Source organism: Ruegeria sp. CDSC079 (assembly GCF_059610505.1).
Window position 1 is genome coordinate 285672 of the sequence record NZ_JBXWNT010000005.1, and the last position, 53491, is coordinate 339162.

Here is a 53491-nt window from a genome sequence, read left to right on the forward strand (position 1 = left end):
TGGCATGGGTCTTGGCGTCCACATCCGGATTTACCCTAACGGTGATCGGAGCAACGACGCCCAAATCAAGCGCAACGGCGTTGATCACCTCCATCTCGGGTTCGGATTCCACGTTGAACTGACGAATGCCACCGGTCAGAGCGGTGCGAATTTCTTCGGCTGTTTTGCCAACGCCCGAAAACACGATCTTATCGCCGGGCACTCCGGCAGCTTTGGCCCGCAAGTATTCCCCACCCGAAACAACGTCCATCCCCGCGCCTGCCTCGGCAAGCGTCTTCAGGATCGCCTGATTGCTGGCGGCCTTCATCGCATAACATACGAGGTGGTCGATCCCGTCCAACGCCTCATCGAACAGCTGGAAATGACGCAGCAGCGTCGCCGTCGAATAGACGTAAAAGGGTGTCCCAACCGCAGCTGCGATTTCGGAGATCGGGACATCCTCGGCGTAAAGCGCGCCGTCGCGGTAAAGAAAGTGATCCATAAAGACGCGCTTAGACCAAAATGCCCCGGCGGATCAATGGATTCTACGCAAACAGGGGTGTCGCGTCATTCAATATGCGAAACGCCGACCCGCCCATAACCGGATATCGAAATTCCAGATCCGCCGGATTGGGGTTCGGGATCGGGTCGCGGTTTATAGGATGGGTCGCAAGCCGCAAGAATGGCGAGGCCAAAGAACAGGCCTAAAATCTTCATATTCATTTCTTTTTCCAAGGTTTACGGCCGAGCGCCATTGATCGGTCTGAAATGGGAACTGAGTGCTGAAACTGCAACTCGGGAAACACTACCGCCCGAGAAAAACGCTCAGAGGGCCGCGTTGCAGGCCAACGCCACCCCCGACATAGGCGCCGCTGGTGCCGACGCCGATATTGGCGCTCATCGTTGGTTGGATCGGTTCGCCATCCGCACCGCATCCGGCTAGGGTTACCCCTGCCAGCACCAACAGAGCCGCAGTCAGAATTCGCATTACACCAACGCCTTCCATCGCTTGACCTGAGCCCTCACCTGATCCGGTGCCGTGCCGCCGTAAGACTGGCGCGAGTTTACCGAATTTTGCACCGTAAGGATAGAAAAGACGTCATCGGTGATATCCGCATGCACCGTTTGCATGTCCGCAAGCGTCAGGTCCGGCAGATCGCAGCCCTTGCTCTCGGCCATCGCAACCAGCGATCCGGTGACGTGATGGGCATCGCGGAACGGCAGGCCCAGAACGCGCACCAGCCAGTCGGCCAGATCTGTCGCGGTCGAAAAACCCGACCCTGCAGCCGCAGCCAGGCTTTCGCGGTTGGCGGTCATGTCCTTGACCATGCCTTCCATCGCTGCCAGCGCTAGCATCCAGTTATCGGCAGCGTCAAAGACCTGTTCCTTGTCTTCCTGCATGTCCTTGGAATAGGCCAGCGGCAAGCCCTTCATCACCATCATCAGCGCGGTGTTCGCACCATAAATGCGCCCTACCTTGGCACGGATCAGTTCTGCCGCATCCGGGTTCTTCTTTTGCGGCATGATAGACGAGCCAGTCGAAAAACGGTCAGACAGGGTGACAAAGCGGAACTGGGCAGAAGACCAGATCACCAGTTCTTCGGCAAAGCGCGACAGGTGCATTGCACAGATAGAAGCAGCTGACAGGAATTCCAGTGCAAAGTCGCGGTCGCTGACGGCATCCAGCGAGTTGGCGGCCGGGCGGTCAAAGCCCAGCGCCTCGGCGGTCATGACCCGATCAATAGGGAACGAGGTTCCAGCCAGCGCGGCAGCCCCCAGTGGGGATTCGTTCATCCGCGCGCGGGCATCGCGGACGCGGGACAGATCACGCCCGAACATTTCGACATAAGCCATCATGTGATGACCCCAGGTCACAGGCTGGGCGGTTTGCAGATGCGTAAAGCCCGGCATGACCCAGTCCGCCCCGGCCTCTGCCTGCGCCAAAAGCGCGCGGATTAGGGCCAGCAGACCGGTATCGGCGGCATCGAACTGATCACGCACCCACAGTTTAAAATCGGTTGCCACCTGATCATTGCGCGACCGGCCTGTGTGCAAACGGCCCGCAGGTTCGCCAATGACCTCTTTCAGCCGTGCCTCGACATTCATGTGGATGTCTTCCAGCGCGGTCGAGAACTGGAACGCCCCGCTCTGAATTTCTGACAATACGGTGAGCAGCCCTTCCCGAATAGCTTCAGCATCACTATCAGTTATAACGCCTGTGGCAGCCAACATGGCGGCATGGGCGCGCGAGCCTGCAATGTCCTGGGCTGCCATCCGCTGATCGAACCCGATCGAGGCATTGATTGCCTCCATGATCGCGTCTGGACCGGCGGCAAAGCGGCCGCCCCACATCTGGTTCGAAGATTGATCGGTCATGTAAGAAAACCCGGAGTTGATATGCGCCTATTTCGTCTGATCCCCCTTTATATGGCCCTTGCGCTAGGTGCAAACGCGGCTTTGGCCACAGATGCGGAAACTCTGGGTCCGCTGCGCGAAGGCACCCTGAAGCGGTTGATCCTGCACAAAGAGCCCAAACCGCACACCTTGGTCGAATTTCAGTTGGAAGATGACGGTGGCACCGCAACGCTTGCCGACTATCAGGGCAAATACGTTCTGCTGAACTTTTGGGCCACATGGTGCGCACCGTGCCGCAAGGAAATGCCTCAGATCGCCGAGTTGCAGGCGGAATTCGGGGGTGACAAATTCGAAGTCCTGACATTGGCCACCGGGCGCAACTCACCCGCGGGGATCAAGAAGTTTTTCGAGGAAAACAACATCGAGAACCTGCCGCGCCATCAAGATCCGGGCTCGGCCGTGGCACGTGAGTTCGGTGTCATTGCCCTGCCAATCACGGTCATTCTTGACCCCGATGGCAATGAAGTCGCCCGCCTGATCGGGGATGCCGAGTGGAATTCAGACAGTGCCAAGGCGATCATTGCGGCACTGGTCGCAGAAGAAAGCTAAGGTCGTTTTCCTGAAGTCCTGAATTTATGATAGCCTCCCCGTCATTGTAACGAGGAGGCTTTCTTTATGAAGAACGTATTCACTCTGGCCATTGCTGCCTGTCTGATTTTGGGCTCGGCATTGGTCGCGGAGGCCAAAGACATCAGGAAAGAACAAGATTTTCAGAATGCTGTCGCTGGTAAAAAACTGGTAGATGGCGGCACTTGGGTGCTTATTTCACCCGACGGGAAGATTTCCGGACAAACCAGCGACAAGGTCAAATTCTCGGGCGCATGGGCCTGGAACAAAAGGTTTTGGTGCCGAACGCTTGTTGTTGGCGGAAATCAGATCCCGCAGGATTGCCAGAAAGTAACGATAGAAGGGAACCAGGTGACCTTTACCCGCAACAAGGGCAAGGGCGATTCCGGGGGGACCTATACGATTACCAACTGACCTCTTTACAAGGTCGCCGTGATTCCCAACCGGTGCCACAGGTCCAATTCCAGCTTACGCGACGCTACCTTTGACAGCCGCGCATCTGCTTTGCAGTTTGTCGGTCAGGAGGATGTCATGCCGCTGGAGATATTGTTGGTTCTGGTCGTTGGGGGGATCGGCGGAATTACTATTCTGCTGCATCTGACGGGCCGTTCGCGGCAGTTCGCCCTGACGCCTGATCTGGCCCGCGCGCAATGGTCGCGCCATTTCCCCGATGACGTGATCGCAGATGTAACCGTAGCGCACGACCAACGTTCCGCGCTGATCCGAACCACAACCGGTTCGGGCCTTTTGTGGTCGTTCGGCGCGGATACCGTGGCCCGCCACCTGCAGGATTATGACTGGATCGAGCATCCGGACGGATTCGAAGTTCAGTTTCATGATTTCGGAACTCCCTCAACCCGCATCCACCTCGATGACATCGAACGCGCCCACTGGCGACACCTGATGGAGCCCGCATGACCGACCAGATTTCCTTTCCCGATGCCGTGCAATGGGCAGTCCCGTTCTTTATTGCCGCAATTCTGGCCGAGTTCGTCTGGATCGCTTTCAAAGGCCGGGGCGGGCGCTATGAAACGCGGGATGCGGTCACCTCGCTGATCATGGGCGCGGGCAATATTGCCTCGGGGTTTCTGCTCGGTTTCATCGCCTACGGGTTCTTTATGTGGTTGTGGCAGATTACGCCGCTGAACCTGGGCACCTCGATCCCGGTGATTATCCTGTGCTTTTTTCTGGACGATTTGCGGTACTATTGGGTGCATCGGTTCGGGCACCGCATCCGTTGGGTCTGGGCCAGCCATGTGAACCATCATAGCTCTCAGCATTACAACCTGACCACGGCGTTGCGTCAGACCTGGACTTATACATTCACCTTCATGATGGTCGTGCGCGCGCCGCTGATCCTGCTGGGGTTTCATCCGGCAATGGTTCTGTTTGTCGGCGGTCTGAACCTGATCTATCAGTTCTGGATTCACACCGAGGCCATCGGCAAGATGCCCCGCTGGTTCGAGGCGGTTATGAACACCCCCAGCCACCACCGCGCCCATCATGGCCGCAACGCGCGCTATCTGGATTGCAACTATGCCGGCGTGTTCATCATCTGGGACAAGATGTTCGGCACCTTTGTGCCAGAGCAGATCGATGACAAAGTCGACTATGGGTTGGTTCACAATATCGGAACCTTCAACCCGTTGCGCGTCGCCTTTCACGAATGGGTCGGAATCTGGCAGGATGCCACGCAATCGGGGCTAACTTTGCGCCAGCGGTTGGCCTATTGCTTTGCCCCACCCGGTTACAGCCATGACGGCAGCCGGGATAGCTCGGAGCAGATCAAAGCCAAGCATATCTCGCGCAACCCCAGGGATCGAGGGACGCCCGGATTTGAGCATTTTGAGACCGAAACGCACAAATCCGAAGCAAAACAAGCTTGAATCCGCCGGTCACGTGCTGATTTTCTTGAAAATTAGCTCAGCCTGCACATATCCAAACGATGTGCATTACGAGTGACCGGAGATTATCATGACCCGTTGGACAACATTTTCCACAGTTTTAGGTCTGATAGGCCTGCTTCTCGCAATGCTGACAGCGCTGGCCGCCGGGACCGCAACGCTGATCGCGTTTGGACTGGCCATGATGGTGCTGGGATTTACAGGCGCAGTTATTGGTGCCGCGAGATCTCTGGGACGTGTTCTGGACGCAGCCCGCTGACATTTTCATTTCCATTAACCGCAGATTCACATCTTTGCCCTGAAATTGGATCCTGACCGACGACGGTAGGGAAGCGATTTCGATCATGCGGGACAGGAAACTGGCAGATTTACCCGAAGGATCAGACAGCCCGTTAAACGCGGCTGTGCTGTCGCGCGACAACTCAACGATCCAGATGGCTACGGATGCTGTCAAACACAAACAGTGCAAACTGGCCTTTCAACCGGTCATGCAGGCTAACGCGCCACATGGTATCGCCTTCTATGAGGGCTTCATCCGGGTGCTGGACGAAACCGGTCGTGTCATCCCGGCACGCGAGTTTATGCCTCAGCTTGAAAACACCCCGATTGGCCGCGAATTGGACTGCATCGCGCTTGAAATGGGCCTGCGCACATTGGCGCGCACCCCGGACATCCGCATGTCGATCAACATGTCCGCACGGTCGATCGGATATGGACGTTGGTCGCGTGTTCTTGACCGGTTCATGAAAAAAGATGCCAGTATCGGTGAAAGGCTGATCCTTGAAATATCCGAAAGTTCGGCCATGACCGTGCCGGAACTCGTGGTCGATTTCATGGACCGATTGCAACCACGTGGCGTTGCATTTGCGCTGGATGATTTTGGGGCCAGCAATTTCTGCTTCCGCCATTTCCGCGAGTTTCTTTTTGATGCCGCCAAGATTGATGGCCAGTTCATCCGCGGCATCAGTGAAAACCCGGATAATCAGGCGCTGGTTCGTGCCCTGATCGCAGTTGCAAGGGAATTTGAGATTCTGGTCACGGCCGAATCGGTCGAAACCAAGGCAGATGCTGAGTTTTTGGTGGCCAATGGCGTCGATTGTCTGCAAGGATTTCTGTTCGGCGCACCTACGGTTTCTGCGCCCTGGAAAACGGAAAACGAACAGAAATCGGCGGGTTAACCCCAAAAAACCAGGGACCTTGGGTCCTGAGACAAGCTGCCCGTTGCTGCAAATGCAGCATTGCGCTATTGCAGTGATACTTGAGCGGGGGATTACGGGGCGCTCTTGTTGCGGGGGGAACCTCTCGACCTGCGCCGTCAGACATTCCGCCGGACCATGTCGGTAAAGGACTGATCATAATGACCAATGTAGTTATCGCATCCGCCGCACGTACAGGCGTCGGCAGCTTTGGTGGTTCGTTTGCGAACACCGCAGCCCATGATTTGGGCACAGCCGTTCTTGAAGCCGTTGTAGAACGCGCCGGAATCGAAAAAGGCGAAGTCAGCGAGACAATTTTGGGTCAGGTTCTGACCGCAGCCCAGGGTCAGAACCCGGCGCGTCAGGCGCATATCAACGCCGGTCTGCCGCAGGAAAGCGCGGCCTGGGGCATCAACCAGGTCTGCGGATCCGGCCTGCGCGCCGTGGCACTGGGCGCACAGCATATCCAACTGGGCGATGCTGATATCGTCGCTGCTGGCGGACAAGAGAACATGACCCTGTCGCCCCATGCCGCCGCTCTGCGCGCCGGCCAAAAGATGGGCGACATGAAGTATATCGACACAATGATCCGCGATGGACTGTGGGATGCGTTCAACGGGTATCACATGGGTCAAACCGCCGAAAACGTTGCTGAAAAGTGGCAGATCAGCCGCGATATGCAGGATGAATTCGCCGTCGCAAGCCAGAACAAGGCCGAAGCTGCGCAGAAGGCAGGCAAATTCGCCGATGAGATCACCCCCTTTACCATCAAGACCCGCAAGGGTGACATCGTGATGGACAAAGACGAATACATCCGCCACGGCGCAACCATGGAAGCCATGGCCAAACTGCGCCCGGCTTTTGCTAAGGACGGATCGGTCACCGCCGCCAATGCCTCGGGCCTGAACGACGGCGCGGCTGCGACCCTGCTGATGTCGGCGGCAAATGCCGAAAAGCGCGGGATTGAGCCTCTGGCGCGGATTGCATCTTATGCTACCGCTGGTCTGGACCCGTCGATTATGGGCGTCGGCCCGATCTATGCCTCGCGCAAGGCGCTGGAAAAGGCGGGCTGGTCGGTTGACGATCTGGATCTGATCGAAGCCAACGAAGCCTTTGCCGCACAAGCTTGTGCCGTGAACAAAGACATGGGCTGGGACCCGTCCATCGTGAACGTCAATGGCGGCGCCATTGCCATCGGTCACCCGATCGGCGCCTCGGGCTGCCGCGTTCTGAACACTCTGTTGTTCGAAATGAAGCGGCGGGACGCGAAAAAAGGTCTGGCGACTCTGTGCATCGGTGGCGGCATGGGCGTTGCCCTATGTGTCGAGCGCGACTGATCTAACAATGCCTTCTCGGCCCACTCTTATTTCGGCCCTTGTGATTTGCTTTGCAGGGGCCGCAGACGCACAGAACCGTCAACCGCTTTCGACCAGCCTGACGGAGTGCAGCGTCATCTTTACAGAGCAGGCCGAGCTGAGAGCACGCCGGAACAAGGACCAAACAACCACAGACGCCGTGCTTGCCAGCGCGGCGTTATTCGTTGTGGAAGCTCGTGATCAGGCCGCAATGGAAGGCATTAAGAACCCCTACAAACACATCCAGTCCGCGCAGGTTCGATTGTCCGAGACATGGCACGTTCGCTTTGGCAATTTGGCTCTGCTGAACGAAAATAAGGACTGGATCGACTATTGCCGTGCATTGGGTAAAGATCGTGGCCTCACACTACCCTGAGGCGAAACCAAAAAACCCAGCGCTGCGGCAACTTGCCTGCGCAATATTGTTGCGCTGGTTGGTTCGGAATAGTAACAGCATTACCAAGACGACTTAAATTGGAGGATTCCTAAATGGCACGAACAGCACTCGTCACCGGCGGTTCCCGCGGCATTGGCGCAGCAATTTCCAAGGCGCTTAAGGCCGAAGGGTACAATGTTGCAGCCACCTACGCGGGGAACGACGAAGCCGCCGCGAATTTCACCGACGAGACCGGAATCGCCACCTACAAATGGAACGTTGCGGATTATGACGAATCCAAAGCGGGCATCGAAAAGGTCGAAGCCGAGATTGGCCCGATCGACATCGTTGTTGCCAATGCCGGCATCACCAAGGACGCCCCATTCCACAAAATGACACCCGAGCAGTGGCATCAGGTGATCGACACCAACCTGACCGGCGTATTCAACACCGTTCACCCGGTTTGGCCTGGCATGCGTGAGCGCAAGTTTGGCCGTGTCATCGTCATCAGCTCGATCAACGGTCAAAAGGGTCAGTTCGCTCAGGTGAACTATGCCGCAACGAAGGCGGGCGATCTGGGAATCGTGAAGTCGCTGGCGCAGGAAGGCGCGCGCGCGGGCATCACCGCCAACGCTATCTGCCCTGGCTATATCGCAACCGAAATGGTCATGGCTGTCCCCGAGAAGGTTCGTGATTCCATTATCAGCCAGATTCCGGCGGGCCGACTGGGCGAACCGGAAGAGATCGCACGCTGCGTTGCTTTCCTGGCCTCTGAAGACTCGCAATTCATCAACGGATCGACCATCTCGGCCAATGGTGCTCAGTTCTTCGCCTAAGTTGGCTGCCAAAATGCAAGCGGGCCGGTTCTAAGCAGAACCGGCCCTTCTTTTATCCCGTAAGACCGCGCGCGCTGCGATCAGCGGGAACCGAAAATCCACTTCAACACAGTCAGAACCGCTTTGCCCCGCGCCTCATGCGCGCGCAGAATCGCCGATTGTGCAGCTGGATTTGTTGTCATCTCAATCATGGCAGCCTCTCAGTTCAAAACAGTTTTCCTTGACTTATGAGCAATATGAACTCTAGTTGACAAAGCCGCAAACGAGCTTTTTTGAACATTCAGTTAAGAATTTCTATACTATGAGCGACTACCTGCCGCCCTTGACCGCTTTGCGTGCCTTTGATGCCGCCGCCCGGCACATGTCTTTTGCCAAAGCCGCGGCAGAGCTGCATGTAACGCCTGCGGCCCTGTCCTTTCAGATCAAATCCCTTGAGGAGCATTTGGGCCGCCCTCTGTTTCACCGCCTGAACCGCGCGGTGGAGCTGACAGAGGCTGGGCGCACCCTGGCCCCGGGCGCCGCGGATGGATTTGCCACGTTACAAGCCGCATGGCGCGCCGTGAGCAGACAGGGTGACGACACTAGCCTGACCGTCACAGCGGGCCCTGCCCTGACGGCCAAATGGCTGGCGCCCCGCCTATACGAATTTGCCCGCGCACATCCCGAAATAGATCTGAAATTCTCGGCCACGTTACGCATCATCGACCTTGAACGGGATGATGTGGATGTGGCCATCCGATTTGGCGAAGGTGCGGATAAGGGGCTGTATTCCGTGCCAGTGCGCCGGGAATGGCTGACGCCGGTCATGACGCCCGAGCTCGCCCGCCAGTTCACCACGCCGGAAAGCCTGCGGGATGCACCGTTGATCCATGACGCCTCGATCCGCTTTCTGACCCCACCCAGTGATTGGCCCGCCTGGTTCAGGGCCGTGGGCATCGCACATACCCCGACCCATGGTGCCGAGTTTTCGAACGCCGATCACGCAATTGACGCGGCTGTTGCGGGCGTTGGCGTCGCGCTTGGCCGCCGGGCCATGATCCTGAAAGATCTGACCGAAGGCACGCTGGTCGCACCTTTCAAGACCGCCATCGAAACAAAGGGGCGCTTTCGCTTCCTGTGCCTCTCGGGGGCCGAGAACCGCCCTCAGATTGCGGCGTTTCGGGATTGGTTTCTGGCCGAGATTGAAAAGACCGCACATATATCCGATGAGTTCGACATCATTCCAGTCGAGGACCTGTCAGCCGCATGACCCGGAACCGCGCCACTACTATCGGTTTTGTCGCCGTTTTACTCTGGTCCCTTCTGGCCCTGTTCACCGTCGGCTCAGCCCCCGTTCCTGCGCTTTTGCTGAATACGATCTGTTTCTCGATCGGGGGGACGCTGGGGCTGATCTGGACCTGGGCCAATGGCGGGCTGGGGCAGCTGCGGACCGTGCGTTGGACCACCTATCTGTTCGGCACCATCGGGTTGTTTGGCTATCACGCGCTCTATTTCTCGGCTCTGCGCATGGCCCCTGCGGCCGAGGCCGGGCTGATCGCCTATCTCTGGCCGCTGCTGATTGTGCTGTTCTCCGGCCTCCTGCCGGGCGAGAATCTGCGCGCTGGGCATCTGATCGGGGCCTGTCTGGGTTTTGCCGGGGCCGCTGTGATCATCACCGGGGGTGGTGGCGCAGGATTTCAGGCCAGCCACCTGCCCGGTTACGGGCTGGCGCTGCTGTGCGCTCTGACATGGTCGGGCTATTCCGTTTTGTCCCGCCGTCTGGGGGATACGCCCACAAGCTCTGTCGCTGTGTTCTGCATCTTTACCGCCATCGCCTCGGGTGGTCTGCATCTAGCCATCGAAGAAACTGTTTGGCCGGGCACGGCCTTTAGCTGGGCTTCGATCGCGGCACTTGGGCTGGGGCCTGTTGGTCTGGCGTTCTATGTCTGGGACATCGGGGTCAAACAAGGCGACATTCAGATTCTTGGCACCGCCTCTTATGCAGCGCCCCTGTTGTCTACCGTCGTTTTGGTGGTTGCCGGGATCGCAGCCCCATCCTGGGGTCTGGCAATCGCAGCCATCCTGGTCACCGGCGGCGCGGCCATAGCCGCGCGCGCCAGCCTTAAAAGTTAACTGGAAAGTCGCTCTATCTCTTCCTTAAGCCTTAGCTTCTGTTTCTTGAGTTGAGCGATATGGAGATCGTCGATGCCTGGCGCGCGCTGGGCTTGTTCTACTTCGAGACCGAGAGTTTCGTGCTTCTTCTTCAGTTCCGTCAGATGTGCGCTCACGCTCATGGCGATACTCCTTCATTGGTGTCTCTGAATAACGTAGGAAGTTGAGCACATCGTTTCCAGCCTGTCACGCTGCAGACGCACAGATTCTATAATAAATCTGACAAATTCGGCTGGTTGGCGCCTATTGATCCGAAAACCCGTTCAGCGCAGCACCGTCGCGCAAAACGGACGATATCTGAGAGGTATAGCTTTCGCCGTCTTTTTCGTGACGCACACCCTTGTGCAAAATCAGCGGGGCATGCAGTTGAAACGCAGACCGACCGCCTTTTCTGGCCCTAAGGACCACCAATTCAGCCTTCCGACCTGCCCGCGCGGCCAGAGGCAGAACCTCGACTGAGCCAAGCCGCCCCGCACAGGCTGACAGCATGTCTGGTAACCGATCGGCCTTTTGGATCATGTGCAGATAGCCGCGCGGTGCAAGGCGCTTTGCCGCGGAATCGAACCAATCGCGCAACGGTGTATCCTCGCCCAAGGCAATTCCGCGACCCGAGTCCGCCGCAGGGCTGTGGGCACCGGCCAAGTAATAGGGCGGATTCGCAATCACATGATCGAACTGCTGTTGTTTCAGCTCAGTTGGCAGTTTGCTCAGATCGGCCTGCACCACTGTCAGCGCCTGCGCATTCTGATCCGCGTTGCGGGTGGCCAGATCGGCATAGGGCGATTGCAGCTCAACACCCGTGGCGTTCAATCCCGGCACGCGCGCCATCAGGCACAAGATGGCGGCACCAGCGCCACATCCCAGCTCCAGCACGGATTGCCCAGCCTTGGCCGGTACCGCTGCCGCCAGCAAGACAGGATCGACCCCGGCGCGATAGCCGGACAGGGGCTGCCAAAGCCGAACGCGCCCATTCAGAAAGTCGTTCAAACTTAGCTCTGGGTCAGTGAATTGCGTCATCGGCCCAGCGGGATCTCGTTGTCGCGCATCACCCGTTCAGCGCGGATCAAATCATCTGCCCGCACCATAAGGCGACGCGGGAAAATACCGATGCCGCCTTCTAGGATGCTCATATTTACGTCCATCTGAAAGCAGTCTATATCCTCGCCCTGAAGTAGGGCGGATGCAAAGGCCAGGATCGTCGGATCAGTGCTGCGCAAAAGTTCTTTCATGGGGATGGATGTAAGGGCAAGGTGAGGCGGAAGTCGAGCCTTGTATCAGGAGTGTGATGAACATCAGCACAGTCTCAAAACCGCATGAGCGGCTGGCCGAGATTCTTTCGGGTGAAATGGACGCGGTCAATGACCTGATACGCACGCGCATGGCCTCAGAACACGCGCCCCGCATTCCCGAAGTCACCGCACATTTGGTCGAAGCGGGTGGCAAGCGCCTGCGTCCGATGCTGACACTGGCCGCGGCGCGGCTGTTCGACTATGCCGGGGACCATCATTTGCGTCTGGCGGCAACGGTTGAGTTCATCCACACCGCGACCCTGTTGCATGACGATGTTGTCGACGAAAGCGCACAAAGGCGCGGACGGCCAACAGCGAATCTGCTTTGGGACAACAAATCCAGCGTTCTGGTTGGGGATTACCTGTTCTCACGCAGCTTCCAGCTTATGGTCGAGACCGGGTCTCTTAGGGTTCTGGACATCCTTGCCAATGCGTCTGCAACAATCGCCGAGGGCGAAGTGCTACAGATGACTGCTGCATCCGATCTGGGCACGGATGAGGCCATCTATCTTCAGGTTGTGCGCGGCAAGACCGCAGCCTTGTTCTCAGCCGCAACCGAGGTGGGCGGGGTCATCGCCCAAGCGTCAGAGGCCCAGGTCAAGGCGCTCTTCGATTATGGCGATGCGCTGGGGATTGCCTTCCAGATCGCTGATGACCTGCTGGATTATCAGGGTGACAGCAAAGCGACCGGCAAGAATGTCGGCGACGACTTTCGCGAGCGTAAGCTGACGCTGCCAGTGATCAAGGCGGTGGCGCAGGCCACCCCCGAAGAACGCGCCTTCTGGCAGCGCACCATCGGTAAGGGTCGTCAGGAAAGCGGTGATCTCGAAACCGCTCTTGGCCTTATGGGCAAATACGGCACGCTTGCGGCGACGCGAAAAGATGCGCTTGGCTGGGCCAACAAGGCTAAGGCGTCGCTAGGCATCCTGCCCGACCATGAGATCCGCACCCTGCTGAGCGATTTGGCAGACTTCGTTGTCGCGCGCCTTAGTTAAGCTGAACCGCACGGCACCACCAGTCGGGATGGGCTGCTCCAATCTCATAGGCGGCGAAATGGGCAGCTTTCATCGTCGGATACAGCGCGAAACAGGTCGATCCTGACCCCGACATGCGCGCCAACAACGCCGCTTTTGTATCGCTCAGCGCATCCAGCACCTGCGCGACTTCGGGGGCCAGCAATGTGGTTGGACCTTCCAGGTCGTTTCGCTGTTTCCCCAGCCATTCGGCACAATCCTGAGGCCCCTCAAATACCGGGATATCCTCTGCCATGGGCGGGTTTTCCCTGCATTCCAAAGCCGCGAATATCGCAGGCGTTGGAACCTCTACACCCGGGTTGACCAGCAAGGCTGGTAGATGTGGGAGGGTGACCGGGTTCAGACACTCTCCGATCCCGCGCATACGGCTTGATCTGGCTGCCAAGCAGGCAGGGACATCCGCACCCAGGCGCAGTGCTGTTTCTGGCGGGACGTGCCCACCCTCATCTTCTATCATCCGCAAGGTTGCGGCGGCATCGGAAGAACCGCCGCCGATCCCGCCCCCATGCGGCAGCACTTTGTTCAGGTCAATATGCCCAGTCCAGCCTGCAGCCTCGGCGGCTTTCCACACCAGATTGCGACTATCGCTTGGCACACCCGCCGCATGTTCGCCGGTGACAGAGATCGACAGCGCCTCACCTGCGGTGAAATGCAGCGTATCGCCCAGATCGGCAAACACCACGAGCGAATCCAACAGGTGATAGCCGTCCACGCGCTGGCCGGTGACGTGCAAGGTAAGGTTGATCTTGGCGGGCGCGAAAGCCTTAGCCTTCATTGGCGACCTTCAGCGGCGCGGCACCTTCTTCGATCAGAACCTCGTCCAGCCCGACCTCGATCTTGCGGCGAATACGCTCGGGGTCGGCCTCACCATCGGCGTCTTCGAGGTCAATGAAAGACAATGCCCGCTTCCACTGGAACTCGGCTTCGCGTGCGCGGCCCACGGCCCAGTAAACGTCACCCAGGTGATCATTCACCACTGGGTCTACCGGCATCAACTCGACGGCACGCTCCATATGCTCGACCGCCTCTTCATAGCGGCCCAGTCGAAACAGAACCCATCCCAAGCTGTCGACGATATAGCCGCTACCAGGGCGTGCGGCGACGGCGCGTTCGATCATGCCAAGCGCTTCGTCCAGATTTTCGCGCCGTTCTACAAGCGAATAACCCAGATAATTCAGGACCTGCGGTTGGTCGGGGTTAAGTTCTAGCGCACGGCGGAAATCGGCCTCAGCATTGTCCCACTGCTTTAGTCGCTCGTACGAGATACCACGGGCGTAGTGCAGGAACCAGTTGCCGCCACCATCAGCATCAATCAATTCAATCGCTGTGCTATAGGTTTCGACAGCCGCAGCATAGTTTTCTTCACGTCTTTGCAAATCAGCCAGCGCCACGTGAACACTTGGCAGATCCGGTCTCTGCGTCGCAAGGGTCTGCAAGACTTCTTCCGCCGCATCGGTTTTGCCTGCCGTGACAAGCACCTCGGCCCGGCCCAGTTCAGCAGCGTGATAGTCACTGCTGCTCGCGGGCACTTTGCGATAGGCCTCGACGGCAAGATCGTATTGCTCCAACTCGTCCAAAAGTTCGGCACTCAACAAGATTGCGTCCACGTGATCCGGGCGCAGAAAGGCTGCGACCTGCGCATAAAGCAGGACGTAATTCTCAGCCGCCTCACTGCTGAGCGCGGCTCCCACGGAAAAGAACACTTCTGCGATACCGTCCTGCGATGTGCGGACATGAGTAAAGGGCAGCGTTTCGCCAGCGCTCAGACGCGCTTCGTACCCTTCAATCGAGGGATCAGAGCCCGACTCGAACACGTCATCCAGAAACTGCAGCGCATCCTCATTGCGGTCCAGCTGCGATAGAACCTCGGTCCGTGCCAGCGCTGCGCGGCGGGTAAATCGCGCCACAACACCGTTATCGGCCGCAAAGACTGCCTCGGCGCCTTCAAAGTCTCCGACTGAGGCCAGTGCCAAAGCTTTGTGGTAAAGCGCGAACTCGCGCAGACCTTCCTGCGCTGCAACTTGGTCAAACTGCTCCAGCGCGCTGGTCATCGCGCCCTGGCCCATATGGGCCCAGCCCAATATTAACCCGTCAACCAGCGGCCCGACGCCTTGCGTTTCGGGGTCGCGGGCCAGCAGTTCATCCAGCTTGCCTTCAGCCACCAGATTAGCGGCAATCGCCATTTTCGCGGGCTGGTTGGGCAGGCCCAACTCTTCGATGGTTTGGGCAATCGGCAAAGCGCGCTTAACCTCGCCCAACGACAAGCGCGCAACGACGACATTCTCCAGCAACCGGTCGTTTTGAGGATCTGCGCGCAATGCTTGCGCAAAGTATTTCTCAGCCGCCGTATAGTCGTCCTGAAAAATCGCCTGACGCCCGGCAAGATACGCACCGAACCCAGTGTCGGCATAAGCCGGAATGGCGAATGACGTGGTAAACAGCACAGCTAGCGCTGTGCGACGAATGAGAAAAGTCACCAAATTCCTGCCTTGCGATTGTCGGTTGCGCAATAAGCTAGGGCTTTGACCAGAAAGAGGCAATGGCAGAGCCTTCACGACGCCGCCATTGCCCATTTTTCGCTTACATATTGGGATAGTTCGGACCATCCCCTCCCTGTGGCGTGGTCCAGGTGATATTCTGGCTGGGATCTTTGATGTCGCAGGTCTTGCAGTGAACGCAGTTCTGAAAGTTGATCACGAATCGCGGACCATTTTCATCCTCGACCATCTCATACACGCCCGCCGGGCAATAGCGCTGCGCCGGTTCGTCGAATTCGGGCAGATTGACACTGACCGGAATCGCCGGGTCCGACAGTTTTAGATGGCAAGGCTGACTTTCCTCGTGGTTCGTCATCGCGAACGAGACGTTGGTCAGGCGGTCGAAGGACAGCGTGCCATCCGGCTTTGGATAGTCGATCGGTTTATGTTTACTGGCTTCTTCAGTCGATTCCGCGTCGTTCGTGCCGTGGCCCAGAGTGCCAAACAGCGAAAAGCCTAGAGTGTTTGTCCACATGTCCAAACCGCCCAGCGCCAGCGAGGGCATCAGACCCCATTTTGACCACATCGGTTTGACGTTGCGCACTTTCTTGAGGTCTTTGCCGATGGCACCTTCGCGAACATCTGCTTCATAGACAGTCAATTCATCGCCCGAACGCTCGGCTTTGATGGCATCAAATGCCGCCTCGGCCGCAGCTTTGCCAGACAGCATCGCGTTGTGGTTGCCCTTGATGCGCGGCACATTGACCATGCCCGCCGAACAGCCCAGCAGCGCCACGCCTGGCGCGACCAGCTTGGGCATCGATTGATATCCACCCTCAGTAATAGCACGAGCGCCATAAGCCACGCGCTTGCCGCCTTTCAGCAGCTCGGCCACCATCGGATGATGCTTAAAGCGCTGGAATTCCATATAGGGGTACAGGTGCGGGTTCTTGTAATTCAGGTGAACCACAAACCCGACATAGACCTGATTGTTTTCCAGGTGATAGATGAACGACCCGCCGCCCGCGTTGCTGCCCAGGGGCCAGCCCATCGTATGGGTGACGGTGCCTTCCTTGTGCTTGGCCGGGTCGATCTCCCAGATCTCTTTCATGCCGACGCCGTATTTCTGGACTTCTTTTCCGGCTTGCAGATCGTATTTCGCGATCACTTCCTTGGACAGCGACCCGCGCACACCTTCGGACAAGAAGACATATTTGCCGTGCAGCTCCATGCCCGGCTCGGTGTTCGGGCCGTAGGAGCCATCGGCCTCAAGGCCGAAGACACCGGCAACAACGCCTTTGACTTCGCCATTGTCGCCATAGACCAGCTCGGAACAGGCCATGCCGGGGAAGATTTCCACGCCCAGCTCTTCGGCCTGTTCAGCCATCCAGCGGCAGACATTGCCCATCGACACGATATAGTTGCCGTGGTTGTTCATCAGCGGCGGCATCGGGAAGTTCGGAATGCGGATTTTTCCGGCCTCACCCAGCATATAGAAGTTATCTTCGGTAACCGGCGTGTTCAGCGGCGCACCTTTTTCCTTCCAGTCCGGTATCAGCGCATCCAGGCCGCACGGGTCCAGCACCGCACCTGACAAGATATGCGCACCCACCTCTGAGCCCTTTTCCAGAACGACGACGTTCAGATCGGCATCCAGCTGTTTCAGACGGATGGCCGCCGACAGTCCTGCGGGGCCAGCGCCCACGATCACCACGTCATATTCCATCGCTTCGCGTTCAATCTCGGCCATTGCGGGCTCCTTCGCTAACTTTCCGAATTGGCGCATCTAACGCACGGTCGGCGCAATTTTGTTTCACGGCTGATTACATGCTGGGAAAGCCACAGGTCAATCGAAACACGGCGTAACTATGCCGCTATGCGGCAGATCACGTGTCCGGAGTGTCACCCATCAGGTATCTGGGGCCACTTCCCTTGGATTTGGCACGGTCATCAGGATTGTAAAGAGCACATTTGGGCAAACTAAGGCACCCACAGCCAATGCATCCGTCCAGATTGTCACGCAGGCGCATCAACGTATCGATTCGCTGATCCAGATGCGACCGCAGATCCTTGCTGATGTTTTTCCAATCCTGCGGCGTTGGTGTACGATTTCCGGGCAAGCCGGACAGGACTTCTCGGATTTCGGGCAGGGTTAATCCGAATTGCTGCGCTATCATCACAAAACTCAACCGTCTTATGTCGGCGCGCTGATATCGCCGCTGCCCACCCGCATTGCGCCATGGGGCGATCAGACCCTGCGCCTCGTAATATCGGATCGCTGAAACCGCCAGCCCTGTGCGCTGGGCCAAAGCGCCTATTGCCAGCCCCTCTGAAATCGCCATCTCGCCCTCAAAAAATTCCTTGACCTAAAGTTAGGTTTAGAAATTACGGTGAGTCGGGACAAGCCTCAAATTGAATAGGAGATCCCATGATGGCGACACTTGAACACACCAATTTCACCGTCCGCGACCCGCAGGCTTCAGCCAAATGGATGCAGGACGTCTTCGGTTGGAAAACCCGCTGGGAAGGCCCTGCAATCGCGGGTGGCTATACCGTGCATGTCGGTAGCGCACATACCTACCTGGCGCTTTATGCACCCAGCGATCCCAAACCCTCGGGTGAAAGCAGCTATGACATCATCGGGGGGCTGAATCATGTCGGCGTTCTGGTCGAAGACATCGACGCAACCGAAGACAAGGTGGTCAAAGCAGGTTTCACCCCCAAGTCGCATGCAGATTACGAGCCCGGCAGGCGGTTCTATTTCGATGATGAGAACGGCATCGAGTTTGAGGTGGTGCAATATGCTTGAAACACTCTTGATGGCCTCAACCACCTGGAAATGGCAGCGCGGTCAGCTGTTTGGACAGCGTAACAGGTGCCCACGGCGCCCAATTCAACGGCGTTAAGTCGCAAATCCAGCTTGCTGTCTTCTTTGACCTCTTGCATTTCACGCATCATTTGGGTCAGGTATTTGCCAACCCATCAAATCGCCCCGACGCTGGTTCCATGCGGCGGGGCGTTACAATTTCAGCGTGGACGACAAGAATATGGAAAAAATTCCCATGACGCCTGCGGGCAATGCTGCGCTTCAGGCCGAACTCAAGAACCTAAAATCCGTCGAGCGGCCAGCTATTATCGAAGCCATCGCCTCGGCCAGGGAACTGGGTGACCTGAAAGAAAACGCCGAATATCATTCGGCCCGGGAAAAGCAGGGTTTTATCGAAGGTCGCATCAAAGAGTTGGAAGGCATCCTTTCACTGACCGATGTGATCGACCCTGCCAAACTGTCCGGTGCTATCAAATTTGGCGCCAAGGTCACGCTTGTTGACGAAGACACTGACGAGGAAAAGACCTGGCAGATTGTAGGGGAATATGAGGCCAATATCGAAGCCGGCCTGCTGAACATCAAATCCCCTATTGCCCGCGCCCTGATTGGAAAGGACGAAGGCGACAGTGTCGAGGTACGCACACCTGGCGGCGTACGTTCTTATGAAGTCCTGAGCATCACCTACGCCTGAGCCCCGGAGCGTTCCCAATGTCCGAGCCCACGCCAGAGCAGGAAGCCAATCGGCCAACCTCACTGGGCATATATGATAGGCCAACCAAGCCTTCGATAACCGAGATCGAAATTGCAGCCGTCGCCCTCAGCGTGATCTGGCTGATCGTCTCGGTTGTTTTTCTGGTGCTGCCCGACGAGGTCGACGGCGGAGGCTTTGTCGTGACCTTGCTGGCGGTCTTTATGCCGGTGGCGATGATCTGGGTCGCAGCAATGGCCATGCGCGCCAGCCGGATCATGCGCGAGGAAAGCGCACGACTACAAACCTCGATTGACGCCATCCGAAACGCATATATCGCTCAGCAACAGCGATCTTCCAGCACCTATGAGCCAGCCGTATCCAAAAAGCTGGATCAGATCGCGGAAACGGCCAAGAAAGCCGAAAGCGCGCTGGCCACGTTTTCAACCAAGCGCAGGGAACCCGCACAGCAACCGACAGCCGTGGGGAACGGCGATCAGACTTCGCTGGAACTGGGTACACAAGCTGGGGATATCGTGCCCCCGCTTGGCACCGACATCTTTATCCGTGCGCTGAATTTTCCGGAAACACAGGAAGATACCGAAGGCTTTGATGCCCTACGGCTGGCGCTCAAGGACCGCAAGACAGCCAAGCTTGTACAGGCCTCTCAGGACGTGCTGACTCTGCTTAGCCAAGAGGGCATCTATATGGATGACCTGCGCCCTGACATGGCCCGCCCCGAGATCTGGCGGCAATTTGCGCAGGGTGGGCGCGGACGGGCTGTCGCGGCCTTGGGCGGCATTCGCGACCGCTCCTCGCTGGCGCTGACTTCGGCCCGGATGAAGCAGGATCCCATTTTCCGGGACGCCGCCCATCACTTTCTACGCCGGTTCGATCACATGATCATCGAGTTTGAACCCCGTGCCAGCGATGCAGAGCTGACCGCTTTGGGTGATACAAGAACCGCGCGGGCCTTCATGTTGCTGGGGCGTGTGGCCGGAACCTTCGACTAGATTCCGAAACTTCCATAGGGGATGAACCGGACAAGATCACCCGGTTGGATGTGGCGCGCGCCGTCTTCGATCTCGACCAGCCCTTCGGCCCAGCTTAGCCCGCTGATCCGCCCGGACCCTTCCGAGTTGAAAACTTCGGCTTTTCCGTCTCGGATACGGGCCCGCAGATATTCCCGCCGCCCGGGTTTCTTGCGCTTATCAAAGGCGGCAGGCAGATCGAACCCCCGCGGGTCCCGCCAGCCCTCGCCAGCCATCAGGCCCAGCGCCGGGCGGGCAAAGATTAGGGTGCAGACCAATGCCGCTACTGGATTGCCGGGCAGTCCGAAAACCGGCACTCCATCCCAAATCCCCAAAGCCAGAGGTCGCCCCGGTTTCAGGGCAATACGCCATTCCTGCATCGCTCCGGCCTGCCGCAACAGAGCGGAGACATGATCTTCGTCCCCTGCCGACGCGCCGCCGCTAGTCAGAACAACATCCGCCTCTTTCGCAGCTTCGTTCAGCCGCTCGCGCAGGGTTTCATGATCATCGGCAACGCGGCCCATATCCAGTGGCTGGAATCCCATCCGCTGGATCAGAGCCACCAACATTGGGCGATTGGCATCGTAGATTTGCCCTGGCTCAGCAACCTCACCGGCCTCGACTAGCTCATCCCCCGTTGACAGGACGGCTACCCGCAGAGCTTTGCGAACCAGCAGATCACCAGCACCCGTCGCGGAGAGAAGGGCCAGATCGGCAGGTGTCAACCGGCGTCCAGCGGGCAAAGCCAGTTCACCTCCAACCACATCTTCGCCCGCATTGCGGGTATTGGCACCCTGTTTCAGGGGGCCGCGAAAGGCGATATACCCATCCTGAACTGTCACGTCCTCTTCCAGAATAACGGTGTCCACCCCATCGGGCAGGGCCGCACCAGTCAGAATCCGTATGGCGTGGCCGGGCGCAAGCTGACCATCAAAGGGAACACCAGCCGCCGCACGCCCGTCTTGCAGCGGCATCACCTGCGGCCCATCCGGAACCGGACCGGCAAAGCCATAGCCATCTACCGCCGTATTTGCCTGCGGCGGGTTCGAACGTTGGGCATATACATCGGCGGCCAAAATCCGACCTGCGGCTTGTGTCAACGGAACGGTTTCAGCCCCCATCACGACCGAAAGGCGGTCGCGCAGCAGGGCCAACGCTTCGTCAACCGGCGTCCAGCTCACGCCCGCAGGCAAGGCAAAACAATCGTTGCGCAAGGGCGGTGGGGCAATGTCCGGTTTGCTCATAATCCTACCTCTTGCAGAATGAACCCTGCGATGGCTGCGGTGTCGTCCAGATCAAAAACCGGACGGTCGAAGTTCAGCTCTGTGTCACTGGCAACCGCGCGCACAGTTTCGTTCTCGGCCGCAATCAACGGATTTCCTGCGGCCACCCGATACGCCTCGACCTTGGGGTGGGCTTCGCGTTTGAACCCCTCGATCAGCACAAGATCAACCGGAGCCAAGCGTGCCAGCAGATCAGAGAGAGGCGGCTCGGGTGCGCCGCGCAGTTCCTGCATCATCGCAATGCGCTTGCCGGACGCCAACAGCACCTCGGACGCACCGGCTTCTCGATGGCGGAAACTGTCCGTGCCGGGCTGGTCGACATCGGCGGCGTGATGGGCATGTTTGACGGTCGAAACCGAAAAGCCGCGCGCGGTGATCTCGGCCACCAAACGCTCCATCAGGCCGGTCTTGCCCGCGTTTTTCCAGCCGGTGACGCCATAGACCTTCATGCCTGCTCCAGCAGCTTTTGCGCCCGCGCCAGATCGTCGGGCGTGTTGACATTGAAGAAGGGATCAAACGGCTCCGCCGGAAACAACGCCTCACGCCCATCATGTTTATCGGTCCACAGCACAACCTTGCGTAGCCCGTCATTCAAGGCGTCCCGCAAATCATCTCGCAACGCGACAGGCCAGAGGCCAAATGTCGGATGCCGGTTGACCCGTTTGCCGCCGCCGGATTTCAGTGCTTCATCCCCGGTTCGAGGCGTAGTCGCCAGCACCAACGGATGGGTTTGCCCTTGAGCAGCATCCGTTAGGCGCGCCACAAGATCGCGCGGAAAAAACGGCGTGTCGGCAGCGGCGGTGACGATGCTGTCGGCGCCCTGTTCTGCTGCCCAATCGAGCCCGGCCAGCACACCCGCCAGAGGCCCTGCGAAACCTTCAATCGTGTCGGGCAGAACAGGTAGGTTCAGTTCGGCGAACCGTTCGGGATCACCATTGGCATTCAGCGCCAGACCGACCACCTGCGGGCCAAACCGGTCAATGACATGAGACAGCAGGCTCTGCCCACCGACTGTCAGCAAGCCTTTGTCGCCACCACCCATCCGAGTGGCAAGGCCTCCTGCGAGGATGATGCCGAGAGGGCGGGTCATTTGATCTCCTCAAGCGCGGGCCATTTCCTGAATTTCTGGGTGGGCAGGAAAAGCAATGGACAGACGGCCAATCCGAATGCTGTAAACCAAATAATTGCAGGCCACCCCGTCAATTCGGCCGCCTTGTAACTCAGGCTATAGTGGGCTGGCAAAAACACTAAGACCGCCCCAACAGCAAAGATAAGACCAAAACAGCACCGATACGTGCGCACCGCCTTTCTGACCTCATCTGGTATCCCGGCAAACTCAGGCAGACCGTGCATCAAAACCCGCTGAAGCACGAGTGCTTGTTTTTGAGACAACTCCCCCCATGCCTGCCAACCAAGCCGAAAGGGGGCGGCGATGTTCCAAATGCTGATGTATTCCTCTGGCGCCCACCCCAGACGGTTACGCAGGTTGACGTCCAATTGCGCCATACCCTCAATGATCGCGCGTTTCGACCGCTCAAGGAGCCAGAACACATAGACCATCAATGGCAGCAAGCCCAATGTCGCGACGAATAAAATAAATAAACCAAAGACTTCCAAAATCATTCCGCACTCTTCCGTCTATGCTTTTTATCTTCGACCGCCACTGTCGACGGGTCGACGTCGCGCACCAACCGGTCCTCGCCCGCAAGACACACGAACCGCTGCCCCCGCATGCGGCCGATCAGGGTCAGGCCAACCTCACGCGCGATTTCGACACCCCAGGCGGTGAAGCCTGATCGTGACGCCAGAACCGGGATGCCCATCATTGCAGTCTTGATGACCATTTCCGAGGTCAGACGGCCTGTAGTGTAGAGGATCTTGTCCTCGGCCCCCACATTTTCGGACAGCATCCAGCCGGCGATCTTGTCGACCGCGTTGTGACGTCCCACGTCCTCCATGTAGACCAACGGTCGGTTTTCCCGACACAGGACCGTGCCGTGAATTGCACCAGCCTCAAGATACAATGAAGGGGTTCGGTTGATCTTGGCTGCCAGATCATACAGCCATGAGGTGCGGACCTGAACCTGCGGCAGGCGCACATCCTCCAGCCCTTCCATCATGTCACCAAACACAGTGCCGACCGCGCAGCCGCTGGTTCGGGTCTTTTTCTTCAGCTTGTCCTCATATGAAGTCTCGCGCGCGGTGCGCACCACCACGGTTTCCAGATCGTCATCGTAATCCACGCCGGTAATGTCATCATCGGCCAACAGCATCCCCTGATTGCGCAGGAACCCCAGCGCCAGATATTCAGGGTAATCGCCGATTGTCATTGCAGTCACGATTTCCTGCGCGTTGAGGAAAATTGTCAGGGGGCGTTCCTCGACAACCGAGATCCGGCTGACCGCGCCATTCTGGTCGATGCCTTCGACCGCACGGGTCAAGCGGACCGCGCCAGGATCAGGGGCGATGATGTAGTCGGTGGCATCCGGTTTCGTGGCCAATTGCAACCCTTTCCCAAGATCGCTACTGCTGTTGGCGATACCATAGGAATTTGCCATGGCTTACACCACATCCAAGTCATACTTCTGGAAGGGTTTTCGTGATGGAGCGCCGTTTATCTTTGTGGCAATTCCGTTCGGCACACTTTTCGGCGTATTTGCGACCGAGGCTGGGCTGGATATTGTCCAGACAATCGCCTTTTCGGCGGCTGTCTTTGCCGGGGCGGCCCAGTTCACCGCCCTGCAGCTGTTGCAGGACAACACACCCAGCCTGATCGTTCTGGCATCGGCCCTGGCGGTTAACCTACGCGTGGCAATGTATTCGGCCTCACTGACACCTTATCTTGGGGCGGCCCCCCTGTGGCAGCGGGCCTGCGCCGCTTATCTGACGGTCGATCAGTCCTATGCCTGCTCCATTGTTCAGTTCGAAAAAGAGCCCGATATGACCGTGCCGCAGCGCATGGCCTATTTCTTTGGCTCGGTCACGCCGATCACGCCGCTTTGGATTTTGGCAACTTATCTGGGCGCAGTTTTGGGCGCACAGATTCCAGAAAGCTGGGCGCTGGATTTTGCACTTCCGATCACATTCCTGGCAATGATCGGGCCGATGATGAGGACGCTTGCCCATGTCATCGCCGCCTTAGTCGCCATAACCGTTGCTCTGTTGACCGTAGGCGTGCCGTTCAACCTGGGCCTGCTGATCGCCGGGACCGCCGGGATGATCGCAGGGGCGCAGGCCGAATTGATGTTAGAGCGGAATAGGTCATGACACAGATTGATCCGGTGACCATGTGGAGCATTATCGTTGGCTTGGCGATTGGCAGCTTTGCCCTACGCTTTACCTTTATCGGCATCGTCGGAGACCGCCCGATGCCACCCTGGTTGTTACGCCACCTGCGCTATACCGCCGTTGCCATCGTCCCGGCCCTGATTGCGCCGCTGGTGGTCTGGCCAACCGCGACGGGTGGTCAGCCCGACGTGCCGCGCATGGCCGCAGCAGCGGTTGCTTTGGCGGTTGGTGTCATCACAAAAAACGTGGTCATTGCCATCTTTGCCGGGGCGGGCACGCTCTATGGCTTGCTGTACCTATTGGGTTGAGGCCGCTTCCAACTGGTTCAGGCGCGCATTGTTCGAGGCCAAACCGGCCTGCAGGTCAGCATCGTCATTCTCGCGGTATTCGGTGGTCACGACGCCGGGGAGTTCACCGAACTGATCGGACAGCTTGACCGGGTAGAAGGTCGTATTGATCTGCTCGAAACCCGGCACCTGCTGCAATAGCTGCGAGGTTGAGTTGGCGCAAAACGCTTCGGATACAGGGCCCATCTGCTTGGCCAGTTGCAGGGCAATTTCGGCCTGCTGTGGGGTCACCTGAATCGTCTGGATACGCGCATAATGCGTTTCGCGCGCGTGGCTGCTGCGATAAGCGCGTTCGACATTCGGCGTGATGCCATACAGAACATCGTTTCGGATCGGCACTACATCGGCGCGAAACGAGCCTGCGGGGTCAAAGATCACCCTCTCGCTGCCGCTTATCATCAGCGAGGTATGCGCACCCGAACCGGTCCGGGTGCTGATCATGGTATAGAGCGTCAGTGTTGATGGCCCCGGATCACGATAGGAACGGGCCACAACTTCGGTCTGATCGGCCTGCGGACGCTGCGAACCGGCACAGCCAGCCACTGTTGCTGCCAGCAGGCAGGCAATCACAAATCTGATCACGGCGGTCAGCCTCGCCCGGGATTAAGCGGCGAAAACCGCCAGAAACAGGCAAAGGAAAGCAATCGCCACCACGCACCATGTGGTCGCTTTTACGAAACCGTTGAAGGTTTTGGTTTGAACGGTGATGTCCATTTCGCCGTGCTTATGTTCAGCCATGATTTTCAGAATCCTAATTCGCGTGTTTGATACGTTGGATAATCGAAAATCCCGGGCCTGTCACCACGTCATTCGGGCGCAGGTGACACGGAATCAAAGACCGAACACCCGCGATATCCGTACCCCCACCGCCAGGGCAGGCCCGAACAAGGCGCCCCGCCCAATCGCACCGCGCCATACATGGCCTCGGCGGTTATGGCATGGGCGGATCGTATCTGATCCGAAGTCATGTCATAGCGTTCGGCGTAAATTTCGGCGTTCTCATCCCCGTGTTGCCGCACGCAGGCTCTCAGGCTGTCATCGGCTGACAGGCGCGCGTCATAACTGTCTTCGGGGCGCAGGCCTCCGCCCGCGTGGTGATAGGCCCGATCATGGCTGACACAGCAACTCTCCCATGGGGGATGCGCCTCGAACAGGGCTTGAAAGCTGGGAAATGTGTCGGCCACAAAGCGCCAGCTGGCTGACAACCCGCCCGAGCAGCCATCCGTTTCAAACGGTGTCAATTCCGCAGCGCTCCGCTGTGCGATCAGCGCGCGATGGGCGGGCATCTCAAGACTGCGCATAAAGTCCTGCGCGCCGACTGGCGCCGCGATCAGCGCCAGAGAAACGGCCAGATTACGGGCTTTCATCGCGCATCGCATCGGTATCAACGGCCATGCCGAGCACCGTTGCCAGCCACAGCATCAGACGTTCAGCCGGCCCCATTTCAGCGCGGATACGCAAGACTTCTTTGGCCATTGCCGGTCGGTCCGTGATCAGCCCATCCACCCCCATCGAGGCCATGGCCGACATTTGCAACGGGTCATTCACCGTCCAGACATAGATATCCTTGCCCGCGGCCTGCACCGAACGTACCAGCCCCGGCGTGGCCATGGCGGCGTTGACAGCCACAAAATCCCCTTCGAGACCCGACAGATCGCCCACAGCGGTTGCCGCCAAAACCCCCGCGCGCCATTCAGGGCGCAGTGCCTTCATCTTTTGCACGGCGGGGTATTTCAGCGACATGGTAGCGATGTCATCCTGCATGCCGAATTCCTCGACCAAGGCTACCACGCGGTTTTCCAGATCGACGTCATGACCGTAATATTTCAACTCGATGATCACCTTGGCCCTGTCTTTGGCCGCAGCCAGTACGTCGCGCAGTGTTGGCGTGCGTTCATCTGCGTATTCCGGGCCATACCAACTGCCGATATCGATCTCGGCCACGTCTTCCATCGTGGCATCCCAGACCTTCAGGTTCACCCCGGCCAGCTTCATGAAATCGCTATCATGGGCGACGATTATCTCATCATCCGCCGTTTCCTGCACGTCGATTTCAACCCAGTCCGCCCCGTCCTCAATCGCCTTCAGAACCGAGGCCATGGTGTTTTCCGGCCGCAAAGCAGCGGCACCACGGTGGCCGATCACCTCGGCCCTGTCAGGGGCCTGAACGCGTTCCAGCAGGGATTGACCAAACCAGAGCCCGACCAATACCGCCACCGCCGCAATGCCAACAGCACTCAGCAGACCAATGCGCAAACTGCCTGGCGCGGGATGTGGTGGTTCAGAGGTCCGGATCTCGAAAAAACCGTCCAGCAAAACCGCCAGTGCTCCCAGCGCGGTGGCTGCCAAAACCAGCCCAGCCAACGACCAGAGCCCGGCGACCAGAAGGCTGTAGACTAGCGCCAGCCGCAGATGCTCTGCCCCCTGCAGGGGCACCAACGCGAATAATGATCCCGCGCCCCAAGCGATCAGCGCGGCAAGAACTGCCCTCAGCCCCAGCCAAAACACCAGTGCGATCTTGAGCCGCCCGCGCTTGCCCTCCATCCGATCCGCGCTGACCTGGAAAGCATCAGCCGGTGGCAGGTTTTCGAACAGAACCAGATGCAGTCCCAGCGCCCATGCGGACAGCTTGCGGATCAGCACCCATGCCATGACCAGCACCACAGCTCCGATCAGCGCAACGGCGATCCAGAAAGACGGCGGATGGAAGGTCAGGTAATAGTTGATGTCATACTCGGTCAGCGTCCACCAGGCGATCAGAGCAGCGATAGCGGCGAAAGGCAGGATCAACAGGATGATCCGCAGAACCAGGCGTGCAGCAAATCCAAACAGCGCAGGCAGGCGCGACAGGATCAACTTGATCGCCGCGCTCCCCGCGCGCCACGGATCGCTTTCGCCCATCCTCAGCGACCCGGCCATGACCGAGAAGACAAAGACCTCGGCCAGCAGGAACAGGCTGAGCATTGCGATTGCGACCGCAAACCCCAGCGGAGACAGGATGAACGCGGCAATATCCTGATCCGTCAGGGCGGTCTGGCTGGAGAGCGAAACTGCTAGGTTCACCGCAATCGCCACGCCCGGCGCAATCAGCGCAATCAGCAACAGGCGCACGGCGACATAGATCGGCACAAAGACCCGGCGGCGTGCCCACGCGCCCTTGTATGCATTTGTAACGGCAGAGAAAGTGGCCACGTTGCGCCCCCCAAATGATTGATTCATTCAAGGCTGCGCAGACGTGAATTGCAAGTCAGGCTATCAGTTTTCTTCCAGATCAGCCGCCAGTCGGAATCCGATGCGATTGGCGGGCTTATCCTCGACCGACTTGGGCAGCGCTCGCAGCATTACATTCAACTGGCTGACATGCTGCACGAGCTGGGTTCGCGCCCCGGACCCATCTGCGCCATAAAAAGTGATGATATCAGGGTCGAAATAGCCCATCCCTTCGATCCGCATTACCCCGGCATCACCGCCAGTAAATCCCATGGCGACCTCATGATCCGCATCCAGCGTATTCTCGAAATTCTGGATATACAGGATCAACCGTTCATAGGCCCATTGCGCCGAACTTTTTGTGGCTACGGGCTTTTGCAACTGGCCGGGCAGGTCCTTGGCGCCGGATTTCGTATCCGGGTTGGCATGCACCTCGTAACATCGGGGCAATGCTGCTGATTCCGCTGCCTCGGCTGACGTTTCGATCTTGTCCATGCCTTCTACCCCTTGCGCTGAAACTCCCACGCCCCGTCCGCGCGCCGCGTTCGGGTAACAGCACCAATGTGGTAGAGATGGTTCAGATGTGCAACTGCTTCGACCAGAGCAAGCCCATACTCTCCTTCACCGATCTGGCGTTTGAACAAGGGCACAAAGCACTCAGCAGCGGTTTTGGGCTGGTCCAGATAATTCTGCAGACGGTCCAGCGCGCTGTGGTGGTTGTCGATCAACTGCCTCATCCTGACCGGCAGGCCGGTAAAGGGCAGTTTGTGCCCGCCCAGCGCCATATGATCCGGGCGCGCCAGGTCTTGCAGGCGCTCGCAGGCTTCCATCCACTCCGCCACGGGATCCGCCATGGGCTCGGTAACATAGACGCCCAGATTGGGGCTGATCGAGCTGAGAACCTGGTCGCCCGTGATCACCAGATTATCGTCACGGCTCCAAAAAGTTGCATGTTCGGGAGCGTGGCCATTGCCCATATGAACATCCCAGTCGCGCCCACCCATACGAATGACGCTGCCCTGTTTGATCCGGGTAAAGCCCAGCGGCATCGGATAGACCGTGTCGCAGAAATTGAAGGGCCGTTCTGTCATCCTTTTGGCAAGGAAATCGGCATCCATCCCGGCGCTTCGGTAGTAATCCAGCGTTTCCTGCGGCCAGTTTTCCTGCACATCCAGCGTCAGCATCCGTGCAAACAGCCATGCGGTACGCGACGTGACCAGCTCGGCCCCGTGTTCAGATTGAAACCAACCAGCATTGCCAACGTGATCGGGATGGTGATGTGTCACCACCACGCGCGTCACGGGTTTGCCTCCCAGCGGTCCCGCCATCAGGTCCGCCCAAATACGGCGCGTCTTGTTCGAGGACATGCCAGTGTCGATCACCGTCCATCCGTCGCCATCATCCAGCGCATAGATATTGACGTGATCCAGCGCCATAGGCAGCGGCAACCGAATCCAAAGCACGCCTTCGGCAATTTCAACGGCCTCGCCCAGGGCCGGAGCCTCGGGCCAAGGATAGCGGATCGTCAAATGTGTATCACCGTCCATCAGGCAGCTACCATTTCCTCGGCGCTGAGAGCAAAGACGTCATCTGCACCGTTCTGCGCCTGAACCAAAAGCCCCGAAAACTCAGGCAACAACGCATTGATATAAAAGCGTGCCAGCTTGAAACGGGTGCCGTTTGGCTCGGCCAGGGCCGCCTTGAGGTGATAGTGACCGCCCAGAACGCGGGCGAATGCCTTCAGATAGGGCACGGCGCCGGCAAATCGCGTGTTCATGTCGGACTGCGATATCAGCCACTCGGTCGTTTCACGCAGGCTTTCCGTGGCCTCCCAGACAGGACCCGCCAGTTCCGGCATCGACCCACGCGCACGTTCGGCGTGATCCTCGATTTCGTCCAGCAAACGGGACGCCGCTTCACCGCCATCCATCATCTTGCGTGCGACAAGGTCCATGGCCTGAATGCCGTTGGTGCCCTCGTAAATCGCGGTCACACGGACGTCGCGATAGAACTGTGCCGCGCCGGTCTCCTCGATAAAGCCCATGCCGCCATGGACCTGCACGCCTTCTTCCGAAACCCGCATACCGGTTTCGGTACCGAAGGCCTTGTTTATCGGCGTCAACAAGGCCGCGCGCGAAACCCAGTCCGCGTCGCCTGTTGCATTGGCCATATCAATCGCGGCTGCGTTTGCAAGCATGATCGCGCGCGCAGCAAAAGTATCCGCACGCATACTCATTAGCATCCGGCGTACATCGGCGTGATCGAGGATTGTGCCCGAAGGTGTCTTGCCTTGCTTCCGCTCAAGCGCATATTCTAGGGCCTGCTGATAGGCGCCTTCGGCGGCACCGATACCTTGTCCGCCGACGCCCAGTCGCGCGTTGTTCATCATGGTGAACATCGCAGCCATTCCGCCATGTTCCTTACCCACAAGCCAACCTTTGGCGCCATCATACTGCATCACGCAAGTTGGCGAACCATGCAGGCCCATCTTGTGCTCGAGCGAAACCACTTTCAGGTCATTTGCCACACCCGGATTGCCATTCTCGTCCGGCAAGTATTTGGGCACCAGAAACAGCGATATTCCCTTGGTTCCGGGAACTGCATCGGGCAGGCGTGCCAATACCAGATGGCACACGTTTTCAGCAAAATCGTTGTCACCCCAGGAAATGAAGATCTTCTGACCAGACACCGAATAGGTGCCATCTCCATTCGGTTCTGCCTTCGACGTCAGCGCACCCACATCCGATCCGGCCTGTGGCTCGGTCAGGTTCATCGTGCCCGACCATTCACCAGCGATCATTTTGGGCAGGTACAGGTTCTTCAGCTCATCACTTGCGTGGTGCTCCAGTGCTTCGATCTGGCCCTGCGTCATGAGCGGCGCCAGTTGCAGTGACAGGCAGGCCGCAGACATCATCTCGTTGACGGCAGTGGTCAAGGTCATCGGCAGCCCCATACCGCCATACTCGGGATCGGCGCTCATGCCGATCCAGCCCCCCTCCGCAATAGCGTTCCAACCGTCGCTAAATCCTGGCGAGGTACGCAACACGCCGTTTTCCAGACGCGCGGGCTCTAGGTCTCCGTTTCGCTGAAGCGGCGCCATAACCTCTTCGCAGAGTTTTCCAGCCTCGGTCAGGATCGCGCTTACGACGTCTTCGCTTGCTTCCGCGAACTTGTCGGTCGCTGCAATACGATCAAAATCAACCGCATGACGGAACAGAAATTCGTAATCTGCAACTGGTGCGCGATAGGGCATAATATTACCTCGGGGCTGTCTTAAACGGTCCGCGACGCCGGGGTTGGAAATCCGCTGACTCGCCGTTATTCATCTGGGTTTGAACGATTACGTACCCATCCTTATGCTACAAGCAATCAAAACGCGGCGTCACTCACAATGATCTCTAACGGTACACTCGAACTGTCAGCCGACCCGGCGGGAATTGCTCAGGCTGCGGATCTTTTGAGGCAGGGACAGCTGGTCGCTTTCCCGACTGAAACGGTCTATGGGCTGGGTGGGGATGCCCGCAACGGAGAGGCTGTCGCCAGCATCTATGCCGCCAAGGGCCGACCCAGTTTCAACCCTCTGATTGCGCATGTCGCATCGGTAGAGTCCGCGCGCAAGTTTGTTGAATGGTCAGATCAGGCCGAGGCGTTGGCACAGGCGTTCTGGCCCGGCCCGCTGACTCTGGTTCTGCCGCTGCGGGAAGGGCACGGTGTATCGTCGCTTGTCACTGCCGGGCTGGATACATTGGCGGTTCGGGTCCCTGCGCATCCTTCTGCCCGGGCTATTCTCGAGATGTTCGACGGGCCGGTCGCTGCGCCCTCGGCCAACCCTTCGGGACAGATCAGCCCGACAACAGCCGCGCATGTCCGCGCCGGTCTGGACGGGCGCATCGCTGCCATTCTGGATGACGGTCCCTGTGGTGTCGGGCTGGAATCCACCATTGTCGGCCTCGCTGGAGAACCTGCACTGCTACGCCCCGGCGGGGTGGCTTTGGACCAGATCGAAGCAGCTCTCGGCTCGGCATTGCATCTACACCAATCCGGCGACACGCTAACAGCACCCGGACAGATGCTGTCGCATTACGCGCCGGACGAGGCGGTCCGGTTGCACGCGCAGACTACATATGGTGACGAGATTCTCTTGGGATTTGGGCCGGTCGAATGCGACCTGAACCTGTCCGCTGATGGCAACCTGACCGAGGCGGCGGCCAATCTGTTTGCGGCTTTGCACAAGCTCAACAGCACCGGACGCCCGATTGCCGTGTCCCCTATTCCGGACCACGGATTGGGTGCCGCTATCAACGACCGGTTGCGCCGGGCCGCAGCGCCACGTGACAGTTGATCAGGCGCGCCCTGCGCTGGCCGACAAAGTCAGAGGATCGACACCCAGCGTTGCCAGCGCCGCCTCCCATTTCTGATCATCGGGGACATCGAACACCAGCTTCGAATCCGCCTCGGTTGTGAGCCATCCGTTCATCGCGATCTCATCCTCAAGCTGCCCGGGTCCCCAGCCTGAATACCCTAGCGTCAGCATAGAATTCAGCGGCCCTTGCCCCGAGGCCAGGTCTTCAAGCACGTCCAACGTTGCAGTCATGCTGAAATCGCCCGAAATCTGCAGGGAATGGAGGTTCGCGTCATAATCGGCGCTGTGCAGGACGAATCCGCGCGACATCTCGACCGGGCCGCCGAAATGCACCAGACGCTCACCCACGATCGGGATACGGCAAGCGATATTCAACTGACCCAGCAGCGTCTTTATGCGTAAATCCGAAGGTTTGTTGATGATCAGACCCATCGCGCCATCGTCGCCATGGCTGCAAATATAGACAACCGAATGATCGAAACGCGGATCGCCCATCCCAGGCATCGCAATCAACAGTTTACCGGTCAGATCCATAAGACGACATCTCTTGCTGAGCTCCCATCAACAATGCCCCCGCAGTCCCGGTATTGGCAAGGGACGAGCGGCGATTTCGCTAGATTTCATTCGAGTGACCCGAACGTGACTTGGAATTCGCCTCGAGACCACGCATTTATAGGGTATGAACATTCACAAGACATTTCTGGCAGCCGCCCTTGCCGTGACCGTTGGCGCGATTGGTCCGGCATCTGCACAAGTGGTCGGCTCAGTGGCCGAATTGGATATCCTGGACGGCGGGCGCACAGCAAATGGAGCCTATCTTGGGGCGCTGCGGGTGACCCTGCAGGACGGCTGGAAGACCTATTGGCGGGCGCCGGGCGATGCGGGTATTCCGCCACAGTTCGACTGGAAAAGATCAACCAATGTCGGCAGCGTGTCGATCACATGGCCCGCGCCGGATGTCTTTGATCAGAATGGCCTGCAGTCGATTGGATACCAAAATCAAATGGTCCTCCCTGTCGAAATTTTGCCGAAGAATCCGACAAAACCGGTCCGGCTGAAAGGCACGGTGGACTTGGGGGTCTGCAAAGACGTCTGCATACCAGAACGTCTGGGGTTCGATCACATCCTGAACGCTGAGGCAGAGCGCAACCCGACGATTGCCGCGGCGCTGGCCAAGCGTCCATATTCCGCCAAAGAGGCCCAGGTAGCGAACTCACGTTGCCACCTGACCCCGACATCTGACGGAATGCAGATCGAGGCACGCGTCACCATGCCTTCCGCCGGTGGCCGCGAGGTTGCCGTGATCGAGCCCGGCAACCCCGAGCTGTGGGCTTCGCAGACCGACGCCAAGCGGCAGGGCAGTACTCTGGTCGCCACATCCGAGGTTATCAGCGCATCTGGTGGTCCTTTTGCGCTGGATCGGTCAAAGATCCGGATCACTGTTCTTGGGGCCAATCACGCGGTGGACATTCTCGGGTGCAGCGCAGGCTGATCCCATGGCGCAATTTCCGAAAATTGGCGCACTTGCGGTCGTCATTCATGACAGGCAAGTCCTTCTGGTTCAGCGCAGCAAGCAACCGGATAAGGGGCTATGGGGCTTTCCCGGCGGCCATGTGGAATGGGGCGAAACCGTCCTGCAGGCAGCACAGCGGGAACTGCGCGAAGAAACCTCGGTGATTGCCGAGCCGTTGCGGTATCTGGACAATCTGGACCTGTTGCGCCGCGACGCTCATGGCGCGGTTCTGTCTCATTACCTGTTGGTCGGCGTGGCTTGCCAGTATCAGACCGGACAGCCGGTTGCGGGGGATGACGCCATGGATGCGCGCTGGTTTCCACTGGACTTGATCCGACAAGGCGCACTGCCCATGAGTGACCGGGTCACAAACCTGTTGGAAACCGCACTACGTCAGGGCTAGGCGGTGCGTCCTTTGAGACGGGCGTACAACAGGCCCGACAAAACAATGCTCACCACCAGAATCACCGTGGCGCCGGCAGTAAAAGCTCCAAACCCCATCCGCAGGATTGAGGGGCCCTCTGGCCCGGCATAAAGCCCCGAAACAAGGCCCGGTGGAGACCCGGTCACCGCAGGCCAGATCATCGTCAACGCAAACCAGAGCATCAAGGCAAACCCGGTGACAACAAGCGCCCCCTGCACCACACGATCCGGCGCCCGAATTGCGCGACGCATGGCCGTCATTGGCCGCGACAGATCGTTCAGGATCCCCAGCAGGGCAGGAACGAGTAGCAATACCAGTACCATCCCAAACGCCAACCCATAGACCAGCGTGATCACAGTCGGTTTGAGGAACTGTGCCTGCTGCGATCCTTCGTACAACAGTGGGGTCAGGCCCAGAACCGTGGTCAGCGTCGTCAGCATTACTGGCCGCAATCTGTCCGATGTCCCCTCGACGATGGAGGGCATCAGCCCACGAGTCTGCTGATACTCGTCAATCGTCGTCACCAGAACAATCGAGTCGTTGATGATGATTCCGGTCATCCCAAGCAGGCCAACGACCGTGAACATGCTGAGCGGAACCTCCCAGATATAATGACCCCAAATGGTTCCGACCAAACCAAACGGAATGATCGCCATCACCACCAATGGTCGGGTCCAACTGGCAAAGACCCAGGCCAGCACCAGATAGATGCCCGTCAGGCACAGGATCAGACCGGTACGGGCTTCGGACAGAAACTCTTCTTCCTGCTCGCTCAGACCTGCCATGGTCCACTCGACCTGACGTGTGGCTGCGATATTGGGCAGAATTTCCTCGCTCATCGCACGGGCGATCTCGGCCGCGCGTGTTGGATCATCCTCGGAGATATCGCCATAGACCGAAATCACCCGCAGCCCGTTTTCACGCCGCACGGTCGAGAATCCGGATTTACGCTGAACCGAAACGATATCGGCCAACGGGACATAGACTCCATCGGGCGTGCGCATCAGTGTGCGTTCCAGGAAATCGGCGGTCAATTCCCCTTCAGGCAATTCAACCCGGATCTCGGCACTGCGCGGGCCATCCGGGAAGGTCGCGGCCTCGATCCCGTTTAGACGGTCCCGCAGCACCCGGCCCAATGTTTCGATCCGAAAGCCCAGCGCCTGCCCCTGCGCGGTCAGATCCAAAATGTACTCTTCCTTGTCATAGGCCAGATTATCTTCCAGCGCTGAAACCTCAGGGTATTTCGAAAGCGCGACCTGCAAGTCCTCGGAAGCCGTTTTAAGCGTGTTCACATCGGCGCCGTAGAGCTGCACGTCAATCGCATCTCCTCCCGGACCAGACCGCCAGCCCCTGAAGCTGAGCAGCTCAAGTTTGGGATGGCTTGGCGCCATTTCCTGCAACTCTCCGACAAACTCGAAGCTCGAATAGGGGCGCAGGTCGGCATCTATCAACTCGATCGAAATCCCGCCCAGCAAATCCGTTTCCTTGCCATCCGCTGCCGAAAGTGCACGGCCCGCGGATCCCCCGATCTCGGCCAGCACGTAATCAATGGGGTTGCGCCCGTGCCGCTCTTCATAGCGTTGGCCAAGCGCTTCTACCGAGGCCTGTAGTTGGTGCATCATGGCCAACGTATCCGCGCGGCTTGCGCCCTCGGCCATGATAAAATTGCCTGTAACTGATCCACGCTCGGGCGCATTGAAGAACCGCCAGTTCACGTCCCCGCGGATGAACAGGGAAATCTGGCTGGCCAGAATGACGATCATCGCCGACACCACCACATAGCGTGCCCAGATTACCCAGGCGATCAGCGGTCGGAACAGCGTATCGCGCACCCAGCGAAACCCCTTGTTAACCACACGGTTCGGCAGATCATACCAATGTTCCTTGGCAGAGTGCGCAATCGCGTGGGCCATATGGTTGGGCAGGATTAGAAAGCACTCGATCAGCGAGGCGATCAACACCGCTATCACCGTGAAGGGGATGTCGCGGATTAACTCTCCGAAACGGCCACCAATCGCAGTCAGGCCAAAAAAGGCAATAACCGTGGTCAGCGTCGCAGCAAAGACCGGCATCGCCATGCGACGTGCGGCGCGTTCGGCGGCCACCATTGGTGGCTCACCCAGCCGTCGCGCGCGAAAATCGGCATGTTCACCCACAACGATGGCGTCATCCACGACGATACCCAGAGTGATAATCAAGCCGAACAACGACACCATGTTGATCGACAGGCCGCCAATATACATGAACGCAATCGCCGCCGACATTGCCACCGGGATACCCGCGGCAACCCAAAAGGCAATCCGCGCATTCAGAAACAGAAACAGCAGGCAGACCACAAGACCCAGCCCAACCAACCCGTTATCGACCAGAATATCCAGCCGGTCGGTGATCGCTTGCGCCCGTGTCCGGATCAGCTCGGCCTTTACGCCCTCGGGCAGGCTGGCTTGCATCTGCGAGACGACATCTTCGACCGTGTGTTGAATTTCAATCGCGTCCCCCAGATTTGACCGGTCCACACGGACGGACATTGCCGGGTTCTTGCCAACAAAATAGCTGCGGTTTCGGGTAACCCCCTCGATCCGGATCTGCGCCACATCACCGATCAACAGCTTTGAGCCATCGGTGAAATTGCGCAGCGTAATCCCTTCGATCTCTTCCGGGCTGCGCTTTTCGGTGCCCGTGCGAATGCGCGCATTGGCCCCTGTCACATCCCCTGCCGGATTGGCGTTGACCTCGGCAGCGATGGCTAAGGCGATCTCGGATAGGGTGATGTCGTTGGCGATCAGCTGTGCTGTGGGCACCTCGACTACAACGCGCGGCGCGGCGAGGCCCCGGATCGTGGTGCGGGTCACGCCAACAGCGAACAAACGGTTGATCAGCTCATCGGTGAACTTGGCCAGCTGTTCAGGATCGACAGGGCCGGTGACGACAACATCCGTGACGCGATCGCGCCAGGCACCGCGTCGGATGGTCGGCTCATCAGCGTCGTCTGGCAGGTTGGTGACACTGTCGACCGCTGTTCTGACCTCTTCGACCGCGCGAGACATATCCCAGTTCGGCTCGAACTCCATCCGGATCTGGGCTGTGCCCTCGCGCGAAGTCGAAGAGGTGCTGGACACGCCTTCAACGGCCAGAAGGGCCGGCTCCAACAACTGAACGATGCCATTATCGACATCTTCAGGGCCAGCTCCATCCCAGCTAACGCTGACATCCACCCGTTCAAGGATCACATCGGGAAAGAACTGCGCCCGCATATTCGGGATGGCAGCCGCGCCCAGCACCAGCATAACTAGCAGCAGCAGGTTGGCGACCGTCCTGTGGCGCGTGAAATAGCTGAGTATCCCCCCAGCCGCGCCGGGAATTTCGCGCATCATCGCGCCTAACCTCCGGCTCGGTTTTCGATGCTGCGCACCAACGACGCGGGAACCTTGGCTTCGCCCAGTTGGCCCAGCACGCGGGCTTTGACATCTTGAGGCAATGCATCACTGGCTTCGACCTGCGCCACCAGCTGGGCACGCTGTTCCTCGGACAGCTCGACCATATCCATCTGGCCCCCTGCATTGGCCTCATCCCGCAGCGGTCTGACCCGGACACCGGCCCCAAGCAGAGGCGTTCGACCAATGACAACCTCGCGACTTTCCAACCCCCGCCCGCGCAGCAGCACCTCATCACCCTGACGGCGGATTAACTGCACTGGTAGAACCTCAAGCCGGTCATCCTTGCCCAGAATCAGAACCGTCCCTGCTGAATCCAGAACCGAGGACGGCAGGCGCACCACGTTCTCAAGCGGCTGTTCCTGAACCGAGACTGTCACGAAATCACCGGGCTTGAATCCCGAAGTATCCTCGAGCAAGGCATAAAGCAGGCGACCGGTTTGCCCTTCTCCGGCCGAGCCGCTATCGCGGCTTATGCGGCCCTGTGCCGCAAGATCTGCTCCTGTGACCTCTAGCGATACAGTGACCGGGGAATTGATCAGATCCCCTTCAGCATCCAGCAGGCGCACGAATTGCGCGGTCGAGACGCGAAAGGCCACCTCAAGTGCTTTAGGATCAACCAATTCGGCCAGTTTTTCGTTGGCTGACACCAGGCGACCCTCGACCAAAGTTACGTCGGTCAATGTGCCCCCGAACCGGGCATGGATGGTCATGTCTTCCAAATCACGTTCGGCGGCGGCCAGTGCGATACGGGCACGCGACAGCAACGTCGTCGCCTGATCGACGCGCGATTCCGCCTGTGCCAGCGCGATCCTCCGGGCCAAAACAGATTGCTGTGCCGATGCCTCGGCCAGTTCCGCCTCTTCCACGGATGCCGCCGCGCCTACTCCCCGGCTTTTCAAGTCTTTTTGACGCTGTAGGGCACGGCCCCGCAATTCGGCCTGCGCCTCGGCCGAGTTCAGCTCATCCTGCGCCAGCAGCAGCGACCGTTCGGCATCGCGTTCCTCAAACTGAGCATCCAGCAGGTCCGACTTGGCGCGGTCCAGCGCCGATTGTGCATCCGCCGGATCAAGCTCGACCAGAACCTCTCCTGCAGTGACAGCACCGCCATCTTCGAAATCTTCGGACAAGGTTATCACACGGCCACCAAGCGCTGCACGCAGTTCCAGGCGGCGTCGGCTTTGCACCTCACCAAATGCTTCAAGATAAGGCGTTACGGTTTCCACTTCGGCATGCCGGACAGTAACCGCAAAAATCCGCTCCCGCGCCTGCGGAGCGGCATCCTCGCGCGTCAGAACATCCTGCACTGCACCCGCGATCATCTGAACCGCCACAAACAAGAGTGCCAACGTCAAGGACGTCAGGAAAACTCCGGCAAGGCTCTGCCTCAGAAAGCGCATTTACTATCACCCCGTTCGCATCAGGCTGGCATTTCAGAAGGTAGCTTTGCCCCGAAAAATGCCAAGCCACAAAGCGGTAATACACATTTGAACGTGTAACCATCTTACTTCCGTCGCAGATGTTCGTCCAATCTGGGCATAATTTCCACGAAATTGCAGGGCCGGTGACGATAATCGAACTGTTTTAGCAATATTCCATCCCAGGCATCCTTGCAGGCACCGGGGCTGCCGGGCAATGCAAACAGATAGGTGCCCCCGGCGACGCCACCTGTGGCGCGCGACTGGACGGCAGAGGTGCCGATCTTTTGCATCGACAGGATTGTAAAAACCGTGCCGAATGCGTCGATTTCCTTCTCGTAGACATCCCGATGCGCCTCGACTGTAACGTCGCGCCCTGTCAGGCCGGTACCCCCGGTCGAGATGACGGCATCTATTTCAGGATCTGCGATCCACACGCGCAGCTGTTCTGCAATCTGGGCGCGCTCATCCGGAAGGATCTTGCGGTCCGCGACCCAATGGCCCGCCGCCTGAATCCGATCCACCAAAGTCTGTCCCGATCTGTCCTCGGGCAGCGTCCGCGTATCCGAGACAGTGAGGACGGCGATCCGAACTGGAATGAATTCTTTGCTTTCGTCGATGCGTGACATATGACGTCAGGCCCTTTCCATAATCGCAAGCCGAATGGCGAGCGCCGTAAAAATCCCTCCGGTCACCCAGCCCATGAAACGCGACGCACGCGGGTTCGAGACCAAGACTCGGCCCGTGCCACCGGCAAACATGCCGACCATCCCGTTCACCACAAAGCCGCCCACCGCGATGATGAGGCCAAGGGTCAGGAACTGCGGCAAGATTGGCCCCAAGGTCGGGTCCACAAATTGCGGGATGAAGGCCAGCACGAACAGGATGACCTTTGGATTGGTGAGATTGACCAGCAGCCCATCACGAAACGCAAGTTTCCCGCTATGTGCCGGTGCCTCGGCCGGCACGGCACCGTTTTGGATCGAACGCCAGGCAAGATACAGCAGATAGGCCACCCCCAACCAACGGATCACATCAAACAGCCAGGGCAGCGTCGATACCACCGCGCCAAACCCAAGCCCAGCCAGCAGGACATGCACCATCGACCCTGCAGAAATACCGGCGCTGGCCGCAAGCGCGGGCCGTGCGCCTTTGCGCAGGCCCTGCCCAAAGCAGAACATCATATCAGCTCCGGGTGTGAGGTTCAGAGCGAGCGCAGCCGGGATAAACGCCAGAAGGGTCACAGTTTCGATCATCAATGCAGCTCAAACCAATTTGGTCTGGGCCCCAGATTGGCCACCTGGGTGCGCCCGATTGCCCCGCGATACCCCCAGCTGTCATGGATATGGCCATGCAGAGAAAGCTGCGGCTGCACCCGCTCGATCGCGTCGCGCACCGCGACCGAACCGACGGCGCCGCCCATTGACGTGACATCGCCATGCCCTTTGGGCGGAGAATGCGTAATCAGAATATCGGCAGCGTCGCACCGATCCAGCAACTCGGCGGCCTCGGCCTCGGTCAGATCGCAGGACCAACCGCCAAAAGGCGTCACGGGCACACCATATCCCAGACCAAACAGGCGCACCCCGTCCACAGTCATCCCGGTGCCGTGCAGCACGTGGACACCTTCGGGCACAGCCGCTGTCAGCTCTTGGACGCTTTCGGCATTGCCGGGGGTTAGGACCAGAGGGGCCGAAATGCCTGCAAGCATCTCCATCGCCTGATCCAGCCCTTGCCGCATATTGCAGAAATCACCAGCACCGATCACCAGATCCGCCTCGGCGCTGGCGGCAACCAATTCGACCGCCCGGCTGCGCGCCATATGCAGGTCGGAAAAGGCCAGGATGCGCATCACTTGCCCTCCAACCGGGCCTTCAACTCCAACAGATCTGCCCAGGCCTGCCGTTTCATTGGCTGTTGCCGCAGCAAGTAAGCAGGGTGAAACATCGGGATGACCGGCAGCCCCCAAGCCTGATCCCACTGGCCGCGCAACCGAGTTATACCGCGTTTGCCCAGCACCGCCTGACAGCTGATATTGCCCATCACGACCAGAACCTCGGGCTTGGCCAATGCGACGTGGCGCTCCAGAAACGGCTTCATCATGCCGATCTCTTCGGGCTTGGGATCCCGGTTCTGCGGGGGCCGCCAGGGCAGAACATTGGTGATATAGACGTTTTCGGCACGGTTCAGCTCAATCGCGGACAACATCCTGTCCAGCAACTGCCCGGCCCGGCCAACAAAGGGCTTGCCCTCGCGATCTTCATCCCGGCCCGGAGCTTCGCCTATAATCATCACCCGCGCACCCGGCGTCCCGTCGGCAAACACCAACTGGCGCGCGCCACGTTTCAACTCGCAATGATCAAACGCATCCATCGCAGCGCGCAACTGGTCAAGCGATCCAGCAGTCTTGGCAACTGAATCGGCAATCGCCAACGCATCGACCGGCTTGGGCTTTTCCGGCGCCGTTTGTACCGCTGTGGGCTTTTTGGATTTGGGCGCAGTGTCGGGCAACGTGTAGCGGTCCACCGGGGCATCCCCGATCGCATCCGTCGCGCCCAGTTCAATCTGCCAATCCAGCAGAGCCCGCGCTGTGTGAAAGTCCAAAGCCGATTCCATGACACTCAATCTAACCTCCTTTTGACCGAGGGAAAGCGAATTGGCCTTGATTGCGCGCTCGGTCGCACTGACCATTGGGGCAATCATGCTGATCCTGTTTCGATTCCTTTCAATTTGGGCGCTACTGGCCTTGGTCAGCGGGCCTGTCTCGGCGCAGTTGTTTGACAGAAACGATCAGTGCCGGGCGGGGCAGTTCGCCTGTGGCAGTCGGTGCTGTTCCGGTGGGCAAAGATGTAGTTTCGACAATCATTGCATCCCGCTGGGCGGCACCTATTGCGGCGGCGGCCGCAGCTGCGGCCCGTTCGAGCGCTGCGTGGCCGGCGGGTTGCGCTGCGCACCCAAAGGAGCCAACGCATGCACCACGCGTCTGGACTGCCCCGGCGATAGCTTTTGCAACGCGCGCGGGGAATGCCAGCGAAACACCCCCGAATTCGACCCGGATTCAGCCACCAGCGGCAGCCCCATCACCTGTGACGACGGCTTGACCTGTGCGGCCGGATCATCCTGCCTGCCAGGCGGAGGATGCGCGCAGCCCGGTTGGTTCTTGTGCGAGAAAACCGGATCACAATGCCGCCCCGGATTCAAATGTTCGAACCATCAAGGATGTGTGCCGGTTAAGGCGATCGACTGCGGCTATGGCAAATGGTGCAAACCCGGCGAACTGTGCTTGCCCGAAGGCGGGTGCGAGAAACTGCCCTAACGCCTTGATCCCAAGGTTGCCTTGCGCGGCGCGGCTTTCTATAAGCGGGCCGATTGTCAGACAGGAGTCCGCCCATGCGTTTCGCCCATCGTCACCTTCTTGGCATCGAGCACCTGTCCCAATCCGATATTACCGCCATTCTTGATCTGGCCGAGACCTATGTCGAGATGAACCGGCAACCGAACAAGCACTCGGATGTGCTGGCGGGGCTGACGCAAATCAACATGTTCTTTGAGAACTCGACCCGTACTCAGGCCAGTTTCGAACTGGCAGGCAAGCGGCTGGGTGCGGATGTGATGAATATGGCAATGCAGGCCAGCTCGATCAAAAAGGGTGAGACGCTGATCGACACGGCGATGACGCTGAACGCAATGCATCCCGACCTTCTGGTGGTGCGGCACCCGCATTCCGGCGCGGTTGATCTGTTGGCGCAGAAGGTGAATTGCGCCGTACTGAACGCAGGCGACGGGCGGCATGAGCACCCGACACAGGCGCTGCTGGATGCGTTGACCATTCGCCGCGCCAAGGGTCGCCTGCACCGGTTGAACATCGCGATCTGCGGCGACGTCGCCCATTCCCGCGTGGCGCGGTCGAACTTGATCCTGCTCGGCAAGATGGAAAACCGCATTCGCCTGATCGGCCCGCCAACGCTGGTCCCCAGCCAATTTGCCGAGTTTGGAGCCGAGATCTATGACGATATGAACGAAGGCCTTCAAGACGTCGATGTCGTGATGATGCTGCGCCTTCAGAGAGAGCGGATGGATGGCGGGTTCATCCCCTCGGAACGTGAATACTATCATCGCTACGGGCTGGATGCCGCCAAACTGGCGCAGGCCAAACCCGATGCCATTGTAATGCATCCCGGCCCAATGAACCGCGGGGTCGAGATTGACGGAACGCTAGCCGATGATATCAACCGCTCGGTCATTCAGGAGCAGGTTGAGATGGGTGTCGCCGTCCGCATGGCTGCGATGGAACTGCTGGCCCGCAATCTGCGCGAGGCCGCATGAGCGATCTGGCCGTCGCATCCCATGAACACGGCGTTATCCGCCTGTTCGCACTCGACATGCGCCCGGAAGAGGCCAAGTTTCTGCGCGAACCCGGAGCCGCCGATCAGATTCTAGGGGTAGCGGGGCTGGATCCCGAACAGGTTGACGTCTTTCCCGTCTCGGACCTCGAAGACCTTGGCCTCTATGGCTATCTGACCGAGGGCTGCGACGTGTCCGCAGATCAGCTGGACCACACAGCGCTGGATGCGATTGACGGCTGGGTTCTGGTGGTCCGCAGCGCCGCATTTCGCGGTCGTGCAGCCGCTTTGCGCCCCGACCGCAGGCTGCGCCTGATCGGCCTCTACACCGAAGAAGCAACAAGCTGGGCAGGTGGCCGGATTGAGACGGAAAGCGCGAAACCGTATTCGGCGCCGCAATCCGCACCGCAAAATGACAGACCGCGTCGCATGGGCTCTGCGGTTCTGGTGCTGCTGTTCCTTCTGGTTATCGGAGGTGCCCTATGGCTGATCCTGTGACTTTCCCACCCGACAAAGGGGCCTATATCCGCACCAGCACGTGGATGGCAGCCGCGGCTATGGCAGGGGCCATGATCATCCTTTGGCTGATCGGTAATCCCTATGTGTGGACCGGCGCACCAGCGGGCCTTGCTGCAATCGGCATTCGTGCGTGGTATCTGGCCTCAGAAGAGCTGACGGCCGCATGGGAAATGACAGACACTACTCTGACCGGCCCTGGCCCGCGCAAAGTGGCGCTGAACCAGATCGAGGCTGTCAAAACCATGGGTAGCTTTGTTCAAATCGTCACAAAAGGCGGGGACAAGCACCTGATCAAGTATCAGGCAGATCCTGCTGCTACCAAAACCGCTATTGAAAGGGCCATGGCATGAGCAATCTGATCTTCACCAACGCCCGCCTGATCAACCCCGAAACTGGCGCGGACGCACCGGGATGGGTGCATGTGGCTGATGGCCGTATCGTGGCCAAGGGCGAAGGTGCGGCCCCGTCGATTGACGCGCAGGTCATCGACTGCGGCGGGCATTGCCTGGCACCGGGCATAGTCGATCTCGGCGTCAAGGTTTGCGAGCCGGGCGAGCGGCACAAGGAAAGCTATAAATCCGCAGGCCTGGCGGCGGCGGCAGGGGGTGTGACCACGATCGTGACGCGCCCCGATACCTTACCCGCCGTGGACACGCCGGAAACGCTAGAATTTGCGACCCGGCGCGCACAGGCGGATGCCCCGGTCAACGTGCTGCCCATGGCGGCCCTGACCAAAGGGCGCGAGGGGCGCGAGATGACCGAGATCGGATTTCTGCTGGATGCCGGTGCCGTCGCCTTTACCGACTGTGATCATGTCATTGCAGATACCAAAGTGTTCACCCGCGCGCTGACCTATGCGAAATCCTGCGGTGCGCTGGTGATCGCCCACCCGCAGGAACCGGGGCTGAGCGCTGGCGCCGCCGCCACCAGCGGCAAATTCGCCGCCTTGCGCGGATTGCCCGCCGTTTCCCCAATGGCCGAGCGTATGGGGCTGGACCGCGACATTGCGTTGCTGGAAATGACCGGTGCGACCTATCACGCCGATCAGATTACCACCGCCCGCGCCCTGCCCGCGCTGGAACGGGCCAAGCGGAACGGGCTGGACATCACTGCTGGCACCTCGATCCACCATCTGACGCTGAATGAGCTGGACGTGGCCGACTATCGCACCTTCTTCAAGGTCAAACCTCCGCTGCGGTCGGAAGATGACCGGCAGGCTGTCATCGAAGCGGTGCGGGCAGGTCTGATCGACACGATCAGTTCCATGCACACGCCACAGGACGAAGAAAGCAAACGCCTCCCGTTTGAAGAGGCGGCCTCGGGCGCAGTGGCGCTGGAGACTTTGCTGCCTGCGGCTTTGCGCCTGTACCATTCTGATCAACTGGACTTGCCGACTCTGTTCCGCGCGATGGCTCTGAACCCAGCTAAACGACTGGGTCTGGACAGCGGTCGCTTGTCTGAGGGCGCGCCGGCCGACCTGGTTCTGTTCGACCCGGATGTGCCCTTTGTGCTGGACCGGTTCACGCTTAGATCCAAATCGCAGAATACGCCATTTGACGGCCAGAGGATGCAAGGTAAGGTCACCGCAACCTTTGTGGCAGGCCAAGAAGTATACCGGAGACCCTGATGCCCCTGATCGACAGTACGATGACCCAGCTGATCCTCTGGGCCGCGATTGGATACCTGATGGGGTCGATCCCCTTTGGCATGATCATCGCCAAGGTGATGGGACTGGGAAATCTGCGCGATATCGGGTCGGGCAATATTGGGGCGACCAATGTACTTCGCACCGGTAACAAGGCCGCCGCCGCGCTGACTCTGATCTTTGACGCCGGTAAAGGGGCCGCTGCCGTCTTGCTCGCCCGTGCCATGGCCGGAGAAGACGCCGTACAGGTCGCCGCATTGGCCGCGTTTCTGGGCCACTGTTTTCCAGTTTGGTTGGGCTTCAAAGGTGGCAAGGGTGTCGCGACCTTTCTGGGCCTCTGGCTAGCGCTTGACTGGGGCGTGGGCATTGCCTGCTGCATAACTTGGCTGGTGGCCGCTGCCATCTGGCGGATTTCGTCGCTTGGGGCCCTTGCAGCAGCGTCCCTGTCTACAACCTGGGTCATGGTTTTGAGTGACGGGTCGACGTTTATTCTGGGAATCGTCCTGACATTGCTTGTGTACTGGCGCCATGCCGCCAATATCTCGCGCATCAAAGCTGGCACCGAACCCAGGATCGGGTCCAAGACCTGATATCCGCCTGAGTTAATTGGCTCTTGATCGAATCATTTCCATCTGTAATTTCTGTCATTACAGAAATTACTGGATACAATCATGCACCTTACTGAATCCATGCGCGGCTTTATCCTCCATTGGGGGGAAATGGGTACCAAGTGGGGTGTGAGCCGCTCGGTCGCGCAAATCCACGCGCTATTGCACATCTCGCCCGAACCGATGACTGCAGATGAGATCTGTGAAACGCTCGGGCTGGCCCGCTCGAACGTCTCGACCGGGCTGAAGGAACTGCAAGGCTGGAAGCTGATCAAAGCCAGCCGAAACCTGGGTGACCGGCGCGATCACTTTCATTCGATCCGGGACATGTTTGACCTGACCAAAGCTGTGGTTGAAGGCCGCCGCGAACGTGAATATGCGCCCACTCTGGCCGCGCTGCGTATCGTTGCCCAAGAGGCTCAGAATGACGGCACCTCGCCCAAAGTGCGCCAGCGGATTGATGAGACGCTAGAGACCATGCAAATGTTCGACGACTGGTATGTCGATGTGAACCGTCTACCTCGCCGCGTTCAACTGGCAATCGTCAAACTTGGCGGACGCATCGCCCGGCTGCTGCCAAAGGGACAAGGAGACAAGTCGCCCTAAAAATTTTGCCTCCAAATTTCTCTCGATACAGAAATCTCAGAATATGATGTAAGAAGGAGCATGACATGATCCAGCCCAAACGCCCGCCCGAACGCGCCCCGAAAGGCATCCAATGGGCCGACCTGGTTCCCCTGAACCGCTGGGACAAGATCAAGGAACTGATGCTGCCGCTGCCCTGGCTGCTGCTGTCTCTGACGCTCTACAGCACTGCCCTCTGGCCACTTGGTGCTATGGCCAGCTTTCTGTTCTTTCTGTGCGCCCTGCGCCTGAACCACGAAGCGATCCATGGCAATCTCGGGCTGTCGCGGCGGCAGGATTCCTTGGTGATGCATGTGCTCAGCGCGCTTATGTTGGGTTCTAATCACGCTTTCTGCCAATGCCACCTGCTGCATCACAAACACGCCATGGGTCCGGGCGATTGCGAGGGGAATTGCGGGCACATGACCCTGGCGCAGGTCTTGGTATACGGACCCCGGTTTCCCTTCGACATCAACCGTGCGGCCTGGCGGGTCGCCAACGTCAAGGCCCGTCGCCGCATCCTGATCGACTGGGGGCTGGTGCTTGCCGTGATCGCCGCTGCTGTGCTGAGCGGATCGCAAACCTTGCTGCTGCACGTGGCTGCGATGAGCACAGCCCAATGCCTTGCCGCCCTGTTTGCGGTCTGGATAACCCATCAGGGCACGCATAACAGTGGCGTTGCCGCGCGCAGTCAGCGCGGGGTGCTGGCGCGGCTGGCCTATCTGATGTTCTACCACGGCGAACATCATCTGTTCCCGAAGGTTCCTGTCAGCCGGTTGCCCGTTCTTGCGGATCGGCTGGAACGTTCGGTTGCGGGATATGCCGCAAGTCGCAAGCCGGTCATCGGCTGGCTGGAACCCCGCCGGTTCCGGGTTGAACCCTAATCCTTGCTGGTACGCGCACCCAAGGATCCTGAGCGGAAACGCACAGGATCCGTTTGCCAGCACACAATCACCTTTAGTTGTTTTGAACGTGATCAATACGCTGCCCACTTCGGGGTCGTGGCGGCCAATTACCGACCGCACGGAACAAAACAATCAGGGTTGCCCAGACTCAATTACGGAATCCCCCGGCAGTCCGATTCACGAAAGGTGAAAACAATGAACAAGATCAAATCCCTTATCGGCGGCGTCGCGCTGTCTGTTGCCATCGCAAGCTCAACCCTGGCTGCAGGCGTCGAACTGAACGCAAGTTCGACCGGTCTGGCGCTGCAGGGCTATGACCCGGTCGCTTACTTCACCGCTGGCGAAGCCACCAAGGGCGATTACCGCATCACTGCGCTGCACAACGAAGCCTTGTACCGCTTTGCCTCGGAAGAAAACAAAGTCGCGTTTGAAGAAAACCCCGATGCCTACCTGCCTGCATATGGTGGCTATTGCGCATTCGGCACCGCGATGGGCTTCAAGTTTGACGGCGACCCGAACTACTGGAGAATCGTCGACAACAAGCTGTACCTGAATCTGTCCGCAGATATTCAGGAACGTTGGGAAGGCGACATCCCCGGCTTTAACGAGCGCGCCGACACCAACTGGAAAGATATCGCCGACAAGAGCCCTTCGGAATTGCAGGCGCAATAATCCGCCCAAGAAAAACACCGGATCGGCGGCAGTTCACCCTGCCGCCGATTACCATTTGAAACCGCCATTTTTCACCCTAGTTGTTCAAGCAGGAACGAGCCCAAAAAACGTGGGCCAGTGCCCCGAAGCGGCGGCACAGAGATCAGGTACGGAAACAGTCAAAAAACAGCGATCCGGTCGTCAGACCGGGCCCTGGCAATACCACGTACAAATGAGCAGCACAGGTTTGCTGAAGACCAATTCGAAAGAAAGGTTAACAGAATGACAGGTAGATTTTTTATTGCGGCCTTTATCGCCTCTATTGCGGCCGGAGGCGCCTCGGCGCAATCCTCGGGCAACTGGACGGGCTTTTACGGCGGCCTTCAGGTCGGCTATGCCGATATCGACACCAATGTTTCGGGCGTCGACGGTGATGGCGCGATTGGCGGTATCGTGTTGGGATATGATTATGATCTGGGGGATTGGGTTGTCGGTGGCGGTTTTGACTATGACTGGACCAGCATTGAACTGACCCCCGGCGTCGAGGTCGAAGACGTTTGGCGCCTGAAAGCACGCGCCGGATACAAAGTGACTCCGGTGGGGCTGCTATATGGTATCGGGGGCTATGCCGAGGCGAGTACGGACAATCTTGGCAGTGACGATGGTTGGTTCATCGGCGCTGGGTATGAACAAATTGTCGCCCCCAATGTCAGCGTTGGAGGCGAAATCCTGTATCACGAATTCAACGATTTCGATTCGACCGGAATTGATGTGGACGCGACCACAATCCAGGCCCGCGCCACCTACCGGTTCTAAGAAAACAGTGACGGAACCCGGCACAAACGCCGGGTTCCTTTCATTTACAGCTCAAGAACAGTGCTGCCTGTGGTTTGGCGCGCCTCAAGTGCGCGATGGGCCTCGGCCAGCTGATCCAGCGGGAACCTCTGATCAATGTGGATTTTGACCTCGCCGCCTTCGACCTTGTTGAACAGGCGCCGCGCCATGGCCTGACAGACCGCGTGGTCCGAAATATGTGTGAAGAGCGTTGGCCGCGTTATCTTGAGCGATCCTTTCTTGGCCAGAATGCCAATGTCGATCAGAGGCACCGGGCCAGAGGCATTGCCGAACGAGATCATCATGCCAAGCGGTTTCAGGCTGTCGAGCGATCCGTCAAACGTGTCCGACCCGATGGAATCCATCACCGCGTCTACGCCTTTGCCCTTGGTGATCTGCGCGACGCGCTCGGCAAAGTTCTCGGTCCGGTAATTGATGCAATGCGCGGCACCATTGAACTGCGCCAAACTGCATTTTTCATCGGTTCCGGCAGTACCGATCAACGTGATCCCCTCGGATTTGGCCCATTGGCAGGCAATCAAGCCAACACCCCCGGCAGCTGCATGAAACAGCACGGTATCCCCGCGTTTCAGCGGTGTGGTGCGATGAAACAGATATTCGACTGTCATCCCCTTGAGCATCATCGCGGCCGCCGCATCAAAAGAAATTCCATCCGGAAGCGGGCACACCTGTGCGGCGGGCATGACCCGTGCCTCGCAATAGGCTCCGGGCGGAGAGGCAGCATAGGCCGCGCGCTGCCCGGGTTCCAGATGCGTTACACCTTCCCCGACGGCTTCGATCACGCCAGCGGCCTCCATGCCCAAAGCCTGAGGCAGATCCAGCGGATACAGCCCAGTGCGCTGATATACATCAATGAAATTCAGCCCGCAGGCATGATGACGAATACGAACCTCACCGGGGCCGGGTTCACCAAGTGGGCGATCTTCGATCTTCAGAACCTCGGGGCCGCCGTGTTCATGGATGACGACGGTTCGTGCCGTTTTCTGCATGTTGTCCTCCTCTAGCCTCAGGACAAGCTAACATGCCTGTGACGCAGGGCAATCGACACGATTACGCGAGGCGCAACCCAAACGCGAAAATTTGTGCTATACTATGCCTAAGGCGTTGCTGGCTGGTCCGGCCAAAAGCAACAAGTCGCCGGATTGACCCCGCTGCGCAACATCGCAATGCAGGAGGGGACGGCAATGGACAAAACGATTGGCAATCCGATCACCTGGGCGGCACGGAACATAGGTGCAACCGGGGATCACCTAGCTGAAAATATCAGCCATATCGGCAGCGCGGATACACGACACCTGCCAGTGGTTCGTACGCTGACGATGGATGATCTTTGGGCCTGCCTGAGGGCAGGATACAGCGATTTTCTGGATACAAGGGCCGATGCGATATTCGTGGTGCTCATCTATCCGATCGCAGGTTTTCTGATGTTCGGAATTGGGCTGAACACAAACATGGTTCCACTGCTGGCACCGCTGGTTGGTGGTTTTGCGCTTGTGGGTCCGGTAGCCGCCCTTGGCCTGTACGAAATCAGCCGCAAACGAGAACAAGGTGGCGAGGCTGGATGGCTGGATGCGTTTGGCGTGTTCCGGTCCCCTTCCCTGGGTGCAATTCTGGCTTTGGCGTTTTACATGGTCATGCTGTTTCTGGTCTGGCTGATGGTCGCGCAGAGCATCTATGTTCAGACACTCGGCCCTGACCTGCCCGCGTCGCTGGGTGCCCTTCTAACCCAAGTGTTCACCACCGCCGCTGGATGGACCATGATCTTGTTCGGGAACGCTGTTGGGTTTCTGTTTGCCCTCGTCGCCCTGGCAATCAGCGTCGTCAGCTTTCCGCTGCTGCTGGACCGCAAAGTGGGCGTTCCGGTCGCCGTGGTGACATCCGTACGGGTGTTGCGTCACAATCCGGGCGTCATCCTGGGCTGGGGATTCATCGTTGCCGCGCTGCTGGTCATCGGAGCGATCCCGATGTTGCTGGGCCTGATCGTCGTGATGCCGGTACTGGGCCACGCCACCTGGCATCTCTATCGGCGCGCTGTGGCCTGAAACACAGCTTTATCCCGCAACTTTCAGAACAATCTTGCCAATATGGCCAGAGCTTTCCATGCGGGCATGGGCCGCCGCCGCATCAGCCAGATCAAACTCACTATCCATGACAGGGGCAACTTTTCCCGCCTCGAGCAATGGCCAGACTGCTTCGTGCAGATCCGAAGCGATTTTTGCCTTGGCCAGATCGCTTTGCGGGCGCAGGGTACTGCCAGTCAAGGTCAGCCGTTTGACCATCATAAGCGCAAAATTCAGCTCGACCACGGGCCCCTGAAGGAAGGCTATCTGCACCAGCCGCCCATCCTCGGCCAGCGCCTTGACGTTGCGTGGGATATAGTCGCCGCCCACCATGTCCAGTATCAGATTCGCCCCGCCCTCGGCCCGCATCGCGGCTACGAAATCCGCGTCACGGTAGTTGATCGCCTGTTCGGCACCCAGCTTTTCACAGGCCTCACATTTTTCAGCCGAGCCTGCAGTAGCAAAAACCCGCGCTCCAAAGGCGTTCGCCAGCTGAATCGCCGTTGTGCCGATACCACTGGAACCACCATGCACCAGAAACCGCTCACCGGCCTTCAGGCTGCCGCGCATAAAGACGTTGGACCAGACGGTAAAGAAGGTCTCGGGCAGGCAGGCGGCTTCTTTCAGGCCCATCCCCGCTGGCACCGGCAAACAATGTGCCGCAGGTGTGGCCACATATTCGGCATAGCCGCCGCCCGGCAGCAAAGCACAGACCTGATCGCCAACGGATAGGTCTTCGACCCCCGTCCCGACGGCCACGACCTCACCCGCGGCCTCAAGACCCGGCAGATCACTGGCACCCGGAGGTGGATTATAGGCACCGGCGCGCTGCAGAGCATCCGGGCGGTTCACCCCCGCATAGGCGACTTTGAGGACCACTTGACCGGCCAAAGCTTGGGGCATCGGGCGTTCTGTCAGTTGCAGAACATCCGGACCGCCGGGTTCGGTGATTTCAACGGCGCGCATCATCTGAGTCATGGGTAGATCTCCTTTGGCCAATGCCTAGCAGGCTGAAACGTCAAGGCCCAGTAGCAAGAGGACTACTTGCGCGGTGTCAGGAATCCGGGAAGCGTGCCGTGGGTTTTAGTCGGAGCCTTCACCTGCCCGGCCAGCCAATTCGGAACAGCAAGAAACGGTCTGAACAGAGGATTGTCCCTCACCTGCCCCTTAAGCTTTTCGAACTGCATGACATTGTCGATACGACGGTCCAGAAACTCCCACGTTTTCTGATTCCCGGGCGAATCGTCCCCCAACCAGAACAACAGGGTCGAGGAATAGACCCCCGACAATGTCGCCCGCTTGGTGTACCAGTTCACATCTTCCGAGGTATCCCCCAGCGTGTCCCAGATCAGATCACAGGTTTGCCATACTGCCCTTGCGCCATCAGCCGCGTGGCTTGGCAGCGAAAACATGGTCATACCCCGGCGCACGAGTTCCTTATCCGGCACGGCCTGCAGCCGGAACCGGACGGCAGCAGCGATCCGGTCACGGAATTTGATATCGCCCAAATCCTCAGTTTTAAGGCGACCTGCCATCACCGCGTCCCCGCGCGCATGAAATGCCAACGCCAGGTCAACGGCACCACGCGGACAAATCGCCCGCACCAGAACGTCATCCATTCCACATTCTTCAATCGCCGCGCGAAAGCTGGTTTCCGACCAGCCATCGAAGGGAACATGTGTCAGCATCGCATCCAAAAGCTGCTGCTTGGCGTCTTCATAGGTGGTGGTCATGGCGGTTCTCCGGTTATCAGGACCAGTACTAGACAAGATAGAGGCGCTTTGCTATACGGCCAATTCCTGCAATTTCCTTGCAACTCTATCTAGAAAGGTGGTGACAACCACATGCAGGTTAGTGTTCGCGACAATAACGTCGA

General features: G+C 58.8%; 65 protein-coding genes (2 of these 65 only partly in view). 32 read left to right on the forward strand and 33 right to left on the reverse strand.

Features of this window, described 5'->3' with window-relative positions; translation table 11 throughout:
- The 4 genes from lysA to argH all read right to left on the reverse strand — a co-directional run.
- Positions 1–481, reverse strand: the 5' portion of a protein-coding gene (gene lysA / locus AC2FIC_RS11620; RefSeq protein WP_496691810.1) for a diaminopimelate decarboxylase. It extends 785 nt beyond the left edge of the window; only the first 481 of its 1266 coding nucleotides appear in the window; the start codon lies at positions 479–481; its stop codon lies beyond the left edge, outside the window.
- A gap of 65 nt (positions 482–546) precedes the next feature.
- Positions 547–702, reverse strand: a complete 156-nt coding sequence (locus tag AC2FIC_RS11625; protein ID WP_185956656.1) for a hypothetical protein — start codon at positions 700–702, stop codon at positions 547–549.
- Between the two features lie 82 nt (positions 703–784).
- The gene (locus tag AC2FIC_RS11630) at positions 785–967 is read right to left on the reverse strand and encodes an argininosuccinate lyase (RefSeq protein ID WP_496691811.1); all 183 of its coding nucleotides are present in this window, start codon (positions 965–967) and stop codon (positions 785–787) included.
- Positions 967–2355 (reverse strand): argininosuccinate lyase, encoded by a 1389-nt coding sequence (gene argH / locus AC2FIC_RS11635; RefSeq protein ID WP_496691812.1) that lies wholly within the window; start codon positions 2353–2355, stop codon positions 967–969. The genes AC2FIC_RS11630 and argH overlap by 1 nt, the downstream gene beginning before the upstream one ends.
- 21 nt (positions 2356–2376) lie before the next feature.
- Between argH and AC2FIC_RS11640 the strand changes: the two genes are divergently transcribed.
- From AC2FIC_RS11640 to yddG, 11 genes are all read left to right on the forward strand, one after another.
- A complete protein-coding gene (locus tag AC2FIC_RS11640; protein WP_271948463.1) occupies positions 2377–2943 on the forward strand; it encodes a TlpA disulfide reductase family protein in 567 nt (188 codons plus the stop codon).
- Between the two features lie 66 nt (positions 2944–3009).
- Complete coding sequence (locus AC2FIC_RS11645; RefSeq protein ID WP_496691813.1) at positions 3010–3375, forward strand: hypothetical protein; 366 nt, start codon at positions 3010–3012, stop codon at positions 3373–3375.
- A 117-nt stretch (positions 3376–3492) separates the two neighbouring features.
- Entirely contained in the window at positions 3493–3879 is a 387-nt protein-coding gene (locus AC2FIC_RS11650; RefSeq protein WP_271948467.1) for a hypothetical protein, read from the forward strand.
- On the forward strand, positions 3876–4847 hold the full coding sequence (locus AC2FIC_RS11655; RefSeq protein WP_496691814.1) for a sterol desaturase family protein: 972 nt from the start codon (positions 3876–3878) through the stop codon (positions 4845–4847). Before AC2FIC_RS11650 ends, AC2FIC_RS11655 begins: the two co-directional genes overlap by 4 nt.
- An 88-nt stretch (positions 4848–4935) precedes the next feature.
- Positions 4936–5124, forward strand: coding sequence for a hypothetical protein (locus tag AC2FIC_RS11660; RefSeq protein WP_496691815.1), 189 nt, complete (start codon positions 4936–4938; stop codon positions 5122–5124).
- A gap of 85 nt (positions 5125–5209) precedes the next feature.
- On the forward strand, positions 5210–6043 hold the full coding sequence (locus AC2FIC_RS11665; RefSeq protein ID WP_271948473.1) for an EAL domain-containing protein: 834 nt from the start codon (positions 5210–5212) through the stop codon (positions 6041–6043).
- A gap of 179 nt (positions 6044–6222) precedes the next feature.
- On the forward strand, positions 6223–7398 hold the full coding sequence (locus AC2FIC_RS11670; RefSeq protein ID WP_142635424.1) for an acetyl-CoA C-acetyltransferase: 1176 nt from the start codon (positions 6223–6225) through the stop codon (positions 7396–7398).
- A gap of 7 nt (positions 7399–7405) precedes the next feature.
- The gene (locus AC2FIC_RS11675) at positions 7406–7792 is read left to right on the forward strand and encodes a hypothetical protein (RefSeq protein WP_281972563.1); all 387 of its coding nucleotides are present in this window, start codon (positions 7406–7408) and stop codon (positions 7790–7792) included.
- A gap of 113 nt (positions 7793–7905) precedes the next feature.
- A complete protein-coding gene (gene phbB / locus AC2FIC_RS11680) occupies positions 7906–8628 on the forward strand; it encodes an acetoacetyl-CoA reductase (protein WP_271948478.1) in 723 nt (240 codons plus the stop codon).
- Between the two features lie 301 nt (positions 8629–8929).
- Positions 8930–9877: a transcriptional regulator GcvA gene (locus AC2FIC_RS11685; RefSeq protein ID WP_142635418.1), complete on the forward strand. Its 948-nt coding sequence runs from the start codon at positions 8930–8932 to the stop codon at positions 9875–9877.
- Complete coding sequence (gene yddG, locus AC2FIC_RS11690; RefSeq protein WP_496691816.1) at positions 9874–10740, forward strand: aromatic amino acid exporter YddG; 867 nt, start codon at positions 9874–9876, stop codon at positions 10738–10740. The genes AC2FIC_RS11685 and yddG overlap by 4 nt, the downstream gene beginning before the upstream one ends.
- Here yddG and AC2FIC_RS11695 read toward each other — a convergent pair.
- The 3 genes from AC2FIC_RS11695 to AC2FIC_RS11705 form a co-directional block, all read right to left on the reverse strand.
- Positions 10737–10901, reverse strand: coding sequence for a YdcH family protein (locus AC2FIC_RS11695; RefSeq protein ID WP_142635414.1), 165 nt, complete (start codon positions 10899–10901; stop codon positions 10737–10739). The two genes, yddG and AC2FIC_RS11695, sit on opposite strands and share 4 nt — an antisense overlap.
- Before the next feature lie 121 nt (positions 10902–11022).
- Entirely contained in the window at positions 11023–11796 is a 774-nt protein-coding gene (locus AC2FIC_RS11700) for a tRNA1(Val) (adenine(37)-N6)-methyltransferase (RefSeq protein ID WP_496691817.1), read from the reverse strand.
- On the reverse strand, positions 11793–12008 hold the full coding sequence (locus tag AC2FIC_RS11705; RefSeq protein WP_496676622.1) for a putative signal transducing protein: 216 nt from the start codon (positions 12006–12008) through the stop codon (positions 11793–11795). The genes AC2FIC_RS11700 and AC2FIC_RS11705 overlap by 4 nt, the downstream gene beginning before the upstream one ends.
- A gap of 56 nt (positions 12009–12064) precedes the next feature.
- Between AC2FIC_RS11705 and AC2FIC_RS11710 the strand changes: the two genes are divergently transcribed.
- A complete protein-coding gene (locus tag AC2FIC_RS11710) occupies positions 12065–13063 on the forward strand; it encodes a polyprenyl synthetase family protein (protein ID WP_496691818.1) in 999 nt (332 codons plus the stop codon).
- On the opposite strand, the gene AC2FIC_RS11715 is transcribed toward AC2FIC_RS11710, so the two are convergent.
- The 4 genes from AC2FIC_RS11715 to soxR form a co-directional block, all read right to left on the reverse strand.
- Positions 13056–13877 (reverse strand): 4-(cytidine 5'-diphospho)-2-C-methyl-D-erythritol kinase, encoded by an 822-nt coding sequence (locus AC2FIC_RS11715; RefSeq protein WP_496691819.1) that lies wholly within the window; start codon positions 13875–13877, stop codon positions 13056–13058. The two genes, AC2FIC_RS11710 and AC2FIC_RS11715, sit on opposite strands and share 8 nt — an antisense overlap.
- Positions 13867–15675 carry a tetratricopeptide repeat protein gene (locus tag AC2FIC_RS11720; RefSeq protein WP_416383915.1) on the reverse strand — a complete coding sequence of 603 codons (1809 nt, stop codon included), beginning with the start codon at positions 15673–15675 and terminating at the stop codon, positions 13867–13869. Before AC2FIC_RS11720 ends, AC2FIC_RS11715 begins: the two co-directional genes overlap by 11 nt.
- Before the next feature lie 7 nt (positions 15676–15682).
- Positions 15683–17329, reverse strand: a complete 1647-nt coding sequence (locus AC2FIC_RS11725; RefSeq protein ID WP_496691820.1) for an electron transfer flavoprotein-ubiquinone oxidoreductase — start codon at positions 17327–17329, stop codon at positions 15683–15685.
- A 136-nt stretch (positions 17330–17465) separates the two neighbouring features.
- Positions 17466–17921, reverse strand: coding sequence for a redox-sensitive transcriptional activator SoxR (gene soxR / locus AC2FIC_RS11730; RefSeq protein ID WP_142635400.1), 456 nt, complete (start codon positions 17919–17921; stop codon positions 17466–17468).
- An 86-nt stretch (positions 17922–18007) separates the two neighbouring features.
- On the opposite strand from soxR, the gene AC2FIC_RS11735 reads away from it, so the two are divergent.
- The 3 genes from AC2FIC_RS11735 (at position 18008) to AC2FIC_RS11745 (ending at position 20107) form a co-directional block, all read left to right on the forward strand.
- Positions 18008–18388 carry a VOC family protein gene (locus tag AC2FIC_RS11735; RefSeq protein WP_142635398.1) on the forward strand — a complete coding sequence of 127 codons (381 nt, stop codon included), beginning with the start codon at positions 18008–18010 and terminating at the stop codon, positions 18386–18388.
- Positions 18389–18626: 238 nt separating this feature from the next.
- Positions 18627–19097: a transcription elongation factor GreA gene (greA, locus tag AC2FIC_RS11740; protein WP_142635396.1), complete on the forward strand. Its 471-nt coding sequence runs from the start codon at positions 18627–18629 to the stop codon at positions 19095–19097.
- Between the two features lie 17 nt (positions 19098–19114).
- Positions 19115–20107, forward strand: coding sequence for a hypothetical protein (locus tag AC2FIC_RS11745; protein ID WP_142635394.1), 993 nt, complete (start codon positions 19115–19117; stop codon positions 20105–20107).
- Here AC2FIC_RS11745 and AC2FIC_RS11750 read toward each other — a convergent pair.
- Genes AC2FIC_RS11750 through AC2FIC_RS11770 form a run of 5 tightly spaced genes read right to left on the reverse strand, consistent with a single transcriptional unit; the run spans position 20104 to position 23915 of the window.
- On the reverse strand, positions 20104–21369 hold the full coding sequence (locus AC2FIC_RS11750) for a molybdenum cofactor synthesis domain-containing protein (protein ID WP_496691821.1): 1266 nt from the start codon (positions 21367–21369) through the stop codon (positions 20104–20106). The genes AC2FIC_RS11745 and AC2FIC_RS11750 overlap by 4 nt on opposite strands.
- The gene (gene mobB, locus AC2FIC_RS11755) at positions 21366–21857 is read right to left on the reverse strand and encodes a molybdopterin-guanine dinucleotide biosynthesis protein B (RefSeq protein ID WP_142635390.1); all 492 of its coding nucleotides are present in this window, start codon (positions 21855–21857) and stop codon (positions 21366–21368) included. Before mobB ends, AC2FIC_RS11750 begins: the two co-directional genes overlap by 4 nt.
- Positions 21854–22498 carry a molybdenum cofactor guanylyltransferase MobA gene (gene mobA / locus AC2FIC_RS11760; RefSeq protein WP_496689033.1) on the reverse strand — a complete coding sequence of 215 codons (645 nt, stop codon included), beginning with the start codon at positions 22496–22498 and terminating at the stop codon, positions 21854–21856. The genes mobB and mobA overlap by 4 nt, the downstream gene beginning before the upstream one ends.
- Positions 22495–23031, reverse strand: coding sequence for a hypothetical protein (locus AC2FIC_RS11765; RefSeq protein WP_496676638.1), 537 nt, complete (start codon positions 23029–23031; stop codon positions 22495–22497). The genes mobA and AC2FIC_RS11765 overlap by 4 nt, the downstream gene beginning before the upstream one ends.
- Positions 23028–23915, reverse strand: a complete 888-nt coding sequence (locus tag AC2FIC_RS11770) for a formate dehydrogenase accessory sulfurtransferase FdhD (protein WP_496676784.1) — start codon at positions 23913–23915, stop codon at positions 23028–23030. Before AC2FIC_RS11770 ends, AC2FIC_RS11765 begins: the two co-directional genes overlap by 4 nt.
- A 49-nt stretch (positions 23916–23964) precedes the next feature.
- Here AC2FIC_RS11770 and AC2FIC_RS11775 point away from each other — a divergent pair, with 49 nt between their 5' ends.
- The gene (locus AC2FIC_RS11775) at positions 23965–24675 is read left to right on the forward strand and encodes an AzlC family ABC transporter permease (protein WP_282021650.1); all 711 of its coding nucleotides are present in this window, start codon (positions 23965–23967) and stop codon (positions 24673–24675) included.
- Positions 24672–25004: an AzlD domain-containing protein gene (locus AC2FIC_RS11780; protein WP_496700955.1), complete on the forward strand. Its 333-nt coding sequence runs from the start codon at positions 24672–24674 to the stop codon at positions 25002–25004. Before AC2FIC_RS11775 ends, AC2FIC_RS11780 begins: the two co-directional genes overlap by 4 nt.
- On the opposite strand, the gene AC2FIC_RS11785 is transcribed toward AC2FIC_RS11780, so the two are convergent.
- The 7 genes from AC2FIC_RS11785 to AC2FIC_RS11815 form a co-directional block, all read right to left on the reverse strand.
- On the reverse strand, positions 24993–25625 hold the full coding sequence (locus tag AC2FIC_RS11785; protein WP_271948503.1) for a hypothetical protein: 633 nt from the start codon (positions 25623–25625) through the stop codon (positions 24993–24995). The genes AC2FIC_RS11780 and AC2FIC_RS11785 overlap by 12 nt on opposite strands.
- Before the next feature lie 21 nt (positions 25626–25646).
- Positions 25647–25781 carry an aa3-type cytochrome c oxidase subunit IV gene (locus tag AC2FIC_RS11790; RefSeq protein ID WP_142635378.1) on the reverse strand — a complete coding sequence of 45 codons (135 nt, stop codon included), beginning with the start codon at positions 25779–25781 and terminating at the stop codon, positions 25647–25649.
- 68 nt (positions 25782–25849) lie between these two features.
- Positions 25850–26410 carry a hypothetical protein gene (locus AC2FIC_RS11795; RefSeq protein ID WP_496870171.1) on the reverse strand — a complete coding sequence of 187 codons (561 nt, stop codon included), beginning with the start codon at positions 26408–26410 and terminating at the stop codon, positions 25850–25852.
- Positions 26397–28262 (reverse strand): glycerophosphodiester phosphodiesterase family protein, encoded by a 1866-nt coding sequence (locus AC2FIC_RS11800; protein ID WP_496870172.1) that lies wholly within the window; start codon positions 28260–28262, stop codon positions 26397–26399. The genes AC2FIC_RS11795 and AC2FIC_RS11800 overlap by 14 nt, the downstream gene beginning before the upstream one ends.
- A gap of 36 nt (positions 28263–28298) precedes the next feature.
- Positions 28299–28748 carry a DUF6173 family protein gene (locus AC2FIC_RS11805; protein ID WP_496691825.1) on the reverse strand — a complete coding sequence of 150 codons (450 nt, stop codon included), beginning with the start codon at positions 28746–28748 and terminating at the stop codon, positions 28299–28301.
- Between the two features lie 5 nt (positions 28749–28753).
- Entirely contained in the window at positions 28754–29800 is a 1047-nt protein-coding gene (locus AC2FIC_RS11810) for an MBL fold metallo-hydrolase (protein WP_496691826.1), read from the reverse strand.
- Complete coding sequence (locus tag AC2FIC_RS11815; protein ID WP_271948509.1) at positions 29800–31506, reverse strand: acyl-CoA dehydrogenase; 1707 nt, start codon at positions 31504–31506, stop codon at positions 29800–29802. Before AC2FIC_RS11815 ends, AC2FIC_RS11810 begins: the two co-directional genes overlap by 1 nt.
- Before the next feature lie 138 nt (positions 31507–31644).
- Between AC2FIC_RS11815 and AC2FIC_RS11820 the strand changes: the two genes are divergently transcribed.
- Positions 31645–32595 carry an L-threonylcarbamoyladenylate synthase gene (locus AC2FIC_RS11820; RefSeq protein WP_496691827.1) on the forward strand — a complete coding sequence of 317 codons (951 nt, stop codon included), beginning with the start codon at positions 31645–31647 and terminating at the stop codon, positions 32593–32595.
- Here the strand turns inward: AC2FIC_RS11820 and AC2FIC_RS11825 are convergent, their stop codons facing one another.
- Complete coding sequence (locus tag AC2FIC_RS11825) at positions 32596–33150, reverse strand: YqgE/AlgH family protein (protein ID WP_496691828.1); 555 nt, start codon at positions 33148–33150, stop codon at positions 32596–32598.
- Positions 33151–33295: 145 nt separating this feature from the next.
- Here AC2FIC_RS11825 and AC2FIC_RS11830 point away from each other — a divergent pair, with 145 nt between their 5' ends.
- Positions 33296–34108 (forward strand): protein-disulfide reductase DsbD domain-containing protein, encoded by an 813-nt coding sequence (locus AC2FIC_RS11830; protein ID WP_496691829.1) that lies wholly within the window; start codon positions 33296–33298, stop codon positions 34106–34108.
- Between the two features lie 4 nt (positions 34109–34112).
- Positions 34113–34532: an NUDIX hydrolase gene (locus tag AC2FIC_RS11835; protein WP_496691830.1), complete on the forward strand. Its 420-nt coding sequence runs from the start codon at positions 34113–34115 to the stop codon at positions 34530–34532.
- Here the strand turns inward: AC2FIC_RS11835 and AC2FIC_RS11840 are convergent.
- From AC2FIC_RS11840 to AC2FIC_RS11865, 6 genes are all read right to left on the reverse strand, one after another.
- Positions 34529–37927 carry an efflux RND transporter permease subunit gene (locus AC2FIC_RS11840; protein ID WP_496691831.1) on the reverse strand — a complete coding sequence of 1133 codons (3399 nt, stop codon included), beginning with the start codon at positions 37925–37927 and terminating at the stop codon, positions 34529–34531. The two genes, AC2FIC_RS11835 and AC2FIC_RS11840, sit on opposite strands and share 4 nt — an antisense overlap.
- A gap of 5 nt (positions 37928–37932) precedes the next feature.
- Entirely contained in the window at positions 37933–39387 is a 1455-nt protein-coding gene (locus AC2FIC_RS11845; RefSeq protein WP_496691832.1) for an efflux RND transporter periplasmic adaptor subunit, read from the reverse strand.
- Positions 39388–39491: 104 nt separating this feature from the next.
- Positions 39492–40034 carry a molybdenum cofactor biosynthesis protein B gene (moaB, locus tag AC2FIC_RS11850; RefSeq protein WP_496691833.1) on the reverse strand — a complete coding sequence of 181 codons (543 nt, stop codon included), beginning with the start codon at positions 40032–40034 and terminating at the stop codon, positions 39492–39494.
- Between the two features lie 6 nt (positions 40035–40040).
- On the reverse strand, positions 40041–40661 hold the full coding sequence (locus tag AC2FIC_RS11855) for a LysE family translocator (RefSeq protein WP_496691834.1): 621 nt from the start codon (positions 40659–40661) through the stop codon (positions 40041–40043).
- Complete coding sequence (locus AC2FIC_RS11860) at positions 40661–41257, reverse strand: metallophosphoesterase family protein (RefSeq protein WP_271948518.1); 597 nt, start codon at positions 41255–41257, stop codon at positions 40661–40663. The genes AC2FIC_RS11855 and AC2FIC_RS11860 overlap by 1 nt, the downstream gene beginning before the upstream one ends.
- A complete protein-coding gene (locus AC2FIC_RS11865) occupies positions 41257–42021 on the reverse strand; it encodes a uracil-DNA glycosylase (protein WP_496691893.1) in 765 nt (254 codons plus the stop codon). Before AC2FIC_RS11865 ends, AC2FIC_RS11860 begins: the two co-directional genes overlap by 1 nt.
- Before the next feature lie 40 nt (positions 42022–42061).
- On the opposite strand from AC2FIC_RS11865, the gene AC2FIC_RS11870 reads away from it, so the two are divergent.
- The 10 genes from AC2FIC_RS11870 to AC2FIC_RS11915 all read left to right on the forward strand — a co-directional run bounded on the left by AC2FIC_RS11870 (position 42062) and on the right by AC2FIC_RS11915 (position 49516).
- Positions 42062–42721 carry a scavenger receptor class F, member 2 gene (locus AC2FIC_RS11870; protein ID WP_496691835.1) on the forward strand — a complete coding sequence of 220 codons (660 nt, stop codon included), beginning with the start codon at positions 42062–42064 and terminating at the stop codon, positions 42719–42721.
- Between the two features lie 74 nt (positions 42722–42795).
- Positions 42796–43731, forward strand: a complete 936-nt coding sequence (locus tag AC2FIC_RS11875) for an aspartate carbamoyltransferase catalytic subunit (RefSeq protein ID WP_142635354.1) — start codon at positions 42796–42798, stop codon at positions 43729–43731.
- On the forward strand, positions 43728–44246 hold the full coding sequence (locus tag AC2FIC_RS11880; RefSeq protein WP_496691836.1) for a hypothetical protein: 519 nt from the start codon (positions 43728–43730) through the stop codon (positions 44244–44246). Before AC2FIC_RS11875 ends, AC2FIC_RS11880 begins: the two co-directional genes overlap by 4 nt.
- Positions 44231–44617 carry a hypothetical protein gene (locus AC2FIC_RS11885; RefSeq protein ID WP_496691837.1) on the forward strand — a complete coding sequence of 129 codons (387 nt, stop codon included), beginning with the start codon at positions 44231–44233 and terminating at the stop codon, positions 44615–44617. The genes AC2FIC_RS11880 and AC2FIC_RS11885 overlap by 16 nt, the downstream gene beginning before the upstream one ends.
- A complete protein-coding gene (gene pyrC, locus AC2FIC_RS11890; protein WP_496691838.1) occupies positions 44614–45894 on the forward strand; it encodes a dihydroorotase in 1281 nt (426 codons plus the stop codon). The genes AC2FIC_RS11885 and pyrC overlap by 4 nt, the downstream gene beginning before the upstream one ends.
- Complete coding sequence (plsY, locus tag AC2FIC_RS11895; protein WP_142635346.1) at positions 45894–46502, forward strand: glycerol-3-phosphate 1-O-acyltransferase PlsY; 609 nt, start codon at positions 45894–45896, stop codon at positions 46500–46502. Before pyrC ends, plsY begins: the two co-directional genes overlap by 1 nt.
- A gap of 81 nt (positions 46503–46583) precedes the next feature.
- Entirely contained in the window at positions 46584–47126 is a 543-nt protein-coding gene (locus AC2FIC_RS11900) for a GbsR/MarR family transcriptional regulator (protein WP_496691839.1), read from the forward strand.
- 65 nt (positions 47127–47191) lie between these two features.
- The gene (locus AC2FIC_RS11905; RefSeq protein ID WP_496691840.1) at positions 47192–48028 is read left to right on the forward strand and encodes a fatty acid desaturase; all 837 of its coding nucleotides are present in this window, start codon (positions 47192–47194) and stop codon (positions 48026–48028) included.
- A gap of 216 nt (positions 48029–48244) precedes the next feature.
- Entirely contained in the window at positions 48245–48721 is a 477-nt protein-coding gene (locus AC2FIC_RS11910) for a YHS domain-containing (seleno)protein (protein ID WP_142635340.1), read from the forward strand.
- A gap of 261 nt (positions 48722–48982) precedes the next feature.
- Positions 48983–49516 carry an outer membrane protein gene (locus AC2FIC_RS11915; RefSeq protein WP_271948532.1) on the forward strand — a complete coding sequence of 178 codons (534 nt, stop codon included), beginning with the start codon at positions 48983–48985 and terminating at the stop codon, positions 49514–49516.
- Between the two features lie 44 nt (positions 49517–49560).
- Here AC2FIC_RS11915 and AC2FIC_RS11920 read toward each other — a convergent pair whose 3' ends face one another.
- Positions 49561–50544, reverse strand: a complete 984-nt coding sequence (locus tag AC2FIC_RS11920) for a quinone oxidoreductase family protein (RefSeq protein ID WP_496691841.1) — start codon at positions 50542–50544, stop codon at positions 49561–49563.
- 195 nt (positions 50545–50739) lie between these two features.
- On the opposite strand from AC2FIC_RS11920, the gene AC2FIC_RS11925 reads away from it, so the two are divergent.
- The gene (locus AC2FIC_RS11925; RefSeq protein ID WP_496691842.1) at positions 50740–51597 is read left to right on the forward strand and encodes a DUF2189 domain-containing protein; all 858 of its coding nucleotides are present in this window, start codon (positions 50740–50742) and stop codon (positions 51595–51597) included.
- Between the two features lie 9 nt (positions 51598–51606).
- On the opposite strand, the gene AC2FIC_RS11930 is transcribed toward AC2FIC_RS11925, so the two are convergent.
- Together AC2FIC_RS11930 and AC2FIC_RS11935 are read right to left on the reverse strand one after the other, a co-directional pair.
- Positions 51607–52593 carry an NAD(P)H-quinone oxidoreductase gene (locus AC2FIC_RS11930; RefSeq protein WP_496691843.1) on the reverse strand — a complete coding sequence of 329 codons (987 nt, stop codon included), beginning with the start codon at positions 52591–52593 and terminating at the stop codon, positions 51607–51609.
- A 62-nt stretch (positions 52594–52655) separates the two neighbouring features.
- Positions 52656–53348, reverse strand: coding sequence for a COQ9 family protein (locus AC2FIC_RS11935; RefSeq protein WP_496691844.1), 693 nt, complete (start codon positions 53346–53348; stop codon positions 52656–52658).
- A gap of 111 nt (positions 53349–53459) precedes the next feature.
- Here AC2FIC_RS11935 and rpsU point away from each other — a divergent pair, with 111 nt between their 5' ends.
- Positions 53460–53491, forward strand: the 5' end (the start) of a protein-coding gene (rpsU, locus tag AC2FIC_RS11940) for a 30S ribosomal protein S21 (protein WP_005614280.1). It continues 175 nt past the right edge of the window; only the first 32 of its 207 coding nucleotides appear in the window; its start codon is at positions 53460–53462; the stop codon falls past the right edge of the window.

Excerpts from the sequence above, each read along its gene's own strand:
- AC2FIC_RS11725 (WP_496691820.1), bottom strand. The coding sequence starts at position 17,329 with ATGGCCGAGATTGAACGCGAAGCGATGGAATATGACGTGGTGATCGTG.
- AC2FIC_RS11715 (WP_496691819.1), bottom strand. The coding sequence starts at position 13,877 with ATGAAGGCTAAGGCTTTCGCGCCCGCCAAGATCAACCTTACCTTGCAC.
- AC2FIC_RS11720 (WP_416383915.1), bottom strand. The coding sequence starts at position 15,675 with ATGGGCAATGGCGGCGTCGTGAAGGCTCTGCCATTGCCTCTTTCTGGT.
- AC2FIC_RS11735 (WP_142635398.1), top strand. The coding sequence starts at position 18,008 with ATGATGGCGACACTTGAACACACCAATTTCACCGTCCGCGACCCGCAG.
- AC2FIC_RS11700 (WP_496691817.1), bottom strand. The coding sequence starts at position 11,796 with ATGACGCAATTCACTGACCCAGAGCTAAGTTTGAACGACTTTCTGAAT.
- AC2FIC_RS11840 (WP_496691831.1), bottom strand. The coding sequence starts at position 37,927 with ATGATGCGCGAAATTCCCGGCGCGGCTGGGGGGATACTCAGCTATTTC.
- AC2FIC_RS11920 (WP_496691841.1), bottom strand. The coding sequence starts at position 50,544 with ATGCAGAAAACGGCACGAACCGTCGTCATCCATGAACACGGCGGCCCC.
- AC2FIC_RS11695 (WP_142635414.1), bottom strand. The coding sequence starts at position 10,901 with ATGAGCGTGAGCGCACATCTGACGGAACTGAAGAAGAAGCACGAAACT.
- AC2FIC_RS11935 (WP_496691844.1), bottom strand. The coding sequence starts at position 53,348 with ATGACCACCACCTATGAAGACGCCAAGCAGCAGCTTTTGGATGCGATG.
- AC2FIC_RS11660 (WP_496691815.1), top strand. The coding sequence starts at position 4,936 with ATGACCCGTTGGACAACATTTTCCACAGTTTTAGGTCTGATAGGCCTG.
- AC2FIC_RS11915 (WP_271948532.1), top strand. The coding sequence starts at position 48,983 with ATGACAGGTAGATTTTTTATTGCGGCCTTTATCGCCTCTATTGCGGCC.
- AC2FIC_RS11775 (WP_282021650.1), top strand. The coding sequence starts at position 23,965 with ATGGCTTACACCACATCCAAGTCATACTTCTGGAAGGGTTTTCGTGAT.
- AC2FIC_RS11805 (WP_496691825.1), bottom strand. The coding sequence starts at position 28,748 with ATGGACAAGATCGAAACGTCAGCCGAGGCAGCGGAATCAGCAGCATTG.
- soxR (WP_142635400.1), bottom strand. The coding sequence starts at position 17,921 with ATGGCGATTTCAGAGGGGCTGGCAATAGGCGCTTTGGCCCAGCGCACA.
- AC2FIC_RS11885 (WP_496691837.1), top strand. The coding sequence starts at position 44,231 with ATGGCTGATCCTGTGACTTTCCCACCCGACAAAGGGGCCTATATCCGC.
- yddG (WP_496691816.1), top strand. The coding sequence starts at position 9,874 with ATGACCCGGAACCGCGCCACTACTATCGGTTTTGTCGCCGTTTTACTC.
- AC2FIC_RS11645 (WP_496691813.1), top strand. The coding sequence starts at position 3,010 with ATGAAGAACGTATTCACTCTGGCCATTGCTGCCTGTCTGATTTTGGGC.
- AC2FIC_RS11905 (WP_496691840.1), top strand. The coding sequence starts at position 47,192 with ATGATCCAGCCCAAACGCCCGCCCGAACGCGCCCCGAAAGGCATCCAA.
- AC2FIC_RS11860 (WP_271948518.1), bottom strand. The coding sequence starts at position 41,257 with ATGCGCATCCTGGCCTTTTCCGACCTGCATATGGCGCGCAGCCGGGCG.
- AC2FIC_RS11765 (WP_496676638.1), bottom strand. The coding sequence starts at position 23,031 with ATGATTTTGGAAGTCTTTGGTTTATTTATTTTATTCGTCGCGACATTG.
- AC2FIC_RS11745 (WP_142635394.1), top strand. The coding sequence starts at position 19,115 with ATGTCCGAGCCCACGCCAGAGCAGGAAGCCAATCGGCCAACCTCACTG.
- AC2FIC_RS11790 (WP_142635378.1), bottom strand. The coding sequence starts at position 25,781 with ATGGCTGAACATAAGCACGGCGAAATGGACATCACCGTTCAAACCAAA.
- AC2FIC_RS11780 (WP_496700955.1), top strand. The coding sequence starts at position 24,672 with ATGACACAGATTGATCCGGTGACCATGTGGAGCATTATCGTTGGCTTG.
- moaB (WP_496691833.1), bottom strand. The coding sequence starts at position 40,034 with ATGTCACGCATCGACGAAAGCAAAGAATTCATTCCAGTTCGGATCGCC.
- AC2FIC_RS11810 (WP_496691826.1), bottom strand. The coding sequence starts at position 29,800 with ATGGACGGTGATACACATTTGACGATCCGCTATCCTTGGCCCGAGGCT.
- AC2FIC_RS11855 (WP_496691834.1), bottom strand. The coding sequence starts at position 40,661 with ATGATCGAAACTGTGACCCTTCTGGCGTTTATCCCGGCTGCGCTCGCT.
- AC2FIC_RS11705 (WP_496676622.1), bottom strand. The coding sequence starts at position 12,008 with ATGAAAGAACTTTTGCGCAGCACTGATCCGACGATCCTGGCCTTTGCA.
- AC2FIC_RS11800 (WP_496870172.1), bottom strand. The coding sequence starts at position 28,262 with ATGAATCAATCATTTGGGGGGCGCAACGTGGCCACTTTCTCTGCCGTT.
- AC2FIC_RS11845 (WP_496691832.1), bottom strand. The coding sequence starts at position 39,387 with ATGCGCTTTCTGAGGCAGAGCCTTGCCGGAGTTTTCCTGACGTCCTTG.
- AC2FIC_RS11655 (WP_496691814.1), top strand. The coding sequence starts at position 3,876 with ATGACCGACCAGATTTCCTTTCCCGATGCCGTGCAATGGGCAGTCCCG.
- AC2FIC_RS11835 (WP_496691830.1), top strand. The coding sequence starts at position 34,113 with ATGGCGCAATTTCCGAAAATTGGCGCACTTGCGGTCGTCATTCATGAC.
- AC2FIC_RS11675 (WP_281972563.1), top strand. The coding sequence starts at position 7,406 with ATGCCTTCTCGGCCCACTCTTATTTCGGCCCTTGTGATTTGCTTTGCA.
- AC2FIC_RS11900 (WP_496691839.1), top strand. The coding sequence starts at position 46,584 with ATGCACCTTACTGAATCCATGCGCGGCTTTATCCTCCATTGGGGGGAA.
- AC2FIC_RS11640 (WP_271948463.1), top strand. The coding sequence starts at position 2,377 with ATGCGCCTATTTCGTCTGATCCCCCTTTATATGGCCCTTGCGCTAGGT.
- AC2FIC_RS11815 (WP_271948509.1), bottom strand. The coding sequence starts at position 31,506 with ATGCCCTATCGCGCACCAGTTGCAGATTACGAATTTCTGTTCCGTCAT.
- AC2FIC_RS11670 (WP_142635424.1), top strand. The coding sequence starts at position 6,223 with ATGACCAATGTAGTTATCGCATCCGCCGCACGTACAGGCGTCGGCAGC.
- AC2FIC_RS11830 (WP_496691829.1), top strand. The coding sequence starts at position 33,296 with ATGAACATTCACAAGACATTTCTGGCAGCCGCCCTTGCCGTGACCGTT.
- argH (WP_496691812.1), bottom strand. The coding sequence starts at position 2,355 with ATGACCGATCAATCTTCGAACCAGATGTGGGGCGGCCGCTTTGCCGCC.
- AC2FIC_RS11795 (WP_496870171.1), bottom strand. The coding sequence starts at position 26,410 with ATGAAAGCCCGTAATCTGGCCGTTTCTCTGGCGCTGATCGCGGCGCCA.
- mobB (WP_142635390.1), bottom strand. The coding sequence starts at position 21,857 with ATGAAGGTCTATGGCGTCACCGGCTGGAAAAACGCGGGCAAGACCGGC.
- AC2FIC_RS11820 (WP_496691827.1), top strand. The coding sequence starts at position 31,645 with ATGATCTCTAACGGTACACTCGAACTGTCAGCCGACCCGGCGGGAATT.
- AC2FIC_RS11750 (WP_496691821.1), bottom strand. The coding sequence starts at position 21,369 with ATGAGCAAACCGGACATTGCCCCACCGCCCTTGCGCAACGATTGTTTT.
- AC2FIC_RS11710 (WP_496691818.1), top strand. The coding sequence starts at position 12,065 with ATGAACATCAGCACAGTCTCAAAACCGCATGAGCGGCTGGCCGAGATT.
- AC2FIC_RS11875 (WP_142635354.1), top strand. The coding sequence starts at position 42,796 with ATGCGTTTCGCCCATCGTCACCTTCTTGGCATCGAGCACCTGTCCCAA.
- AC2FIC_RS11630 (WP_496691811.1), bottom strand. The coding sequence starts at position 967 with ATGCGAATTCTGACTGCGGCTCTGTTGGTGCTGGCAGGGGTAACCCTA.
- AC2FIC_RS11910 (WP_142635340.1), top strand. The coding sequence starts at position 48,245 with ATGAACAAGATCAAATCCCTTATCGGCGGCGTCGCGCTGTCTGTTGCC.
- AC2FIC_RS11665 (WP_271948473.1), top strand. The coding sequence starts at position 5,210 with ATGCGGGACAGGAAACTGGCAGATTTACCCGAAGGATCAGACAGCCCG.
- AC2FIC_RS11825 (WP_496691828.1), bottom strand. The coding sequence starts at position 33,150 with ATGGATCTGACCGGTAAACTGTTGATTGCGATGCCTGGGATGGGCGAT.
- AC2FIC_RS11925 (WP_496691842.1), top strand. The coding sequence starts at position 50,740 with ATGGACAAAACGATTGGCAATCCGATCACCTGGGCGGCACGGAACATA.
- AC2FIC_RS11650 (WP_271948467.1), top strand. The coding sequence starts at position 3,493 with ATGCCGCTGGAGATATTGTTGGTTCTGGTCGTTGGGGGGATCGGCGGA.
- AC2FIC_RS11685 (WP_142635418.1), top strand. The coding sequence starts at position 8,930 with ATGAGCGACTACCTGCCGCCCTTGACCGCTTTGCGTGCCTTTGATGCC.
- AC2FIC_RS11625 (WP_185956656.1), bottom strand. The coding sequence starts at position 702 with ATGAATATGAAGATTTTAGGCCTGTTCTTTGGCCTCGCCATTCTTGCG.
- pyrC (WP_496691838.1), top strand. The coding sequence starts at position 44,614 with ATGAGCAATCTGATCTTCACCAACGCCCGCCTGATCAACCCCGAAACT.
- mobA (WP_496689033.1), bottom strand. The coding sequence starts at position 22,498 with ATGACCCGCCCTCTCGGCATCATCCTCGCAGGAGGCCTTGCCACTCGG.
- AC2FIC_RS11865 (WP_496691893.1), bottom strand. The coding sequence starts at position 42,021 with ATGGAATCGGCTTTGGACTTTCACACAGCGCGGGCTCTGCTGGATTGG.
- phbB (WP_271948478.1), top strand. The coding sequence starts at position 7,906 with ATGGCACGAACAGCACTCGTCACCGGCGGTTCCCGCGGCATTGGCGCA.
- plsY (WP_142635346.1), top strand. The coding sequence starts at position 45,894 with ATGCCCCTGATCGACAGTACGATGACCCAGCTGATCCTCTGGGCCGCG.
- AC2FIC_RS11930 (WP_496691843.1), bottom strand. The coding sequence starts at position 52,593 with ATGACTCAGATGATGCGCGCCGTTGAAATCACCGAACCCGGCGGTCCG.
- AC2FIC_RS11880 (WP_496691836.1), top strand. The coding sequence starts at position 43,728 with ATGAGCGATCTGGCCGTCGCATCCCATGAACACGGCGTTATCCGCCTG.
- greA (WP_142635396.1), top strand. The coding sequence starts at position 18,627 with ATGGAAAAAATTCCCATGACGCCTGCGGGCAATGCTGCGCTTCAGGCC.